The organism is Vibrio splendidus 12E03 (genome assembly GCF_000272105.2).
GTDB classification, from domain to species: Bacteria; Pseudomonadota; Gammaproteobacteria; order Enterobacterales; family Vibrionaceae; genus Vibrio; species Vibrio splendidus_I.
In genome coordinates this window covers 1-57,671 of sequence record NZ_AJZD02000234.1, presented here as the reverse complement: position 1 = coordinate 57,671, position 57,671 = coordinate 1, and the positions used below count along the sequence as shown (strand labels likewise).

The following is a 57,671-nucleotide window of genomic DNA, read 5'->3' as shown; positions in this document are numbered from 1 at the left end:
TGGGTGTTGTGCGATGTAAGGTTTGCCTTCACGAGTCCAAGCTTGATGCTCTCCAAAAGGAATCTCTCGGTTCTTGTCAGCTCTCGGCATCATCACAGGGAAGGCTCTGTTCGAAATGTTTAGAGCTCGCATTCCACGGGTGTAACCCGTCGCACCATAAAAACTGCCATTGTCGTTAAAAACATGGAATGTCGTTACGTTATGGAATATTTGCTGCAGAGACTCTGTAACATAGTGGCCAGAACCCATAGATAGCATCACAGGTTGGCGCACATAATCCATAAACAGAGGTGTTTGACGTAACTCCTCGTCGATTACAGCCGTTAACCCTTGGCTAAACTGAACAACAAACTCATTAGGAAGTTCATAGTCAGTACCTTCTATTACCCCACCGTTTGGCAGAGTTAGGTTAATCAGTTCGTTAATAACATTCGGGTACTTTGAGAACGTATCCTGAACCTCTTCAGAGATCTCATAATAACTTACATGATCAACCGCATAGCGCTCTAGTAATGACTGGATATTCGCTTTCTCAACCACATTATTGGTCACATCAGACAATTTATAAGCAACCTGATTACCCGTAATGGAGCCAAACTCAAACGTATCAATACCAAAAACGATTCTGTCGCCCCACAGGTACTCAAAGACTCCCTCTTCATCCGTCACGCCCGTCGCGTTAGCCGAAAAGAAACTGATCCCAGAAATCGGCGTACCATTAGCGTCTGTAAGCTTACTGCGAGTTAACACCTTGCCTTCAACACTTGGCTTATAAGCATAGGTAGACTCCGCGTCTGCAGAAACAAAACCAGCGTTAAGGTTATTGTCCGCATTAGGATCAACCGCAGGAACAACTGTTGTGTCTACGTGTGAACTAGGAGCCTTACCTACTTCATCTGTAGACTCTTCTTCTTTCGATGAAAAGTACGCATCGACAGCATCTTGATCATCAAGTTGCGAGAACACACCTTCAATATCAAAAGCATCCAGTTCTTTTAAACAGATAGCACTTTCAGTCTCACAAACATCAATTGATTCGAGTACCTTAGTAACGTTGTCTCCATGTAATTCTGTCAACTCAAATGCCGCATGAAGCGCATCATTTGAAATCGTGCTTTCTGTAACTTCAGGGAAAGGAGCAGTGAAATCACCTAAAGTAAGGTGACCCAAGGTACAACTAAAACTCACGCCTTGTTTAACACTGAACGTTCCGTTTTCAAGATGAACGCCGTCACAGTATACATCTCCAGACACAAACGCCCCACTCGACAACAGTGAACCTATGTAAGTTGTTGGGGGGATAATATCTGTTGGTGGAATAATGTCAGTCGGCGGAAGAATATCCGTTGGTGGAACAATATCTGTCGGTGGAACAATATCCGTTGGTGGAATAATGTCTGTTGGAGGAACCGTATCAGGGCCGTCACTATAGCTTAGTGAATCGTGATTACACCCGGAAAGAGCCGCGGATATGATAGCCAGCGCAATTAAGTTTTTTTTCATTGAGCGAAGTTGATCGTAATTTTAAGTGGACCGTTATCTTATAGATTTACTCCATCTCGATGACTATCGTTTTTTGTCTTAACCACAAAGACCATTTCTCATAAGCGATTGAATAAGATAAACAAAATGATAATTGAGACTCTCATTCCAATTGCAAAACCTCTCCCTACCTTAAAACGGAAAAACGCCATATCTCGATTGAGATATGGCGTTTCAATTAGCCATTAACATTAAGACCGATAGGGTATGTCTGCCAAAAACACGTTCAAAAAAGAACTAAGGCTTAAGCTTTAAAACTCGGTCAATGTCTTCTGCAGAATGGCGCTCTGGTACTTGCTCCCACTCTTCGCCAAATGAACGGTTAACCACTCGGCCGCGTTGGAAGCCTTCGCGCGCTTCTAGCTGCTTCGCCCAGCGTACGACGTTGGTATAGGACTCTACTTGCAGGAATTCGGCTGCATCGTAGATTTTGCCTAGCACAAGGTTGCCATACCAAGGCCAAATCGCGATATCAGCGATGCTTAGCTCGTCACCCGCCACAAATGTGTTATTTGCGAGCTGTTTGTCTAACACATCTAGCTGACGTTTAGCTTCCATCGCAAAGCGGTTAATTGGGTACTCTTGCTTTTCATCCGCGTAAGCGTAGAAGTGACCAAAGCCACCACCTAGGAATGGCGCAGAACCTTGTGCCCAGAACAACCAGTTAATGGTTTGTGTTCTTGCTGCCCCTTCTTTTGGTAAGAAGTGACCAAATTTTTCTGCTAGATGCATCAAGATAGATGCCGATTCGAAAACATTAACGTCTTCGTCACCAGACTTGTCGACAAGTGCTGGTATTTTAGAATTTGGATTCACGCCAACAAAGCCAGAAGAGAACTGATCAGCCTCACCGATGTTGATCAAGTACGCATCATATTCAGCTTCTTTAACACCCGCCGCTAACAACTCTTCCAGCAAAATAGTGACTTTTTGACCGTTAGGTGTGCCAAGAGAATACAATTGAAAAGCATGGTCACCAACAGGAAGCTCTTTATCAAAGCGAGCTCCAGATTCAGGACTATTGATGTTTGCCCATTTGTTACCACCAGCAGTATCGTTAACCCAAACTTTTGGCGGAGTGTATTGTTCTGACATGATATTTCCTTATTAATATAGGGGCTCACAAACTGATATTAGGTCACATGTCTGCGGTTAAAACCCCTGAATACGATTTATTTTCAAACTGTTAAGCATGGCTTATTCCAGAAAGACATAACCCGCTTAAGCGTTAGTGTGTAAAAGATAAGTCCGTATTCAAACTTCAGTCTAATATCGGAAAATCCCCCGCATCATTTAACAATGATTTACGAACGACATACCGACAGCTTCAAGAAAGCTGTGATAAAATCGGGATATTACAATTGATAAGGATTTGGCAATGTCTTCTGATTTCACAGGTTCGAGTGCAGCGTATGCTCGCCAAGAGAAAGGCTACCGCGAAAAAGCATTAAAACTGTACCCTTGGGTTTGTGGTAAATGTGCGCGTGAATTTGTTTACTCAAACCTCCGAGAGCTTACCGTTCACCACGTGGATCACGACCATACAAACAACCCTGAAGATGGCAGCAACTGGGAGCTACTGTGCCTGTACTGTCACGATCATGAGCATTCAAAATACACTGACCATGAGCGTTATGGTGTGGATGCAAAAGCGAGTTTAGATGATCATCAGTCAGCGACACACAACCCGTTCGCCGATCTCGCTAAGATGATGAAGAAGTAACACACCTTCAGAGTTGCCTTTGGTAGATGGTAACTGCTAGATAATAGATAAATAATAAGAAACCCCAGTATGTCACCATATTGGGGTTTCTTTTATCTGCCGTCATAACCAAATAATAGAGTTCAGATAGGCAGGATCAAAAAAGCCTTCCGAAGAAGGCTTTTTAAGAATCAAATCGAATTACGCAGCCGCTTGTTTGCGAGACTCTTCTACCTGTTTAGCGCGCTTTTTCATCGTCAGTTTATCGCGGTACGCAAACCAAACGTAAGACACGACCACTAAGAAGAACAGATATGACAATGAGAAAATGAACGGCGATTGAATGATATCGTTCGAGATACCCCAAGAAACACCGATAACAGTCACTGCAATTTTCGCAAAAAAGCCACACATCAATAGCACTAATGCCAACTGTGGGAAACGCGTACTGCGGAATGCAAGCCAGTAGCAACTACCAACTGCTAGAGCCGCAACATAGAAGCCGAATAGGAAAGAGTGAATATGGTCAGCTGCCGCTACACCACCAGAAATTGACATCAATAAAATTAAAAACAGTTTCATAATACTCGCCTCACCATAAGTTGGAAACGCATCCTTTCAAATTTGGAATCTCAGTTTGCGTACTATTTTCCCACTTTTTACGGACAACACAACCCCTCCAATCGAACAAAATGTAAGCAAAGGTGCTAACAAAAAACACCCTTAACAATTACGTAACATTTTGTTTTTAATAAAACTCCGTTACTCCTTGTCTCATATGAACAAAGCGCTATTTCGATTTATTTTGTTACACAAATTTAACCTTGGAAATTAATTAAAATTATTTGTAACTCTGTGATATCCGCACGGAATACGTGTCTATTCAAAAACCATCACCTCAAAATCCCTGAAATAATAAGAAAACAGAGCGAAAAATAACAAAACAGAAAGGTGTTGAATACATTTTAAAGACCAATAAAAAACAACTCATTAACAAGCTGAATTTAATTTACCGAAAATGGAAAAAGAGATTCCAATCACATTTTTATTGGTTATAATCCGCGCTCTTTTGCGCTATCTGTTGATAAACGCAAACTAATTTTGAAGAAACAATCACAATAACCCGTCTTTAGTTAAGTGGCTCTCCACTAACCGATGACAAAACTGAGAATAAAAATGAGCAAGATTGATAAAGCAACACGTATCCTGCTAGCAGGCTTCTGTATCAACCTTTGTCTTGGCATCCTGTATGCTTGGAGTGTATTTAACAAAGCGCTAGTAACTGAAGCTGGTTGGAGTGCTGCTGAAGCATCTTCACCTTACGCTATTGCAACTATCACATTCTCTGTTTGTCTTCTTGTTGCGGGCATCCTACAAGACCGTATGGGTCCACGTAAGATCCTTATCCTAGGTACAGCGCTTACAGGCCTAGGTATGATTGCTTCTGGTTTCGCTACAACGCCTATGATGCTGAACATCACGTTCGGTATTATGACAGGTGCTGGTATCGGCTTCGGTTACGCATGTCTTTCTCCATCTGCAATGAAGTGGTTCCACTCTTCTAAGAAAGGTATGGTTAACGGTCTTATCGCAGCAGGCTTCGGTCTTGCAGCTATCTACCTAGCACCAGTAACTTCTGCGCTAATCGACAGCATGGGTATCCAAACTAGCTTTATGATTCTTGGTGTTGGTGTACTTGCAATCGCAGTACCTCTAGCAGCAACAATCAACAACCCACCAGCGGATTACACGCCAGCTGAGCCTAAAGTAAAAGCAGGCCAAGCTCCTAAAGCGGTTAAGAAGACTGAAGACCTAACTTGGAAAGTAATGCTGAAGACTCCTCAGTTCTACTCTCTATGGATCATGTACGCATTCGCTGCATCTGTTGGTCTAATGATCATCGGTAACATCACTACGATTGCTAGCGTTCAAGCTAACCTGCCAAACGCAGTTTACCTAGCGTCTATCCTTGCAGTATTCAACTCAGGTGGCCGTGTTGCTGCGGGTATGCTTGCAGATAAAATCGGTGGCGTACGTACTCTACTTCTAGCGTTCATCCTTCAAGGCGCGAACATGGCTCTATTCGCTACGTTCAACTCTGAATTCACGCTAATCATTGGTACAGCTATCGCAGCTGTTGGTTACGGTACGCTTCTAGCAGTATTCCCAACTCTGACTGCTGAGTTCTACGGCCTGAAAAACTACGGTACTAACTACGGCGTACTTTACACGGCATGGGGTATTGGCGGCGCTATCGGTGCAGCAGTTGTTGGCTTCTCAATGTCAAACGGCGAAGGTTACGGCCTAGCTTACACAATCTCTGCAGTTATGATGGCAGTGTGTATTGTTCTAGCAATCATCACTAAGCCAATCTCTGAAGCTAAAGTTGCTGAACTAAAAGCATCGCAAGCTTAATCAACAGAAAAGATTGAATTTGTTACTGAAGAGCTTAACCTTAGGGTTAGGCTCTTTTTGTATCAAGCGACTTCTCCATTGACGACCGAAACCACTCTTCAGCTCTCCCCTACTTATTATCTCGACAACTTCAATCGACTGGTTGAACACGCTCAAACGCTCTATCCCGATCTTCTGAGTGACGATGAATGTCGTTGGTTGTCCGCATACAAACGTCTTTCAGTTTCAAGCCAATGCTTAATGGTTCGTTTGCTTTCTCGTAAAGGGCGTTGGTTTCGCAGCGATAAACTCAACTATGTTGAGATTTCTGATTTAAATAGCTCACTACAAGAGCTAAGCACCGCAGGCTTCATTGCGTTGAGTCACCCCGAAGAACAGCATGACCTCGCCATTAGTGAGATCGAGCTCGGGTTGCACTTGCTCACCAAACCAGAGCTGTTGAATGTATTCCCCGCCCTTAAGAGCCATAGAACTGCCAAGAAAGATGATCTGTTGTTACTGCTTGATCAGCAACCTTTTGATCAATTTCAAGTCCTCCCTTTCGACTGTATTTACGTCGTCGAAGCTCAAGTTATCGATGTTTTGCTGTTACTGTTCTTTGCCAACACCTATCAAGAATTAAGCCAATTCGTCTTAAGCGATCTTGGGCTCAATACCTTTGAGAACTACCCATTAAGCAAGCAGCGCCGCTTCTTCACTTCCAGAGATCAACTCAATCAATTACTCCAGATGCGCGATATTCAACGCTTGTATTCAGAAGGTAACCGCAAAGACGATGACTTTCTGGAACTACTTTTAAACTCGATTCCTGAAGAATCAGAACACAGAAGCATTGCCAGAAAACGATCGCGTTTGATCAATAATATTGCTCGCGATCTAGAAAGACTTAAGCTAAACGACCAAGCTATCTTTTGGTTCAGACAATCTACACTTCCTCCCAGCAGAGAACGACTTGCGCGCATCTACGACAAGCAAGACGAGCTAGACTTAATGTGTGACATTGTCACGCAAATGAAAGCTGCTCCATCGGATGTGTCAGAGTTAGAAGTCGCCATTAAGCTTGAAGACAGGCTACTACGGAAACAGGGGCACAAAGTATCACGAACCATAAAGCCGATCTGCAAAGAGATAAGACTGGAATTGGACCTCAGCCAAACTCGAGTAGAGCTTGCGGTAAAGCAGCATTTTGAGAACCAAGGTTGGGACGTCTACTTTTGTGAAAACAGTTTTCTGTGTGGCTTGTTTGGTTTGGCTTTCTGGGATGTCATTTTCGCAGACGTTGAAGGCGCCTTTATCAATCGATACCAACATCGACCATTGGATCTGTACCATTTAGATTTCGTAGACAAGCGAGCCGAACAGGTTGAAGCCTTGTTTCAGACGATATCCAAACATGGGCTAAACCATTTGCTCAATACTTACGATGAAAAGCAAGGTATCGCGAATCCCTTTGTTCATTGGAATTATTTTCCTAAGGAACTCATCGAACACAGCTTGGCTTCGATTCCAAATACCCTAGTTGTCGATCTCTTCAAAGTGATATTGAGTGATTTAAAGCTATTTAGAACTGGGATGCCGGATTTAATTGCGTTCAAGGGCGGTGAGTTTCATTGGATTGAAGTCAAAGGCCCTGGCGATAAACTGCAAGACAACCAGTGGCGCTGGATCAAAGAGTTTGAGCGATTGTCTGTCCCTTTCTCTGTTTGTTACGTCAATCAATGAGTCTTACTCTTAGCTCATGGCTGTTAGCTCTTAGTGCTTAATCTGGCTGGGTCTAAGCCCTAATTTATGAGCAAAAGCGAGTGACGTGCATCGACAAGTTACTCGGTTCCATCAAGATCTTATCTATAAGATTGTTAGAACATGAGCATTTTCAATCATTTTCGATATAATTAGAGAAAATGCTTAATATATAAATACGTATGAATTTGAAAAAACTCTTCATTTTAGCTTTTGTTAGCGTCTTCTCAGGTTGTGCCGTCTACGCAGGTTTAAACTTCGACGAGTTGTTTGGTGAGCAACAAGTACGCGATCGCCAAGCCCCTATTCTTTCGGCTCAAGCACAGCACTTCATTAACGAAGTAAAACCCATCATTGATAACCGATGCGTGGTTTGTCACGCTTGTTATGATGCGCCCTGCCAGTTAAAGATGTCTTCAGTAGAAGGTATAGACCGAGGTGCAAGCAAAGCACTCGTTTATCAAGGTACCCGTTTAACTGCTTCTGCCCCTACTCGCTTGTTTGAAGATGCTATAACCACACAAGAGTGGCGTGATGCGGATTTTCATCCTGTCCTCAATGAGCGTATGCAGAACTCAACCGCTAACCTCGATGCAGGTCTTGTTTCTCGTATGTTGATCCAGAAAGAGAATCACCCTCTACCCGATCAAACCCAGCTAGAAGGTTTCGACTTTTCAACCGATCGCGACCAACAATGCCCAACGATTGAAGAGTACGCCCAATACGAGAGAGATTACCCAACTTGGGGCATGCCTTATGGGATGCCGAATTTAGATAAAACCGAATACGCGACTTTAATGAGTTGGTTGGAAAATGGCGCGTTAATGAACGACCACATTCCGCTGAATGATGCGGAACAAGAGCTCGTTAATGTCTACGAAAGCTTTTTAAATAAGAGCGACAATAAGAGCCAACTTTCAGCACGTTACATCTACGAGCACCTGTTTTTATCTCATGTCTATTTTTCTGATTTAGCTCAGCCAACACGCTTCTTCACTGTTGTTCGCTCTGCAACACCTCCGGGTGAAGCGGTACAGCGCATCACGACTCGTCGCCCTTATGACGATCCAAAAGTAGACCGTGTTTACTACCGTCTGATTCCAGAACAAGGCACTATCGTCGACAAAACGCACATGCCTTTCGCACTTAATAAAGAGCGTCTACAAAAGTGGAATACCTGGTTTGTTGACGCGAATTACGAAGTAAAACAACTTCCTAGTTACGACATCGATGTTTCAGCTAACCCAATGACATCATTTGAAGCGCTGCCAGTAAACTCGCGCTTCCACTTCATGTTGGATAACGCGCAAAACACCATCATGGCCTACATCAAAGGACCTGTGTGTCGTGGTCAACTTGCCTTGAACGTGATTAACGACCGTTTTTGGGTTTTCTTCATCGACCCAGAGAAAGCCGATTTACCAGAAATAAATGCCTTCTACGCGAGCCAAAAGAAAAACTTAAAGCTGCCTAGCGAGCTAAAAAGCAACACCGTACCTGTGACCAACTGGGTAAGATACGCGAAGCAACAAGCGCGATACTTAAACGCGAAATCCGACTTCACTAATCAATGGTTCGAAAGTGGCGTGAACCTAGACACTGGCATCATTTGGGATGGCGATGGCATCAACCCGAATGCTGCTCTCACCGTCTTTAGGCACTTCGATAGCGCCTCTGTTGTACAAGGGTTAGTTGGCACGCAACCTAAGACTGCGTGGATTCTTGATTATGCTCTTCTAGAGCGTATTCATTATCTTCTCGTTGCGGGCTTCGATGTTTACGGCAACTTTGGCCACCAACTGATTACACGCATGTTCATGGACTTCTTGCGTCTTGAAGGTGAGAGTAACTTCTTAACCCTTCTTCCTAAAGACGTTCGCCACATTGAACACTCTAGTTGGTACCAGAACCAAAGCGCACAACTGAGTGACTACTTGCAACGAAACATAGCACCTTTTGATCAGCCGACCAGCGTAGTTTACAAAACGGCTGATCCGAAGCGTGAACTGCTTAATATGATCAAAGATAAGCTCGCACCTGTTCTCGATAATCGCTTTGAGATTGTTGAAACGGGTTTTGGTAGAAAGAATGAAGCACTGCTTAATCAAGTGAATTTGATTAAGGGAGAAGGCCTGCGCCATGTGCCTCAATTAGTGATGATCATGATTGAAGGTGAAAACGGCGAAGAACAGCTGTTCACCATGATTCACAATAACGCGCACAGCAACATTTCTAGCTTGTTTAATGAAGAAGGTAACCGTGATTACGCCAATGATGACTTAACCCTCGTAAGAGGCGTTGTCGGTAGCTACCCTGCGGCTTACCTGTCATTAACCGAGAGCGAGATTCCGACTCTGGTCAAAACGCTGCAAAACTTAAACACGGAAGAGGACTACGTGGCGCTGCTAGACAAGTTTGCGGTACGACGCAGTTCTAGCGAGTTCTGGCCATTCAGTGATCGCGTTCATCGTTGGTATCAACAAGACCAACCGATCGAGTTTGGTTTGTTGGATTACAACCGCTTTGAAAATAGATAATAAGTAATAAGCCTTGGTTTTAGTTCAAGCTCTTGGGAGAGATTAGTTTTAAGAGGCTAGTCGTTATGAAAGAAGGCTCACTTGCTCGATACAAAAAATCCTCTGACGATATTCGTACAGAGGATTTTTTGTTGGTCTTGCTGATTGGGTATTGCTTAAAACAAACTTACACCATTAAGCAGAAACATAAGGGAGGAGGGCCTCTAACGAATCTTTAACCAATTCGGATAAAGCTTGGTCGTTATCTCTGTAATGCAGTAATGGGGCTTCACTTGCTTCAATGCTCTGACATAAACTGTACAGTGCTGATAAACCCAAGCTACCTGCAGATCCTTTAAGCTTGTGCGCCAAAGACTTCACTTCTCGTCCATTATCGGCTTCACTCGCCTCGACTAATTCATTCAAAGTAAGGTTGCTGCTCTCCTCGAAAAGCACAACGATTTGCTTCATTTTCTCTAAACCAAGAATCGATAGGTCACCCTCTATCACTTTGGAATCGATCAGTTTCACCGGAGTGTCTCCTTCATCTTGAGCGTCAGTAGTCGTCGCGCGTTTCGTCAAAACATCAGCCACCTGTGTCGAGTGCAGTTCATCATGGTTGCTCTTAATAACACGGTTACCGTTTTGCTTACAAACGGCATCGTTTGGATCGGGCTGTGGCAACAATAGTGTTTCACCATCGAGTTGAGCAACGATGAGCTGAGAAAGCGCTTCTTTTTCAAGCGGTTTAGGCAAGAAACCATCAAAACCAGACGACAAGTAGCTTTCCACTTCTTCGTTAAACACATGAGCCGATACTGCGATCATTGGGGGTACTTTTCGAATTACGTCTTCTTCACTTTTATGCTGAAGCGCATCGTCTTTGAGTTGTTGAATTAACTCGACGCCATCGCAGTCGGGTAAGTTAATGTCCACCAGCGCAATATCGAACTCTTGCTCACTGAATATGGCTCTCGCTTCTTGTCCGGTTGTCGCAATCACAACCTCGTGCCCCAAGTTATGCAAGAAGCCTTCAGCAACGATGCAGTTTACGGGGTTATCTTCAATCAGAAGTACTTTAGCTCGAATACACGCTTCAATGACCGGTACTTTCGTTTCTATCTTCTCACCGGCTTCAAGTGGCAGTGAGAACCAGAACTGGCTACCCTCGCCTTCTTCAGAATGAACGCCAATATCCCCGTTCATTGCCAACATGATGCTTTTACTGATCGCTAATCCAAGCCCTGTGCCGCCGGTTTTGTTGCGACCGCTATCGGTTTGGGTAAAGGCATCAAACAGACAAGCTTGTTCGCTAGCATCAATACCGACACCTGTATCTGACACTTCAAACATCACTCGATTTTCATCTTCGATATCTAAGCTGATAAAGATATCGACCGAGCCACTTTCCGTAAACTTAATCGCGTTACCGACCAAATTATTCAAGATTTGGCTGATTCGCGTTACGTCACCACGCCAATAGCGTTGCACATCACTTTCAATATGGAAATCAAAGTTCAGCTTCTTCTCAGCGGCACGCCCTTCCATCAATTGGTAGGTATCTTGAACCATCTGATGAAGATCAAACGAAGCAGTGCGGATTTCTAAATGCCCTGCTTCAATCTTTGAGTAATCCAACACATCATTCAAAATCGCGAGTAGGTTCTTACCGCTGCGGTTAATGATGTCTGCATAGCCGGATTGCAGCGGGTCTAACCCGGTATCTTTGAGCAATCTTGCAGTACCTAATACACCGTTCATCGGCGTTCGTATTTCATGACTCATCGTCGCAAGGAAAGCGGATTTTGCGCGGCTTGCTTGTTCTGCGGCGTTACGAGCCTTAGCGTGGTTCTCTACCTCGATGTTCAGCTTCTCATTGGTCTTTTGCAGCTGGTAGGTTCGGTCTGTGACCAACTCTTCTAAGTGTTCTTTGTGCTCTTCAAGTTCGCGTTTCGCCTTTGCTTCACCCACCGCAACCACTTGTAGCGCCTGCGCGGTGTTTCTGGCAGTGATGATCGCCTCGCCCATATGAGCCAGCTCATCATTACCCTTTACCGAGATATCAATATTCAGGCGACCTTGTGCGATAGACATCAAGGCCGATGAGTATTCAGTAAGACGTTTAACAACCGAGATATACACCACTCGCCACACGATAAATGCAACGATAACCAAACCAATAACCGAAATCACAGACAGTGACCATTGAGCCAAATTCAACGTGCTGGTCAGCTCATCAACCGCTTTTTTGGTACTGCGGTTTGAATCATCAACCAGTTGGTTAACCGTTGTATTCAGCTGAGAGAACAGCTCCAACGTATTTTGCATCAGAAACTCTGACTTTTTGGTGTTCTCATATTGTTCTAATGAAATATCGAACACGACTTGGCGTTTTCTGAGCTCTTCTAGAAGCTGAGACATCTGCGCTGAACGAGTAGGATCTTCGACCGCTTTAACGCGGCGCGCCATGATTCTTAGGTTGGATTCAAATTCTGATTGGATTTGATGAATACGCTCTACGTTGGTAACGGTTTGCGTTTCTTCAATTTGGTTAAGCATTTTGAACGCCAGCAAATGCAATTCGTGTAGGCGCTCAGACAAATCAAGGTCAACCTCTACAAGCGCATCTAAGGCTTGGTAGGCTTTATCCGTTTCTTTGGATTCTAGCAGGTCATAGATATGCGTGACGTTAGCAACCGCAATGGTAGCCGTGTTCAAAACTTGGGTTCGCGTCAACTGCTCTAGCTCTTCGGCCAATAGGCCCATCTCTTCGACACGAGACGACAACTCTTTGCTTAACCAAAGCTTACGCTCAACCGACACCCCCAACTCAGCCAGTGTGTTAATAACGCTTTGAACATTGTTTTCGAGTTTATTGAGGAGCTGAGAATCGAAACTGTCGACACCAAGCTCTTTGATATGTTGAAGAAGCGACTCAAGTTGGTCAAACAGTACGGTGCCAGCCTCTTTTCTTTCGGCCTCGTTTCTCGCATTAGAAAGTGTTTGTACTGACGAAATAATACGGTTACTCAACTCAGAAACCTGACGAGCTTCGATCATGGCAGGAAGCGCCGAATCAACGACGTTTCTTTCCGTTTTGGCTACAAAGCTAAAACCAGAAACACCGATCAATGCAGACAATAGAACCAACAGTGCCATCACTAAGAATGAGGCCAGCAGCTTGCGTCCAATACTCGCTGAAGCTAACAACATAAACTCTAAACCTTAAAACGTTCTTCTTTACCCATGCAGAATACGCTATATTTTGCAGTGTTTCTTATCTAAAACCAATAAAACGGCAATTCATGCTATCTAGACCTTTCGCTTCAATAATTCTTCTCTCACTACTGGCCTCAGTGACTACTGTCGCAAGTGCTAGCGAGCCTTTGAGCCCAATAAAACCAGCCGAAGCCACATCACACAAAGAGAAAATTTGTGCCATTTATCCGCACCTCAAAGACTCTTATTGGTTGTCGGTAAACTATGGAATGATCTCTGAAGCAGAAAAGCAGCAAGTTGAGCTAAGAGTTTTGGAAGCTGGCGGTTACCCCAACGTGGCCAAACAAGCCTCGCAACTGGTGCTTTGCACACAATGGGGAGCCGATGCCATTATTTTAGGCACCGTTTCACCCGATGCATACCATGACAATCTCAGTGATTGGGTTGGCTCGACACCTGTGTTTGCTACGGTGAATGAGTTAACCGTCAATGAAGAACAACAGAAGGTACTGAAAGGCACAGTCGGTGTCGATTGGTACCAAATGGGATACCAAGTCGGAGAGTTTTTGTCGAAACGACACCCGAAAGGATCAGGCGAAACACCTATCGCCCTGTTACTTGGCCCACAAGCGAGTGGCGGCACTAAGCCTGTAGCGCTGGGGTTTTATGATGCGATCAAGTCGAGTGATATCAAAATTGCGATCAGCTATTGGGCAGATAACGATAAAGAACTTCAAAGAAATCTAGTACAACAGGTGATCGAGGAGCCGGATATACAATATATAGTCGGAAGTGCCGTCGCGATTGAAGCAGCGATCAGTGAGCTACGAGCGGCCGATAAAACCGAAGAGATTGGGTTAATTTCGAGTTACTTAAGTCACGGAACCTACCGTGGTTTACTTCGTAACAAGGTACTTTTTGCGCCAACCGATAAAATGGTTGAGCAAGGTCGCTTGTCGGTAAAACAAGCCACGAGTTACTTACGCGGTCAACCTTACGAGCAACACAGCGCACCGATTATCGAAGCGCTGACACCTGCAACTCTCAAAGATCAAATTATCGCCGACTCATTGTCACCTTCTGAGTTTCGTCCGGTATTCAGTGTGAATCCTTAGTGCTATATTGGCTGAAGAACTCAAAACAATAAAAACGAAACAACAATTTAGGGAACATTCATGCAAAAAACGACGCGCACTATGCCAACACATAAGCATATCGCTTTGGTCGCTCATGACCACTTCAAACCTGAGCTACTAAGATGGGTCAAAGAGAACAAAGAAAAACTACAAAAGCACTTCCTTTACGCAACGGGCACGACTGGTTCTTTACTAAGTAAAGAGACAGGCTTAGCAATCAAAAGCATGATCAGCGGCCCTATGGGCGGTGACCAACAACTTGGCGCGCTTATCTCTGAAGGCAAGATCGATATGCTGATTTTCTTCTGGGATCCACTTAATGCTGTACCACATGACCCAGACGTAAAAGCACTGCTTCGTATCGCAAGTGTTTGGAACATTCCTGTGGCCACTAACCGCGCTACCGCTAATTTCTTGTTTAACTCTTCACTGCTTGAAGAAGAAGTAATCATCGAGATCCCAGACTACGAAGCGTACCTAGCTGAGCGCACGTAATCGCACGTTAAATGTGCTCTCTACTGAACAGACTAAAAAGCCTGCATTTTATCGCAGGCTTTTTTATGTCTCGTTTTCAGACATTAAACAGTTCAATCATAAAACAGTGCGAGAGTCTCTCTATTTATCGCTCCACACTGCCATCTCGTTACCACTTGGCTCTCTGAAATGGAAACGTCTGCCACCGGGAAAGCTAAAGATCTCACGGTTTATCTGACCACCAGCATCAGTTACATCGCGCTCGGTTTGCTCAAGATCTTGGCTATAGAAAACCATCAGCGCCGCGCCGTTATCCGTATTCGACGCCAGATCCGCCAAATAGAAGCCGCCCATTAAGCCTTTGCCTTCAAAAGCAGAATACTCAGGGCCATAGTCTTCAAAGTTCCAACCAAACACTTGGCTGAAAAACGCCTTGGTCGCGGCAATATCTTTCGCGGCAAATTCGATATAGTTGATTGATCCATGTTCCATATGCATGTCCTTCTGCTTTATGTCTGCAAATAAAATACAGGCGAATGCGACTTGAGCCCTTATCAAAACACCCTAGCGGGGCGACTACTTTTTACGCACCACAGGATAGTCGGAGCCGTGTAGCTCTTGTACGAAGCCAAAACCATCGCCACTGTGCGTGATCCACACTTTCTCTTTTGCTCGCGTCATTGCTACATAGAACAAACGACGCTCTTCCGCGTATGGGAACACGTCTGACGATTCAGTCAATGCACCATCAATATGCAGTTGCTTCTTCTTCGCTGGGAATTGTCCTTCATCCACGCAAAGGATAATAACGAAGTCTGCTTCTTTACCCTTACTGGCGTGGCAAGTCATGAACTTGATATCAATGGAGGTGAAGATCTTCTTCCAATCTTCCAACAACTCTGGCTTGTGGTAATGATTACGTCCAAGTAGCAACACCGATTTATTGGTTTTGCCTTTGGATTGACGGTTCAGTTGATCAAGAATCTTCTCAACTTCTTTGCTTGGCGCACTGTACACCGCCTTCTGCTTTTGTTGCTTGAAGCTGTTCAGTTCTTTCGGAATCTGAATTGGGTTTTCTTGTACAAAGCGATTGGCAACTGCACCTAGCTGATTGTTAAAGCGATAAGTGGTATCTAGGTGATGTATGGTCGAGCTTTCAAAACGATCCTTAAAGCCCGTGGTCAAATCCACATCCGCACCCGCAAATTGGTAAATCGACTGCCAGTCATCGCCTACTGCAAAAATAGAGGCTTGATGCTTGGCTTTAGACTGATTACAAAGTGCTTCAACCAAGGCAAGACGATCAGGTGAGATATCTTGATACTCATCGATCATGATGAACTTCCAAGGTGAGATAAACTTGCCTTTCTCGACATACTGAGTAGCTCGGCTGATCATGATTGAGAAGTCGATATGATTTTGTTCTTTCAGCTCCTTTTGCCACGCGGTTACACATGGCCAACACAGTGAAAGCTCGCTGTTGAGGCGCGTATAGTCTCGGTGGTCAATCAGCTGTTGCTGTACTTCTTTTTTCGTTAAACCCGACACATTTAACTGTTCAAGCTGCTTTTCAAGCCAACCGATCAATTTGAGGTTTGAAACATGGCTACCAAGCTCATCGTCACCGGTTAAATAAGCGATTGGCCATTTAGACAAATGCTTTTGCCAACGTTTAAAGTTGGTCGGTGTCATCCAGTGCTTCTTCAACCAATCAATGCACCATGCTTGGCGTTGGTTGTCATCGAGCGCTAAAGGAGAAATAACCACGCGTTCAGGTTCAACTTGATTCAGTATCTTTAAACCCAACTGGTGGAAAGTGCTGACTTGCACCTTCTCTGCTGATAAACCAATTTTGCTGTCGAGACGTTGCTTCATCTCTTCTGCCGCTTCACGACCAAAAGCGAGCAATAGCAACTCTTCAGCTTGAGCTTGATGGCTTTGCAGTAAATACGCGACGCGAGCGGTTAGAACACTGGTTTTACCCGAGCCTGCACCCGCTAAAATAAGGTTGTGATCATCATTCATCAACACCGCATATTGCTGCGATAAGTTCAGTGGTGACGACTCACATTGCGCAAACAACACTTCCCAGTTCTTTCGCTCGGTCTCTAGCCATTGCTGGTTTCTTTCAGCTTGCTTGATCTCCGTTTCAGACAACCATGGCTGCATTCTTGCGATGCGATTTGGCATGCGCTGCGCGGCCTCTTCTAGCGTCATAGTCATACTCTCTAGGCCTGAGTTGACCATATCAGCCCAAGTATTGACCTTCGAATGCGGTAGAAAAGCAGGGAGTTGCTCAAGACGTGTTAATTCAGCTTCCCACTGAGGTACGTGTTCAGCCAATTGTTCACATTGCGTGTCGTGCCACTTCTGATAAGCGGTAACTGACGCGCGTGCAAATTGACGACATTGATCCCAAGGTAAGCCTTGTACTAACCAACTGCGCTGTGTTCCATCTTGTTGATTAGCAAAAAATTGTAGCGATCCCCAAAACAATCCGCGTTTTATAGCGATCTTGCCACTCCAAATAGTAAACGGGATACGCTCTTCACTGCCTACTGAAGATAACAGCAGACGTGAACCATCAAGTTCAACCTGATGATATTCATTTTGAATAAAAAATTGTGCAGTCTTGTTAGCGCTTAGCTGCATTGGAGTGTGCTCTTAATTAGGAATATTGAATTTATATCATGATGCAATGAGAATTAATAATATCTCATATCTTATCGACGCTTTCATGACCACCTACGGGCAATTATGGATAAGTATCAAATTCTTGTGCTTGATTTCTGTTAGGATTATGGTTTTTAGTGTGTCAAGTGAGCGACTGTGGACTTTTCAGCCAAATTACGCCTCTATTGGGCGAATAAAACCATAAATTACAGCGTATTAATTCTCATCACTCTGCTCGGTGTTGTCGTTCCGGCTTGGTATTATGGGCAAAACACACTCATCACTCCATTGATCTTAGGTGTGATCGCCGCGGCACTGGCAGAAAGTGATGACAGCTTTACGGGACGCTTGAAAGCGCTCACCCTGACCTTTATCTGTTTTGCGATCGCCGCCTTTTCTATAGAACTGCTGTTCGACACACCTTGGTTATTCGCATTAGGTCTTTTCGCATCCACATTCTCGTTCATCATGCTCGGTGCAATTGGGCCCAAATATGCCAGCATCGCGTTTGGTTCTCTGCTGGTTGCTATCTACACCATGCTCGGCGCTCATGAGAGCATCAACTTATGGTTCCAACCGTTATTGCTCTTAACAGGCGCGGCTTGGTACTACTTCATGTCGATGATCTGGCAGATTGTATGGCCAATGCAACCTGTGCAGCAAAACCTTGCTAACGTGTTTGATCAGGTTGGCACCTACATGGAATCTAAGGCAGAACTGTTCTACCCAGTATCTGATCTTATCCCTCAGCCGCACCGCATTATTGAAGCCAAATTAAATGCGAGTACCGTCAATGCGCTCAACATGTGTAAAGCAACCTTGCTTAATCGCTCCAAACGCGGACACATTGACGGACCCAGTGACCGATTCCTCAATACTTACTTCATCGCGCAAGACATTCACGAACGCGTGAGTTCGACCCACTATCGCTATCAAGAACTTGCCAAACACTTTGAGCGCTCTGATGTGCTGTTCCGTTTTAAATATCTGCTGGAAGCGCAAGCGACCGCGTGTAAAGAAGTGGCGAGCTCGCTAAAGGTTGGCGCGGAATACCAACATGGCGATAAATCGGTATTGGCGCTTGATGAACTGATGTCTTCACTTAATCACCTTCATCAACAAAACAAACCAGAATGGAAGCCATTGCTGAGCCAATTGGATTATCTATTCAATAACCTTGCAACGGTTGAAAAGCAGCTATCGAACATCAGTAACCCAGATGCAGAGAAGTTAGAAGAAGATGTCTTAGACGATACCAATCCGCACACCTTAACGGCGATGTGGCAAAAGATAAAAGCCAACCTGCATACAGATTCGATGCTGTTTCGTCACGCAATTCGTATGGCGATCACGCTGACACTCGGTTACGGCATTATTCAAGGTTTTGACATTGAACGCGGCTACTGGATTCTACTGACGACGCTATTTGTGTGTCAGCCAAACTACAGCGCTACTCGTCAAAAGCTTACTGCACGTGTCATTGGCACCGTTGCAGGCTTATTAATTGGCGTTCCGCTACTGACCTTCTTCCCTTCTCAAGAGAGCCAGTTGGTGTTCATTGTGATCAGTGGCGTGATGTTTTTTGCGTTCCGTATCAACAACTACGGATTCGCAACAGGCTTTATTACCCTATTGGTATTGTTCTGCTTTAACCAACTTGGCGAAGGATACGCCGTGGTGTTACCAAGACTGGCAGATACCTTCATAGGCTGTGCCCTCGCTGTATTGGCGGTCGTTTATGTGTTACCTGATTGGCAATCAAAACGACTGCATAAAGTGATGGCTGATGCTCTTGATTCCAACAAGAACTACCTCGCGCAAATCATCGGCCAATATCGTGTAGGTAAGAAAGACACATTGAATTACCGTATCGCCCGCCGCAGCGCACACAATAACGATGCGAACCTGACTAGCGCTATCAGCAGCATGTTGGTGGAACCCGGTAAATATCGAACCTCTGAGGATGAGAGCTTTCGCTTTCTAACGCTGAATCACGCCCTACTCAGCTATATTTCGGCACTGGGCGCACACAGGACGCGTATTGACGACGAATCCACACACAAGCTCGTTCTGGATGCACACCGTGTGATACACGAGCACCTTGATGCTCTGAATGACCAACTCTATTCACATCGTGAACAGTGTGAGGTTAAAAATGCATACGACCCTGAACTTGATAAACGTCTAAGTGAATGGCGAGAGGAAGATGAGAGTTCTGTCAGAATGGTCTTACAACAGCTTCATTTGATTTATCGAATGCTTCCAGAACTGCATACGCTAGCGACCAAGTTTGCGGTTAAGGTGAAGATTGATAAACCGCTCGATAAAGCAGATTCTTAATAGACAAACAAAATACTGTAAAAACAAAAAGATAGCATTAATCGAACACCTTTTGATCATTTGTTACCGTTATATGTTGCTCTACCAATACCTCTAATTGAGTAGAGCAACTGCTTACCTACCCTTACCCCATAAGGGTTAAGACGATTTTTACGTTGTAGGAATTTTCTGACTTTGATTGACCAAGCCTTAACTTTGCCTAACATTTGTCGGACAAAAAAACGACCAGAGGAATTTATAGTTGTCTTAGTTCTAGGAAATTACAAATTTCGTTTAATATTCACTTAATCTTGTTTGATTTCCTGCACCAGTAGTCTATGCTCAATTGAGCATATGGATTTGCACCAAGGTCACATTATGAATACACAACAATTTGAAGCATTCAAACAACAGATTCAGCTTCTTAGCCCGCAGCAATTAAAAGCATTGCAAGGCGAGATTGACGGTAATCTTGAAACGGAACAACAAACTCTTCTTACTGATGAAGAACTAAATGCATTGAACGATCTGTTCAGTTAATAGACAGACGTCACTATTTTAGCTTAAGTACTCCGTTTCACTGTAAATTTTACCCCTTCACCATTGCGCTCAAAATATCGTCCACCTAGACTTATTCAACACGTCAATTAAAGGTTCTGCTATGTCGATATCTGGTATTCAATCTGGTTACGCCATTATTCAGCAGTCAAACAACATGGCTGAAGAAGCCGCGATCGAGCTCAATCAAGCCTCCAAACACACTCCAGAATCCGATGATGCTTTCAAAGGCAGTGATCTCAGCTTCAACCAAATAGAGCCTGAACAATCCATTTCGTTTAAAGACAAAGACCCAGAACCTGTTTCATCTTCAACCGATTCACTATTGAAGCTAACCCAAAGTGCCAGTTATAACCGTGTGGGTGCGAGTGTGGTTGATCGTCAAAACGAAGCGATCGGTAGTCTTCTAGACATCCACATCTAAGCTATACTTACTGTTCGCACTTATTTTCAATGTTCTAAATCGACTCGATTCAACCACTTTGGACGCTTTTTGACGCAATAAGCACACAAACTGTAACTCATTATATCTGGCGCTTGTTTCTGGTTTATTACTCGGTAGAATCAGCGCAAACCATTTTGCTGCACAAACTTTACTTCATACTATTTATGCCAAAACTAAATCTGCATCGCCGTGACTATGTTTCTATTTTAGGGGGCGATATCTCCGCAGACGAATTAGAAAATAAACTCCAACCTCATTTTGAAAAGCCAGCAAACAAGCTGACTCCTAGCCCTTACCTGACAGAAAAGAATGTGACACGTCGTTGGACTGCTCTCGATAATGAAGAATCACAAAAAGAGCTACTCGACCCTCATACCGAAAGTCAGATGCAAGCCTATGAGAAAAACATCGAGCACTTCGTTGGCACTGTTAAGGTACCTGTAGGTATCTCTGGCCCATTGCGCGTTAACGGCTTGTTTGCCCAAGGTGATTACCTAGTTCCACTGGCAACAACCGAAGCAGCACTTGTCGCGTCTTACAACCGTGGTTCTAAACTCATTAGTGCCTGTGGTGGCGCGAGTGCAATGTTGTTGAATGAAGGTGTTACGCGCACCCCAGGGTTTGCGTTTCAAGGGTTAGTAGAAGCAGGGCAATTTGTGGCATGGGCCGTGACCCAATATGAAAAGTTTAAAACTTTAGCAGAATCTACGACTTCTCACGGCAAACTGACCGACATCAATATCAACATTGAAGGCAACCATGTTTACTTGGTGTTTGAGTTTCTAACGGGAGACGCATCTGGTCAGAATATGGTGACCATCGCGACCAACGCGGTATTTGAGTACATCATCGAACACACACCAGTTAAGCCTGACCATGCCTTCCTTGATGGTAACTTGTCGGGTGATAAGAAAGCCAATACCCAAACCTTGCGCAGCGTGCGCGGCAAAAAGGTAACCGCTGAAGTTAATATCCCAGCAGAACTGGTGGCTAAGTATCTACATACCACGCCAGAGAAGATGGTTCAGTTTGGTCAAATGACCACTGTGGGCGGCGCTCTGAGCGGCACTATCGGTATCAATGCCCATTACGCTAATGCACTAGCTGCTCTTTATATTGCTTGCGGACAAGACGCAGCGTGTGTTGCAGAATCTGCCATTGGCATGACTCGCATGGAGTTGAACAAAGAAGGTGGCCTATACGCTAGCGTAACACTGCCTAATTTAATGCTAGGTACAGTAGGCGGCGGCACTGGTCTACCAAGCCAAAAGGCATGTCTAGATTTACTTGGTCTTCACGGCAATGGTAAATCGCAAGCCTTAGCTGAGGTATGTGCTGCATTATGTTTAGCGGGTGAACTGTCGATTGTAGGCGCGTTTTGCGCAGGTCACTTTTCGCGAGCTCATCACAAATTAGCTCGTTAATAACCTTTATCCAATTTGGCTTGTGAGATTTTGTGGATTGCACAAGAGCACAAGCCACTCTGAATGCGTGAGTCATAAATGGATTACTTACACTTATCTAGAGTGAGCCTTAAGCACCTCACTGCGCTTCATATTATGCTGAACACCCACAGCGTTACTCAAACCTCAGAGCAACTCTTTGTCAGCCCTTCGAGTGTGAGTAAGACATTATCTCAGCTGCGTGACATACTTAACGACGAGCTTTTCTATCGGGACGGCACCAAGCTGATCCCGACGCCATTTGCCTTGCAGGTAGCTCCTACTGTTCACGCGATTCTTTCAAGCATGAACGGACTGCTTCATCAGAAGAGTTTTACCCCTCAAGAATACCAAGGCAGCTTTTCACTTTCGATGCGCGAAAGTACCTTTGAAGTATTCGCGTCAAAGCTCAGCAAAATTACCACTGAACTCGCACCAAACGCGAAGCTCAACATCTATTCGAAACAACAGCTCGGCTTCGATGCTTTGCTCAGTGGCAAGGTCAATTTGATCTTGTTGCCCCATGATATATCTCAGCCGCCGACCGATAACAAAGAGCTGGTTTGGGAAACAATTCTTCCTGACGAGATGGTTTGTTTGATGGGCGCACATCACCCTCTTGCTCAGCAAGAACTGACGGTGGAAGGCTACTTAGATTACAAGCACATTGGGATTTTAGATAACGAACTGTCTCAGCCCTACTTTGAACAAAACTTGGTTCAATGCCACCAGCCAAGAGAGATGGCAATATCGGTCGCGGACTTCGGCGCTGCGGCTGTGTTGTGTCACCACACACCTTTCCTGTTCACTTGCTCTAAACAGTGGGCTGAGCATGCTAAACAAGCTCAGGGCTTAGTGAGCAAGCCCTTGCCTTTTGATTACGGTAAGGTGGCGTATAGCTTGGTGTGGAATAAACCCAACATGAATGATCAAGCGATCAAATGGTTGTGTGACCTGTTTTTAGAAGCTTAATATTTTTAGAGACTTAATATCTTTAGAAAGTTAACGTTCTTAGAAGCCTGATTGACCGCCTAAGAAATCTAAAGACTAGGTATAAACCTCAGGGGTTTGCATCGGTCTTTGAACTATGGTGTATAGCTTATCGTGAAAGCTCTGCATCTGTTGTTCGTTGCATTTCGGCCAATCTAACGCTTCGCCAATGACACCATGATGTTGAAACGCATTCAGTCGAATTCGAACATCACTTGGTAGAGTCTTCAAGTAACGCCCCACCTGTTCAATTTCGTCCTCAAGGTCGCTTCTATTTGGAATATGCAGCAACCTAGCTTCGTGCAGTTTTCCTTTATCTGCTAAGTAGTTAATGGTTTCAAACACCCTATGGTTGCCTCTGCCCACTAACCATTGATGTGTTTCCGATTGCCATGATTTTAGGTCAATCATCGCGCCATCAAGATAAGGCAACACCTTGTCCCACCCTTGAAGTGACAGCGAACCATTACTATCAATAAAACACGTAAGGTGCGCTAGCTGAGGATCACTTTTAATCGCTTGAAATAGCTCTATGATAAACGGCAACTGCATGGTCGCTTCACCGCCAGAAACGGTAATGCCACTCAAGAAAAACTGATTATGCCTGACAAGCTCCAGAACCTCTGAGACCGTCATTGTGGTAATTTTCGGGCTCGACTTATGGTCGCAGACATCAATACACTTATCGCAGTTGGTGCAAGCTGCTGGGTCCCACTTCACTTTGCCATCAACCATGCTTAAAGCACGGCTTGGACAGCCACTCACACAATCTCCACAATGGTTACAGTGATTGATGGTATGAGGGTTATGACAGGTTATACAGTCGAAATTGCACCCCTGTAGAAACAGCACAAGCCGATTCCCCGGTCCATCAACACAAGAAAAGGTCAGCACACGGCTGACCTTCGCTTGTTTTTCTGTCTTATTATTTTTAACCCTAGCCATTTGAGTTGTTAGATCAGAAATTTTCATAATTCACATTGTTCGTAGTCGAAACGCAACACACACATAACACACGCACGTTAAAGCTATTCGTATGTCGGCGACATCTCTAAGCTCGCCACGCGTGGTTTACGCTCTAATATGCCCGTGTTCTTCGCAGCTTCAGCACCTAAGAAGGTGGTATTGGTGCGTGAGCCTTGCTCGTCATATTTGGCAATGTCAGACAGCTTAATCATGTAACCCGTCACGCGAACCAAATCGTTTGATGCCACGTTAGCCGTAAACTCACGGTAACCCGCTTGAATCGCACCTTTACACAAATTGAACATCGCTTCAGGGTTAGATTTCACTGTTTCGTCGATGGTCAGAATGTCACTGATGCCCGACATGTAGAACTTATGGTGACCCGCGGTAGCACGAACGTAAGAGACTGGATCTGGTTCGGTGCCATAAGGAATACGGACACCCGGAGTCACATCTTCATCTAGGCTAATACCGCCTTGAGCATGCAGCAGAGCCTTACCTTCCAGCCCATATTTCACTTCAGAGCTTTCGACGATCTCAGCCAGCTTTTCAGAGATACGGTGACCGAGTTGATTAGCTTGTTCATCGTGACCATAGCGCCCTGATTTATCTTCTTTTTCCATCAAGATGTTGACGGCTTCCGCCATGCCATAAATACCAAACATTGGCGCAAAGCGGTCTTCTTCGATAAGGCCTTCTTTGGTCAGGAAGCCGTCAAAAAAGTTAGACTCTTCATGCAAGAAGCGGCTACGAGCGTTCATCAATTCAACCATGATGCCACTGTAGTTCGGCAATACTTGTTGTAAGAAATCAGCACTGTCCTCAGACTTCAACGCCACTTGCTTCAGGTTCATACGTACTAGCGTGTTTGAACCACCCGCTAAAGGCAAAGAGTTATAGCAGCTCACAATACCAAAACGCTTGTCGCCGTAAGCCTCGGCATGCGCTGGATAGTTTGCGATATGTGGTTTACTGCACTCGCAGATATTGCTTGCCGCATGACGAAGTAGATCATCAGGTGTCACAGCAGGGTCATACATAAAGGTTAGGTTTGGTGCGATCTGCTTCAGTTCAGCATCTACGCGCAAAATCGTACGACACACAATGTTATCGGTCGGGCCGATATTCACATGCATAAAGGCATCTGGCAATGTGCGGTCCAGCATAATCCAGAACAGCTTAAGCTTTTGATATACCTGCTCATCCGTCAAGCCGCCAACAAATGGCATCAGTACATCATCCAACTGACCTAGGTATACCGGGATTGATGTCACAGACGGAACATGGTGGTAAAGGATGGTAAGCATGTTCAATGCTTCATCGAAATTAGTTGCCGCGCTAAGCTCTAAATACTTTGAGCCTTGATGTAAGTATTTAGAATAGTCTGGAAGTACATAGCGCGGCTTAAATGGTGCATGCCCTTCAAACATGTCACATAGCACACCTTGTTGTAGGGCTTGCACTACTTCGTTGCTTACCGCCATATACGGCAAGCTTGCTTCAGCTTCTAAGGCAAGATAGCTCGACTTCTGCTTTGGAGACAGGTGGGCATCTGAAATGATATTGCTAAAGCGTTGTTGTTGCTCTGAAAGTGGTGAAGAAGTAGATGACGCAGATTGGTGGCTCATTATTAAACCCTTAAAATTGTTATGGGCTTATTTTATATCTCACCATCATATTTCCACTAATGAAATGTATGCAATGCTGTTTTTCCAAAATGGAAATTGGATAATTGAAATTAGCCGTCATGAAGACATTAGGTATAGTCCGTTTAAAACACGAAGCCGTAAAAATAGAAAAACCCACATAACTGGCTTTAAGGCCGTTGATGTGGGTTTCGTAGTTTAAATGAGCATTCTGAATGCTAGCTCAAGGCATACACACGATTACAGATCAGGAAGCGCTTGTTTACGTCCAACACCCATTAATACCTTTAACTCACCTTGTGGTGTATCAACAGAGAACGGTGTCGACACTTCAACAACAGAGAAACCTGCCGCACTCAGTACATTCTCCGAGCGCTGCTGGCTTACGCCATAATCTTCACTGCCGTTTTCTAGGTACCAATCCCAGTGGACAAACGTGCCATCATTTTCAAGCAACGTATAAATCAGACTGACTGTGTCTTGTAGGTTCGGGATAAAACCACACACCGAAGAAGCGACCACTAGGTCAAACTGATTTCTGAATGCTGGATGCTGCGCTGCTAGTCCGCGCGATAAAATATCAACAACCGGTTCAACGTTAGGTAGCTCTTTCTTATCTAACTCTTCAATCATCCCTTCGGAGATGTCGAGTGCGATGATCTCTTTTGCTAAAGGAGATATTTTCTGGCTGAGTAGTCCTGTACCACAACCAAAATCAAGGACACGGGTTCCGTTTAAGTCAACGAGCTGTGTTAACTGGTCAAATACGGACTGTGCGAATACTGCGGTCGCGGGATCTTTATCCCAATCAACGGCGTACTCGTCCCATTGTTTCGCCATCATGGCCTCCATCTTTACTTCTTGTAGGTTCGGAACCCCCCCAGAGTAAACCAAATTAGTCAATTCGTCATAGAGTTATCATGCAAAGATGGACTATTTCTAAGATAGTCAGCACAATATTCAGATAATATGCACCAGCCCCCCGCTTAATATGGAAATGAAATGAACCTTTCTCAAGTCCAAGCCTTTTGTTCCGTTGCTGATTTAGGATCAGTGTCTGAAGCTGCACGCCAGCTAGAATGCAACCGAACCAAACTCAGCATGTCGATTAAAGCCTTGGAAAAAGAGTTAGATGTCGAGCTGTTCGTACGCAGCGGAAACCACGTTGAACTTTCTGAAGCGGGTAAAGCGATTTACAAAGATTGCGAAGGCTTGTTGGTGACAGCAGCGCGTATTAAACAGACCTGCTTGCATGTTTCAGGCGAATTTAACGCAGAGATTTGGATAGCGCGAGATGATTCCCTACCCGATGAAATGTGGCAGGACTTATCTCATGCCTTAAATAACAAGTACCCTTCTACCTCATTCAACTTCGTTCTCGCGTCGAGCGGTGATTTAGCAAACCTAGTTGAAACTCAGCAAGTCGACTTCGCATTTGGCGTCGATTACGAACGTGTCGATGACCCAAGAATTATCTACAACCCGCTTGGTAAGATTCGAATGATGTCTGTATGTAAGAAAGGCCATGATTTGAGTGCGATGCGACGAGTGTCTGATGAGGTACTGAGAAATTCGATGCAAGCGACCATGGTTTATCTTAATGAAAAGGATAATCCAGAGCTTGAGCCCTTTTCGCGTCGCTACATTGGTTTCTCTAGCTTTGACTTTATGTTGGATACGATTTTACGTGAAGAGGCGTGGGGCGTAATGCCAGAGCCACTGATTCGTCACTTGCTACGTGAACAAGAATTAGCGGTGATCAAACACACCTACGGCCTGACTCAAGAAGACTACTGTATGTTTACCGCAGCTGGCATGGCGGAGCACCCGGGAATGAATTGGTTAGCCGACCAGCTTAGTGACTACTTGTTTGATTTCTAGCTCGCGCTTATAGCTTATCGTCTATAGCAAAGGGCAAAATCACAAACAGCACTGCTCCTAAAAAACCATCACGTGATCCACTAAGTAGCGTCCGTCTTCTTCAACCAATACCATTTCAGCGACAAACTCACCTTTGGCAATGGTGTAAGCTTGTTTCCACACAAAAGCGATGGAGTCTGAACGTCTAAATAGCGCCACAGGCTCACGCTCAGCAAAAAAGCCATTACTGTGCTGATAATGGTGGCACACCTTTTCTAAATATTCCGGCGTAACAATGTCTTTCATTCTTTGAGTAAAGTCTCGACAGTGCTGCTCATGATCAACCTTGGTTGAACCATCCATCAGATTATCCATGATCGGGTTAGCAATCGCCCACAAATCGTTATCACTGATATCGTCAAACTTCATATTGATTCACTCCTTGTCCATCGCAGTCGCAGTCGCAGTCGCAGTCGCAGTCGCAGTTCAATCTAGAAGACCAATAAAACCTTAGCGACTAATGTGTTTTATTAATCATAAACGATCCTATTTCAGTTGCATAACATCCCAAAAAACACTCAACGTCAACTTTATTGACACCTTAAATTCAACCTAAGCCATTGAATTTAAAGTGTTTATACATTTTGCTTAAATAGGACATATAAACGTCATCAGATAAAGTTTGTAAAGTTAGCTCAATATTAGAACAATGAAGTTATCAAAAACATCTGGAAAATATTATGTGTGACAGGAAAAGCCAAAACGAAAATCGAGTACTATTGTTCTCAGCCCTTTTAGCATCAGGCTTCGCAATTGGCGGATTGGTGTTGGGTCTTCTCGTTGGCTCTCTGGTCATAGTATTTGACGGTGTCTATTCTCTTATCAGCTTACTGTTAACTTTATTGTCACTAGCTGCTTCAAAATACATTAACCGCCCTTCAGATAGAGAGTTCCCGTTCGGTCGAGCTATCATCGAGCCGATTGTGATTGCCATCAAAGCCGTTGTGATTCTGCTTGTGGTTGGTTATTCACTTTACTCTGCGATTGGTGCCTTGATGACAGGTGGTCGTGAGGTCGATGCTTCTATCGCAACTCTGTTTGGTATTTTCAACGTATTGGGTTGTGGTTACGCTTGGTGGTACATCGCTAACAAGAGCAAACGTATCTCTTCAGGTTTGATTCAAGCGGAATCTAAACAGTGGCAGATGGATACACTATTGAGTGTCGCGGTAACGGCTGGTTTCGTCGTAGCGTGGGCAATGACATTCTCGCCTCTTGCGTCATACGCAGTATATGCCGACCCAATGATGATGTTACTGATGTCTTTCTACTTCATTAAAGTGCCATTCGACATGTTACGAGAAGCAATGCGTGAACTGCTGATGATGTCGGCAACCAAAGATATTTGTGACGCGGTAGATAAGAACGTTGTCGCGGTAGACAAAGAAGCGGATCAAGATTTGGAGCTGATGGGTGTGACTAAGGTTGGCCCAGAACTAAGAATTAACGTTGATATTCATACCAACGACCAACAAGCCATTGCGGTCGATGATATTGAACGAACGCGCCGACAGCTTAAGCGACGCCTATCTAAGATGCCTTATGAGCTTCAATTGAATCTCAATGTTGCGAGTTAAGTTTTCCATAGCAAACGAGGACACACCTCACCTGAGTACATAAACTCAAATTAAGAGTGAGATTGAACCTTTTTAGAAGCCGACGCCTTTACCGTCGGCTTTTCTCTTGTTACCCACCAGCAAGCGAGTGAACCAACGGTTACCATACAAACGCCCTGCCAAAATGTCATGGTCAACGACAAGCCTAAAATCAACGAAGATAGTACGGTTGCGAAGATTGGCGTAAAGTAAGACATGGTTGCAAGAAACACCATATTGCCCCCCAGAATCGCCGTGTTCCAAAGCGCATAGCCTGCGCCCATACAAGCGCCAGCTAACGCTAAGTCAATCGCCGCACTCGTTGTCATCACCATGCCTGTTTCATCACTCAACGCATATTTAATCCACAGAGTGATCGCCGTAGCGATAAAGAAAAGCACAATCGCATTCTGTCCTTTAGCAACGCGCTGGGTGTAGTTGCAGTAAACAGCCCAAATAATCGCACCAAAAAACGCCATAGAATAAGTTTTAGGATTAGTCGCAATGTTGGCAGCAATTTGATCAACAGATAGACCTTGATCACCACTGATGCTCCAAGCCACACCGAAGAATGCCAAAAAGATACTTGGATAAACCAACCAGTTAATCTTTTTGTCACTCAGCAGCACCGCAAACAACACCGTCAGTGCCGGCCATAGATAGTTGATTACTGCCATCTCTATGGCTTGATGTCGGCTGTTCGCCATTCCCAATGCCAGAGCCAGGAAAATCTCATAACAAACGAACAAGGCGCCGCCAATCAGCAAGTAAGACTTAGAGAAGCGTGACAACTTTGGTAAACCCATAACACAGACCAACAACAGTGCACTTACCGTATAAAGACTGGCTGCACCACCAATTGGACCTAGCTGTTCTGAGACACTACGAGACAGAGCAATCAAACAGCTCCATAATAAAATGGCGATAATACCGTAGCAGCTATAACGATGAGATTTCAGCACGCCTTTTCCTTTATCTGTTTTGATGGTCACTCTATGGTTAAACCAAGTTCAAAATAATTGGCCGAGTACATTTTCGTACTCGGCCATCAATACTTTGTTTACAAAGCATCTATCAATTTACGAAACATTAATCAATTAACGAAGCATCTATCCACCAGCGAAACGCCAATCAATTTACAAAGCATTGCTCAATTAACGAAATCAACCAGTTATGATGCGTATTCAGTAGTGGCAGGCAGTTAATAACTAAGCCAGCAGCAGAGCTTGCAAGTTAGCCAAAGACTTCACTTGATAGTGAGGATTGATGCCCGCTGGCGTTGCCTTTTCTTGGCTATTTAACCAGCAAGTTTCAATGCCAAAATCTAACCCACCTAGAATATCGGAATGTGGGTTATCCCCGACCATCAATATTCTTTGCTTCGATGGCAATCCAACCAGCTTATGCGCATATTCAAAAATCTCGGCATCCGGTTTCGCTACCCCAACCTCTTCAGAAATGATCACGTGATCAAAGTAATCCGTCATTCCTGTGCGCTCTAAACGGATTGACTGCAGCTCTGTAAAACCGTTAGTGATGATGCCCATGTTCACTTTGCCTTTTAAAGACTCCATCAACTCTTTTGCACCAGGAAGCAGCGAACAGATGTCTGCCATTGCGGTCAAAAATGCACTGTTTAGTTCTGCTGTTGTTGTCTCTAGCTTTGTTGCCCAGCTTTCAAAACGCGCGTGCTTCAGTTGAGCTGCCGTAATACGCCCATCTTGGTAATCTACCCAAAGTGGTAAATTCACCTCTTGGTAAACCGAATAATCCTGTTCACTAAAGTCCACACCAAAACGGGAGAACATCAGCTTCATTCCTTGAAAAGCATCAAAGTGGAACAAGGTTTCATCCGCATCAAAGAATATCCAATCGTACTTCATTTTCTGTCCTGTTATTCGCGCTGTTGAGCAATGCTGTGTCTGTTTTTATCGTAGTTTTGCTTAATTTTTCTTTTCGCCTTGTAGGCTGGCAATCACTTTACTCGCAAATCTGTGATCCTGTATATAAATCTAATAATTTATAGATAACAAGCCACAAGTCATGATGTATCGCAAATTTTGCCACATATTAAACCAATACCATACAAGAAACACACTTAAGTACCGGGAGGTATTATGAAGCACTTTTTACCGTCATCTGTCATGCTCACCCCTTTTCTTGTCAAATACTATGACGAGGAGCCAGAAGACACCCTTGGTTCTGAAGAGTCGCAAGATCCTCAAATTGAATGCAGTGATGACTCTGATAAAAAATCGACACCAGCCTAACCAGAGCAACGTTCAGTGAAAAACCTTATTTTTCATTGTTATAGAGCACCATTCTGCTCTTGTTGGAGTCAATTTATCACTAACCAATACTGACAAAGAACACAGCCAAAAACCATGAAAACGATTGCTATATGAGCCCTATCACAATGACTAGCCACAAAGTGGTAGTTCGGGATCAAAGTTGTTCCAGATCAATGGTCGACCACTTGAATGCCGACAACATGTAGGAAATTAAAGATCATAATTAACGGAGTTTTCCAATGTCTACTGCATTTTACATCCCTACAATCAACTTCATGGGTACTGGCTGTCTGAAGGATGCTGCTGATAGCATTCAGTCTCAAGGCTTTAAAAAAGGTCTGATCGTAACTGATAAAATCCTGAACCAAATTGGCGTAGTTAAGCAGGTACAAGACCTTCTTAGCCAGCGTGGCGTAGATGCAGTTGTATTCGACGGCACTCAACCAAACCCAACCATCACTAACGTGAACGATGGTCTAGAATTGCTGACTGACAACGATTGTGATTTTGTTGTTTCTCTAGGTGGCGGTTCTCCACACGACTGTGCAAAAGGTATCGCTCTGGTTGCTTCTAACGGCGGCAAGATTGCAGATTACGAAGGCGTAGACCAATCTGAAAAGCCAATGATGCCATTGATCGCTATCAACACCACAGCTGGTACAGCATCTGAGATGACACGTTTCTGTATCATTACTGACGAAGCTCGTCACATTAAGATGGCTATCGTTGATAAGCACACAACTCCGCTTATCTCAGTAAACGATCCTGAGTTGATGCTTGCTAAACCTGCATCACTGACTGCAGCAACGGGTATGGATGCGTTAACCCACGCAATCGAAGCTTACGTTTCAATCGCAGCAACGCCAATTACCGACGCTGTAGCAATTAAAGCGATCGAACTTGTGCAAGCGCACCTAAGAACAGCAGTAACGCACGGCGAAGACATTGAAGCTCGCGAGCAGATGGCTTACGCACAATTCATGGCGGGTATGGCGTTTAACAACGCGTCACTGGGTTACGTTCATGCAATGGCGCACCAACTGGGTGGTTTCTACGACCTTCCACACGGTGTATGTAACGCTATCTTGCTTCCACACGTTCAACGCTACAACGCACAAGTTTGTCCTGAGCGTCTACGTGATGTGGCAAAAGCAATGGGTGTGAATGTTGAAGGCATGACGGCAGAACAAGGCGCAGAAGCAGCGATCAACGCGATTGTTCAACTTGCAAACGACGTGAACATTCCAACTGGTATCGCGCAACTTGGTGCGAAACTAGAAGATATCCCAACGCTGTCTGATAATGCACTTAAAGATGCTTGTGGCTTCACCAACCCTAAACAAGCAACTCACGAAGAGATCTCAGCGATCTTCGAAGCGGCAATGTAACCTAGATACAAATCACTTCTTATAGCTAAAACAAACGGACTCACCTTGTGAGTCCGTTTTCTTTTATCTATCCAATCCCTTTCAAACCTTTATCTTCCTCGCTAATCACTCATCACTCATCACTCATCACTAAAAAGTCGCATTGTTGCAATCGCTTGGTTATAGTCAAACTATTGATATATAGAATAACAAACAGGTTCCATTGAGTCGTAGGATAGCTAGCACCTCATTATTGGCGTCACTCATTTCATACTCCGTTCAGGCAGAGGAACAGAATGAGTGCCACAGTCAGCCGTTAGAAGACGTCCCTGTCGAAAAGGCTTACCATTTTCTGAACAGTAAATTTTGCCAACCTGCACTCTGGTTCGATAGCTTCTTTGTAGATGACCGAATAACTGAAGATGCCAGAGCTGGCACATCTGTACGTTGGTATAACGATTTTATTTATTCTGAAGGTGGGGAGCTAGACTACTCGACCAAGCTCAAAGCGCGCCTTCATCTCCCCTTTGTCAGTAAACGCCTAAAGTTGATCTACGAATCTGTCAGCGATGAAGAGTTCTTGGATTTCTTTCCGCAAGATTCAGAGGAATTAGAGAGCGCACTCGGCCTACGTTACGATGCTTATGCCAAGGGTTACAGTAGCTTCAATATCAAAGCGACACTGCGCCCGCGTATTGAAGCTCGCTACCGATTTACCTACCCTCTCACAACCGATGCGGTATTCAGGCTTACTCAACGTGTATATCAAGAAAAACAAGAGACTGGCGAAATCACTGACATCGATTTTGATCTTTCTTTGAGTGATGATTTCTTGGCTCGATGGTCAAGCTTTGCAGGGTACAACGACAACCTTAAAGGTTGGAACTATGGTACAGGGCTAATCTTGTATCACTACCTTGCCCAAGACCAAGCACTTCAATATAGCGCCACGATTAATGCAACGGATGAGCCGCATAATCATTACGAATACGCTCAGGTTTCGGTTACCTACCGACAAAACGTATGGAAAGAGTGGCTGTTCTACGAACTCATCCCTCGTTATCAATGGGAACGAGAGCCCCATGAGAAACACACCGAAGAAGCCAACATCACCCTACGGCTTGAAGTCCTATTCAATAATGTCTAGCTCAACAACGCCTAGTTAGTGTTTAGGATATGAGCATCGAGAGATAAGAACAGAGGCACAAAAAAGCACATCATGCGATGTGCTTTTCAATTCAATCAGGCTGAAAGTGTAATCTTAACCTTTGTAATTTCTTACTCGCGCCGCTTCTGCTTCACGTTTATCGACAACCGTCTTACCGATTGGCGCCAGCGAGATAACCGCGAGCTTAAGGTGTTGAATCGCGAACGGAATACCGATGATGGTAATGAAACACGCCACTGCTGACATGATGTGACCAATCGCAAGCCAGATTCCCGCAAACAAGAACCAAATAACGTTACCAATCACACCTAGCGGACTCGTGCCAATGTCCATTTCATTGGTCAGTTCATCACGCGAAATCGCTTCCTGACCAAATGGGAAGAATGAGAAGTTACCCATAACAAAACACGCTCTACCCCATGGAATACCAACGATGGTTAGGAATGCGAGCAGTCCGAAGAACCACCACGCCAGCCCCATAAATACACCACCGAACAGAAACCAAATGATGTTTCCTATTGTTTTCATTCTGTATTCTCCAAATCTTGTAATACTGTTTATTTCATATGCCGAGTAAGGCAATACTTGTTCTAATAGGTTCATTATTGTTGAACCTTTATGAACCGTTTATGAATCACTTACATTTTATGTGATTGATACACACCACGGTTCTCTAAATCTACATAGGGCTAAACCCATTTATTTGATACCATACACTTAGATTTTTAGTACCAAAAAGCTAAACAGACTCAACAACAAATTTAAGGCCGAATTTATGAATAACACTGAGCAACCTAAAAAGAAAATGAAAAACTGGGTGCCAATCGTCTTCTTCGGACTTCTCAGCACGGTTCCAGTGTTCATGTTCTTAGTTGATGTGTACATCAACCAGTATATGTAACAGAGCCGGACATCCTAGCTATATAAATGGATATAAGAACCTTTTCCTGTATCCATTTCAGTTCCAATTAGATCAGTTCTTCTTCAGCCAGCTCTTCCGTGATCAAATCAGCTCTTCGCTAATAAAATCTAGAATGTCTATCAGCTCATGATCAGGCAAATTTAGTAGGTTATCCCCTACATACCATTCAATCTTACATTGGTTTGGCAACTCACTGATCGCTGGGTTTCCTATCCAAATCTTGTGTTTCTTCGCTATGTTATCTCTCACAATAATGCCGTCTTCATAGTTCACAGGTAAATATAGGTGAAGCATGTTGACCTGCGGTTGCTGCGGATTAATAGTGAACTGAGGATAGTCTAATAAGATTTGGTAGATCTGTTTTGTTCGCTCAAACAGTGATGGCATCAACTCTAATCGCTCATCAAACTGCATTGCTGCTGAAACCACATAAGGCGTTCGGTGATAAACATTGCCACCTTGGCGCTTCATCCACGCAGATGCTTTCGCTACAAAGGCTTTATCGCCCAACAATAACGCCCCCCCAAGGCCATTGAGACCTTTGTACAGCGAAACATAAGCACTATCGAAGCCCTGAGCAATCTCGCTGTATGACTTTTGGTAATAGGCGCCGCATTCCCACAAACGCGCACCATCCATATGAAGGTGAATTGATTGTTCTTTGCAGTACTGCTTGATCGCTTCAAGCTCATCCCATTCTGGTAATTGGCCGCCGATTTCACGCATGGGTAATTCATATAGAGCGGCTGCAATCTCATCAGGCCACGCCTTTAAGTCATCAACATTCCAAGTGCGAAATACGTTGCCAACGGGAAGTACGTTGAATCGGTTTTGGAGCTGATACCCTTGGCGTTCATGACGCATAATATGACTCGATTCATGCATCGCCACTACTGGGTTTCTTTTCTCTTGGCACGCAATTTCTAATGCTGTTGGTTGATTCATGGTGCCAGTAATCACAAATACAGCCGCTTCATATCCTAGCAGTTCCGCGACTTTGTTTTCGAAGCTCTCGATAAACTCACCATCGCCGTAGCTATCATGGCTCACATTGTGTGCCTCACACCATTCAGCCATCTGAGCGAATGTTTGTGCTGGAGTCGGTTCTAGGTGACCGGAAAGCAACAAATCACATTGTTGACGCAAGTCCATGCTCATAGTTTTTCCTTTATTCATTATCGTTCTATGTAGGGTTATTGGATTATTTACGTTACCCACCAACGGTGACATAAAATGCCCAAATTCGCTTTTATTATTCGTGAATAATTAGTTTTACTCAGTCATCGGCGGCTTGTGCCAGAAATACTCAAATTGACGGATGTTTTATATAATTAAGTACCTAAAAACACACGCATCTAAATAGATAAGTATGGGCTAATTCGTTGTTGTTCAACCATTCTTCTATTATTGTATATCTATAATTCCAATAAATATTATTCGTTAATGGACAAAGAGGGCTATATGTCGAAAAATCGAGTCTTGGTGCTATTCGCTCACCCTTCTCAACATCGTTCTGAAGCAAACAAACCCTTATTTGAACAAGCCAAACGCGTTGACGGTGTTACCTGTGTCGATCTCTATGCCGAGTATCCGACATTTAAAATCAACATCGACCGTGAACAGAAACGCCTGTTAGACCATGACATCATCATTTTTCAGTTCCCTTTGTATTGGTACTCAACACCGGCAATTCTTAAAGAGTGGCAAGACCTTGTTCTTGAATACGGCTTCGCCTACGGCGCCGAAGGCAATGAACTACAGGGTAAGAAATTGTTATGTAGCATTACTGCAGGAGGTAAAAAAGATGCCTACCAAAGTGATGGTTACAACCATTTCACGATTCGAGAACTGCTTCACCCAATCGAACAAACCGCTTCTCTGTGCGGGATGAACTATCTCGCGCCCTTTGCGTTATTTGGCTCGCGTACCGCTTTGGAAGAAAACCGCATTCAAAAGCATGTCGATAGCTATAAAGTGCTGTTAGAGGCGTTAGTTGCTGGCAAGATCAATATCAAGAAAGCCAGCAAAGCAGAAAAACTCAACCACTACGTAGAAGAACTAATGGCAGAGGTTAAATAATGACGGGATATTTTCTACAAGCATTTATCTACTTAGTCGCAGCAGTTATTGCCGTGCCTATTGCCAAAAGACTTGGCCTTGGTTCTGTATTGGGTTACCTCATTGCTGGTGTTGTGATTGGCCCAATCATTGGTCTGGTAGGTGAAGAGACCACAACGATCCAACACTTTGCCGAGTTCGGTGTGGTTATGATGCTGTTCTTAGTCGGTCTTGAGCTTGAACCTAAGATGCTTTGGGCAATGAGGAACCGACTTATGGGGCTGGGTGGCCTGCAAGTTGGTGGCACTACCGCGATTGTAATGGGTATTGCTCTGTTCTTTGGGCAGCCTTGGACGATCGCACTGACTATCGGTTTGATCTTCGCACTGTCATCTACCGCGATTGTACTCCAAACCTTTAACGAAAAAGGGCTATCCAAAACAGAAGGCGGAAAGAACGCTTTCTCAGTCCTACTGTTCCAAGATATTGCCGTCATTCCTATGTTGGCATTTATCCCTCTATTAGCCTTGCCAGAATTAATTGAAGCTGCACAAAGCGCGGTTGCTTCGGCTTCTGATCACCATGAAGAGTTAAGCCTCGTCGCTGGCCTACCCGGTTGGGCTTATGGCCTTGTGATCACAGCATCTATTGCGATTGTTGTGGTCGGCGGACACTTCTTGAGTCGTCCACTGTTCCGCTTCGTGGCAAGCTCAGGCCTGCGTGAAATCTTTACTGCAACCGCACTGATGTTGGTGATTGGCATTGCTGCACTGATGAGCCTAGTCGGCCTATCTCCGGCTTTGGGTACCTTCCTTGCGGGTGTGGTTTTAGCGAACAGTGAATTCCGCCACGAACTTGAGTCCAATATCGACCCGTTTAAAGGGCTGCTACTTGGCTTGTTCTTCATCACCGTAGGTGCAGGCATCAACTTTGATGTTCTATTCAACGACTTTGGTTTGATCATTGGCCTAACCCTTGGCGTTATGCTTCTTAAAGCCTTGGTGCTATTTACGTTGGCATTGATATTCAAAATCAAAAACAGTGACCGTTGGCTGTTTACACTGAGCTTGGCGCAAGCCGGTGAGTTTGGTTTTGTACTACTAAGCTTCTCAGCTCAAAACCACGTATTACCTGCTGACATCGTCCAAACATTGTCGCTGGTTGTGGCACTTTCAATGTTCCTAACGCCAGGGCTGTTCATTTTATTTGATAAAGTGATTCTTCCTCGTTACGAACAAAAATCTAACGACCGCGAAGAAGATACCATCGAAGAGAAAGGCACCGTTATCATCGCGGGCATTGGTCGATTCGGTCAAATCGTTAACCGCTTGTTGGTGTCGAACGATGTCAATACGGTGGTTCTGGATCACCAAGCGAACCAAGTAGACTTACTGCGCTCTATCAATATCAAATCTTACTTTGGTGATGCGACACGTCATGACTTATTACATACCGCTGGTATCGAAGAAGCTGCAATGTTGGTTGTGGCTATCGACAACCAAGACTCAAGCGTGGAGTTGGTCAAATACGTTAAGCACTCCTACCCTAACGTAAAAATCTTGGCTCGTGCGTTCGACCGTGGTCATAGTTACCGCTTAAGAGAGGCTGGTGCTGATTTCGTAGAATCAGAAACCTACCACTCAGCACTAGAAATGGGCGCACAAGCACTACGCTCGTTGGGTCATCATCCATTCTTCGTCGAGCAGCAAAAATCGACGTATCAACGCGTTGAGAGTCGTAAGTCTGAAAAGCTTTACCAAGCTTGGTCTGAAGCGGAAGAGAATCCACGCTACGACAACAACTACCGACAAATCTTCATTCACCTTGAGGAAGCAATGAAAGAAGATATGAAGAAAGACCGTTCAGACAAGCACTCTCGCTCTGAACGTGGTTGGACACCTCCACCGAAAGGCTATGCAGATGGCTTTGAGGAAGAAGAGTCTTAAGTAGCATCTAGACTTCAGCTCTAGATAACCATGCAATTCAACCATCAAAAGCGGCTATTTGAGCCGCTTTTTCTTTCATTTAACCCCGACAAAACCTCAAATGAGCATAAAAGTATCAAGTGCTGATACTCGTAATCCGAGAGATTTGTGTGATCTAGCTAAGATTTTTAATTTCTGACCACATAGCAAAAGTGGATTCAATTTTTACATTATTGAAACATTCCACCCCTGCATAAACCACACCATAAACATGGCTATATATGCACTCATTCCTACCATACAAGCACCCACCCAATTCTTAGCGACCACTCTCTAAGGCTTGAATTACATTGCATATATCGAAATACGCCGCAAAAGCCCTAACAGATTCATTCATAAATCAAATAAATAACGCACGACATTCACAAATTCAAACCATCAAAATTAACATAAACATTTCAAAGTATGTCTATCGTTACAATTTGTAACGAATGGCGGTTGTCGGTATAGTCCTGCAATTCAAAAAGTGAGACCTTTGCGCTCACCTTAAAGGAGATATAATAATGATTACTAATGATGCCGTAATTATGGGCATGTTAGCTGTTATTCTTGGCGGTGTATTTATCACGGAAAGTAGCCAAAACAGCGCACTAAAAAAATTCTACTCGTTCGTTCCGGGTCTATTACTCTGTTACTTCGTTCCTTCGCTATTAAACAGCTTTGGCATCATTGATGCTTCAAACTCGAAGCTATACTTTGTGGCAAGCCGCTACCTATTACCAGGTGCATTAGTTCTTCTGATCATTTCAGCAGACCTTCGTAAAATCTTCGGGCTTGGCTCTAAAGCCGTCATCATGTTCTTGACCGGTACTGTCGGCATCATCATTGGTGGCCCACTGGCTATTCTGATTATCGACCAAGTTAACCCTGACCTTGTATCTGGCGACGTATGGCGCGGTCTAACAACGGTAGCTGGTTCTTGGATTGGTGGTGGCGCGAACCAAGCAGCGATGAAAGAAGTGTTCGAGGTTGACGACCAACTGTTCTCAGCAATGATTACCGTTGACGTTATCTGTGCAAATATCTGGATGGCAGTGCTGCTTGTTATGGCAGGCCGCCAGAAGAAGATTGACGCATGGCTGAAAGCAGACACATCATCTATTGATGAGCTAAAAGTGACGGTATCAAAATACCAAGAAGAGAACGCACGCCCTACCACTACAACTGATCTAATGAAGATCACTGCTATCGCATTTGGTCTAACGGGTTTAGCTCACTACTTCAGTGACATGATTGCACCATGGATTTCAACCAACGCACCAGAGCTTGCAAAATACAGCTTAACATCTGGCTTCTTTTGGTTAATTGTCATGGTAACAACGTTCGCGTTGATCGCTTCGTGCTTCAAATCGACACGTAGCCTTGAGCACAGCGGCGCATCAAAAGTAGGTTCGGCATTCATCTACATTCTTGTCGCAACTATCGGTATGCAAATGGATGTGACAGCTATCCTAGACAACCCTGGTTACTTCTTCATTGGTATCACATGGCTAACTATCCATGCCCTTCTGATGATAGCGATGGCGAAACTGATCCGTGCTCCATTGTTCTTTATGGCTGTAGGTAGCCAAGCCAACGTAGGTGGCGCTGCATCAGCTCCTATCGTTGCAGCAGCATTCCACCCAGCATTGGCACCAGTAGGTATCCTAATGGCGGTACTAGGTTACGCACTCGGTACATACGGCGCTTACATTTGCGGTCTCATCATGCAGGTTGCTGCTGGCTGATAGAAGCGTTTCAATCTAATGACACAAAAGGCTGAACGAAGATCGTTCAGCCTTTTTCATTTCTGCTCTTCCACTCTTAGATTAGTCAAATAAAGACGCCAGTTTGTTTTCCACCACAGGGCTAATATTAAAGCTCAACATAAAGTTTGGACGCGTCTTTTCATCTTTCTCGATATAGTAGTTCGCTTCAATGCCAAACTTCCAAGGACGTCCATTCAACACCGTTGTCTTGCTTACGCTTATATTCAACGGAGTTTCCGCCTGATCCTTATTCCAGTCATACGAGAATGTCGGCGCAGAGCCTACCGTCCAACCACCACCTAAGATCTCCACCCAAAACACTTGTGTCGATGTCCTGTTGATTCGAGTATCAGAATGATCGGCTCCGTCTCCAGAAACGCCATACAAGTGGTTGGGGAACATACCTACAACTCGTTCACTACTCGCCTTCCCGACCATAAACTCAGGTCCGACAGCAAACTGGTCCGCCGTTAAGTCACTGCTGCCCGTTGGCAAAGAAGCAAAGAGACCGAAAGCGACAATGGTACCGCCCTCCATTTTAGGCGCATAAGCTAAATCAAATGAGATGTCTGTAACGCCTGACTGATCCATATGCTGCGAGCTTGCTGGTGTATCCACATGGAAATCGTTCTGTACATAAGAGATAGCCGGGCGGAAGATCACTTTGTCGCCGTTATCCATGGGGAAAGGAAGAGTTGGTTGTAATACTGTAGCGAAACTGTCCCCTCCACCATCGTAACCACCTGAATACTGGAGCTTTAGATTGAGGCTAGCGTAAGCTGTATTTGGGTTTGCAAGTTCCTTTGCTGCCTGTTCTGCCGCTTGATCGCTTTCAGATTTAGAAATGTCGACCTTAGCGCTAGCAAAATTCGGCGTTAATAATAGTCCAGTTATTATCAGTGCAAGTGGTTTACAAGCCATGAGCCCTCTCTTCAATAGTAAAACAATAAGATGTAACTGCTTATTGAGTATTTTAGAGATTACTGGGCAGTAAAATGGCCATTAAGTGACAGAAGGGAATTAGCGAAGCCTAGATAAAGAAACAGACAAAGTATGGATACAAAAATGCCCCAAATCGCTTTGAGGCATTTTCAATTAATCAGGAAGCTCGGGAGTGTTTACTCCTTTTGCTTATTCCCAATCAAGAATTACTTTACCTGACATACCAGAGCGCATCATGTCGAAGCCTTTCTGGAAGTCGTCCACTTTATAGTGGTGAGTAATGATTGGTGTTAGATCTAGGCCAGACTGGATTAGTGAAGCCATCTTGTACCAAGTTTCGAACATCTCACGACCGTAGATACCTTTGATAACTAAGCCTTTAAAGATAACTTGGTTCCAATCTACTGCCATGTCTGATGGTGGAATACCTAGTAGAGAGATCTTACCGCCGTGGTTCATGTTAGTCAGCATGCTGTTGAACGCTGATGGGTTACCAGACATTTCTAGTCCTACATCGAAGCCTTCAGTCATGCCAAGCTCTGACATTACGTCTTCAAGCTTCTCTTCCATCACGTTTACTGCGCGAGTCACACCCATTTGACGAGCAAGATCTAGGCGGTATTCGTTTACATCAGTGATTACAACATGACGAGCACCTACGTGCTTAGCAACCGCTGCAGCCATGATACCGATTGGGCCAGCACCAGTAATTAGCACGTCTTCGCCTACTAGGTCGAAAGAAAGCGCTGTGTGTACTGCGTTACCAAACGGGTCAAAGATTGATGCTAGATCATCAGAGATTTCTGCCGGGATCTTAAATGCGTTGAACGCAGGGATCACAAGGAACTCAGAGAACGCACCAGTGCGGTTTACACCAACACCTGTTGTGTTACGACAAAGGTGAGTACGGCCGCCACGACAGTTACGACAGTGACCACATGTGATGTGACCTTCGCCAGATACACGGTCGCCGATTTCAAAACCACGAACTTCTTGGCCAATACCAACAACTTCACCTACGTATTCGTGACCTACTACCATAGGTACTGGGATTGTGTTTTGTGACCACTCATCCCAGTTGTAGATATGTACGTCAGTACCACAAATTGCGGTTTTCTTAATACGGATAAGAAGATCATTATGACCCATTTCAGGTTTTTCAACCTCGGTCATCCAAATGCCTTCTTCAGGCTTAAGCTTAGAAAGTGCTTTAATTTTCATAATGTTACCTAGTTCATCTCGCCTAACTGTAAGGCGAGAATCAAAAATCTATATATTCTACTGGGTGTTGCTCTATCTAATTAAAGGATGCTCGTGGCATCCCTTTAAAATTAGATGATACCCATGTCTTTACCAACTTGAATGAACGCATCGATTGCGCGGTCTAGTTGCTCACGAGAGTGTGCAGCAGACATTTGCGTACGGATACGAGCTTGACCTTTTGGTACTACAGGGAAAGAGAAACCTACAACGTAGATGCCTTTCTCTAGTGCGCGTTCTGCGAATTCAGCCGCTACTTTTGCATCACCAAGCATGATTGGGATGATTGCGTGATCTGCACCGCCCATAGTGAAGCCAGCTTCTTCCATGCGAGTACGGAAGTGAGCAGAGTTATCCCATAGTTGAGTACGTAGGTCGCCAGATTCCGCAAGAAGGTCTAGAACGCGAATAGACGCAGATACGATTGCTGGTGCAACAGAGTTAGAGAAAAGGTATGGACGAGAGCGTTGACGTAGCCAGTCGATCACTTCCTTCTTACCAGAAGTGTAACCGCCTGAAGCGCCACCCATTGCTTTACCAAGTGTACCAGTGATGATATCGATACGGTCTACAACGTTGTGGAACTCGTGAGTACCCGCGCCGTTTTTGCCCATGAAGCCGACAGCATGAGAGTCATCAACCATCACTAATGCGTCGTACTTGTCTGCAAGGTCACAGATAGCAGGAAGGTTAGCCACTACGCCGTCCATAGAGAACACGCCATCAGTTACGATTAGTGTGTGACGAGCGCCAGCTTCTTTAGCAGCGATAAGTTGCTGCTCTAGCTCTTCCATGTTGTTGTTCGAGTAACGGAAGCGCATTGCTTTACAAAGACGAACGCCATCGATGATAGATGCGTGGTTTAGTGCGTCAGAGATGATTGCGTCTTCTTTACCTAGAATCGTTTCGAATAAACCAGCGTTAGCATCAAAACAAGATGTGTAAAGGATAGTGTCTTCTTTACCTAGGAACGTAGACAGCTTTTGCTCTAGTTCTTTGTGAGAATCTTGAGTACCACAGATGAAACGTACTGAAGCCATACCAAAACCGTGCTGATCCATGCCATCTTTAGCCGCTTCGATAAGAGCTGGGTGGTTAGCAAGACCTAAGTAGTTGTTTGCACAGAAGTTTAGTACTTCTTCACCAGTCGAGATAGAAACCGCTGCTTTTTGTGCAGAAGTAATAATACGCTCAGACTTGTAAAGACCTTCTTCTTTAACTTCTTCGATTTGAGTTTGAATCTGTTGGTAAAATGCAGAAGACATTGTCTCATTCCTTCCTAGTTATTATTTAGCAGCATCGCGCGCCGCATTATGTAGGGGATGTAAACGATTTCAATTCGATCATTTACACTGTAAAACTTATACCCCTATTCTAGTTGAACATCCCCTTCTCGATTATCCCTTTAGTTGGAAAAACATTAATGAATCACAGGCACGAATAATGGTTCATCCCAGTGACACAGGGCACATAAACGCGTCTTACCTGCTCTTTTTAACGTCAAGTCCTCTTCCGTTTGTGTCTAATTTCACTTTCATATCAGATCTCTATTTTTCATCTCAGAACGATATGGTGATGATTCTCCGCTTCCCTCAGAATGCGCATTAGCAACGCCGCTATACAGATAAGCTTCAAACACATCAATCTATCAAGCAATCAAGCAATCACGCTAAGCAATTGATGAAATTGATTCACAAATCAGAAGAGATCAATCACAATCAAGGTTATGGTCACTGTTGAAATTAGTCTAACTGGATACTTATGATTAATCCCAAACTCATCGCCTTACTTCCTGATCTCGCCTCGTTCATCTTAGTGGTAAATGAAGGGAGTTTTACTGCGGCAGCAAAACAGCTAGGGGTGACACCTTCAGCGCTCAGTAAGCTAATCACACGCTTAGAAAAAGCACTCTCAGTGAAGCTATTTGAACGTACGACTCGTACATTGATCATCACTCAAGCTGGCCAACTGGTTTACGACCAGAGCGTTGTCATGATTAACGCTGCACAGCAAGCGGTTGAGTTGTCGACCTCTGATCACACAGAACCAGCAGGCTCCATAACGGTAGCGGCGCCTGAAGCTTTCTTAAACTCAGTGCTACAGCCTTTTGTTGTTCCATTTTTAAATCAGTATCCAGAGATCCAACTCAAGTTGAGAGCGGCCGATGGCGACATCGATATTTTACGTCAGGGCATCGACATCGCTTTCCGCCTTACCGATAAACCCGACGAAAGCTTAGTATTGAAAGAGTTAGGAAAAACAAACCTCGTGTTATGTGCAAGCCCTGACTATTTAGATGCCAAAGGTATTCCTCACCACCCTACCGAGCTGTCTGAACACGACTGTTTGTATCTTGCTGAGACAGACAAAGACCACATTTGGGACTTTCTTAAAGATGATGAATTTCACACGGTACCCGTCAGTGGGCGTTACGCGGTTAACCACTCGCAGATGCGATTGAAAGGCGTTAAAGAAGGGCTTGGCGTGGGTATTTTCCATGACTTCGTGATTCAAGATGCATTAGCTGAAGGTTCTGTAGTGCAAGTATTGGAAGATTGGACCATCAAGAGTAACTACCATGGCGCTATCGCGATGCAGTTTGCTCAAACCAAGTACATGCCTGCTCGCCTACGTGTATTCATTGATTACGCGATGGAGCACTTAGGTGACAAACTGGCAGGAGAAATAAACTGATACTGAAAGAAGTACATAACGCTGCAAGCATTGTGTGAATGATACAGATCCTCTCAAACTGAGAGGATCTGTTTAGATATTGATTAGCTTAACACCATCTTCAGTTTCTCAACGCGTGAAAACAGTAACCAATCCAATAGCATTGCAGTCACAATCGTTGCACCCGCGAGTGGAAACAGTACCGAAATAACAACCACAGTCACTAAACCCGCTTTCCATAAGCCTGCATCACCAAATTTCGGTGGAGTTCCCAACTTTCTTTGGCCTGAAGGTCTGCGCATCCACCACATTACTCCACCAGTCACTGACACCAAAATGAATGCCAAACAGAACAACGCATTTAGAAGCTTGTTGATGATGCTGATGTCACCTTGGTGCAGAGAAATACCGACGGCTAAGGTTTTGGCGAATAAATTGTAATCTTGCCACGTCACCTCTCCTAGGATGCGCCCTGAATATTGGTCGAGGTGAGTCGTGCGATCTTGGGTTGGATCGATAATGTCACCGCCCATGGTATTTGCAGCCACGGTGTAAACGCCCGTTTCTGAGCGCGGGAAATTGACTTTATATTGCGTAAAACCAAGAGCTTGAGCTTTTTCTATCACATCATCAATCGAGAAATTACTCGCAGATAATACATGCTGAGAATGATCTTCACCCATCTTAGAGTGATCATGAGGTTCCGTCGCCCTTTCCACATGATGAACGTGTTCTGCTGGCTTATCTTGAGACAAAGGCAGCGGTGTTTGCTCCAAGTTCCAAGGGAGCTCTTCTTCTGAGCCATGGTTGAGGGAAGCATGCGTCTTATCAGACAATGGAATATCGTCCCACATTTGAGCAGGGAAAGTGCTCCATGCTTGAACAAGCTTACCGCCCCAAAAACCTGTCCATGCCAATCCAGACAGAATAAACAACAACAGAATAAGCGATAACGTACCACCAATATTCGCATGCAGATCACGCATTAAAATACGCGTTCCTGAACCAAATCGAAGCTTAAGAAAACCAGCGCGGCTCGCGTTATCTCTCGGTAACCATAAGTAAATACCACTGATGAGCAACAGAATAGACAAGCTTATTGCGACTTCAATTAGATAATCACCCCAATCACCAATCAACAAAGTGCCGTGAATGTCATTCGCGAGTTGGTACAGGCTGTCGCTACGCGGAATCTCTCCGACCACTTCGCCCGTATATTGATTTACCGTGGCGAAGACCGATGTGCCGTCTACAAGTGCTACCGAAAAGCGGTTAGCCAGATCAGGAGCTTTGCTCGGAACAAACTGGGTAACCGAACCTTGTGGGTATTGAAGTTGTACTGCAGCTAACTGTTGTGACACTTTAATCGGCTCGCCCGATGCAACAATCTCTAGGGCTTCGTGGTGGAAAGTCAATTCGATTTCATCATCAAACAGCATCACCAAACCTGTAATGCTCAGCATTAACATAAACGGGATAACAAATAGCCCAGCATAGAAGTGCCAGCGCCATGAGAGGAAGTAGAGAGTTTTATTGTGGTCTTTGCTTTTTATACTGGTTTTCGAACCGGTTGTTGCACTGCTTTTAGACTGCGAAGTTACTTGTGCTTTCGCAGGGGTTTGAGATTCATTTCTCAACATTATTATTTCCTTTGACACACGCAAACATACCTTCTGAAAAATCAGAAAGTAATCTGAGCATGTTTAACTTTACTTAATACTTTATTTTTAATTATTTTAGTGGGTTAGGTTTAAGCAATATCAAAGGGAGGGCCGCGTGGGGCTTGCCTCGTGTAGCGTTCGCTTAGAGCCAAAAAAGCGTAGCTGTCGGAGACAATAGAACTCAGTCGAGTTGTCAGTAGTGTAGTGGGGAGTTCATCTTGGTGAAACGTGGAAAAATGGCTAAACGGACACGGCTTTCCTTTGTGAGTATTAGGTTCACCTTCTTCGATTTGAACCAATTCAAAGCCATTGACCGTACATAACGACGCCCATACTCCCGCACTATTACCATGAGCATTGATAACAGGCATTAATGTCACTAGCGCCCAGCTTAATGCTGTTGCAAGTAACATGGAGAAGTTGAACGAGGTTCGGCGCATTATTCCAAGTCTTTATAAATTTCCCTTATTATGAGCGACTTGGAATCTAGGTAAACGTAAAGATTAACAGCAAGTTAAAAAATTGAAGCTAACGCACACTCTTTTTCGTTAAATACTGGTTACAACACTAAAGCTAAGAAATTATTATTCAACACTTTGCATAAGGCTTTCAATAAAAGAGACAATAAAAAACGCCGCCTTACACCGTCCTCGAAAGAGGGGAATGTAAGGCGGCGTTTTAGAAATCGAATCTTGAGATTTGCTCTTTGTTACCTATCTAGCAAACTCATGATTAACAAATTAACCGAAGATCTTGCTCCAGATGCTTGGGTTACGCTTCTCATGGTACTCTTCACGAAGGCCGTCAATAGTACGAAGTTCTTGCTGTGCCGATGCTAAGTCACCTTGGTCTAGCTTCTGTTCAATGCTATCCAGTGATGCACTGATCTTTTTGAAGCCTTCCATGAAGTTGTCTTCTTTCTCGACTGGGTAAACACCCGTTTTCAGCTCTGCCACTAGCGTATCTAAACGAACAATAGGCTTTTGCATCTCTTCAATACTTTGAGCTTCTGCCGCTTGTTTGAACGCAAGCTTCATTTCTTGCATGTTTTTCTTAAGGTCTACATTGGCAAATGCGTTACCAGACAATACTGACGCAGCAATTAAGCCAGATAAAAGGATTGAGCGAGTTTTCATTGTTTCTCCAAGTGAAGCAGTGTCTTTGAAGTTAGAGCCATCATTACTGTGGCACTTCGACTTTATTATTTTCGGCTAGTGTATACAAAAATCTGTCAGGCACAAAAATTGATTGTGTCGAAATGCAAACCCGCCGACATTCTCTTAAACAAGATCTGAATATTCTGGGATTTCATTACGACCACGCAAGGCTAAAAAGGCTAGGAATTGCTTTGGCGAATGGGTAATCACTTTACTCGAATCTACGCCCACTTCATCTAACAATGCTGCGACTAAGTCTAAGCCACCGACATCTAAACAGAAATGCGCATCGCTGCCTGTTGTAATAAATGCACCTTTTGCTTTCGCTATTCTTGCAATCTCATAGCAGCGGTCAACACTGCCAACTCGGCTATTGCCTTTGAGTGTGGTGTTGTTGATTTCAATCGCCACGTTGTTCTCAACCGCACATTGAATGACGGCTTCGAAATCGAAATCAAAATTTGGGTTTCCTAAGTGACCAAGTGCATCAATTCGACCACCTTTAATCACATTCAACAATGCTTCTGTATGGGTAGCGACATCCGATGGGCGAAATACTGGCTCATGAAAACTCGCGATCACCCAATCCAAGTTCTTATCCACACTCGGATGAATGTCAATTTCACCCTGTGTGTTCATGATGTTTGACTCAACACCTCGAATAATTGCGACATCTTCAATAAAACGAGGGAGCACACGCTGATTGCTGAAGAACCAATAGTGTGGCGCGCCCGGCATTGATTCTGAATGATCAGTAGTACAAAACATGGCTAAACCGTTTTGCTTCGCCGATTTCGCGTTTTCGATCAGCGTGCTGTAAGCATGACCACTTGCGTATGTATGGGTGTGAGTATCTACTTTGAGTTCCATGAAACAATGCCCTCTAACTTGGTCTCTAAACGTTTTTCAAAAAGGTATCCCTGAGCCGCTTTCTGAAAAGGAGTGCCTCTGGCAACAATTTAACCAGTTTATCAGTTGAAAGTGACAATTAGCACCAAAACGTAAGGCTTAATTATTACTTCGTTTGCTCCGCAGGATAGAATTGATAGACCGCCTCTCCCACACGTATTCCATGCAAACTCGGTAATTGCGCCAATTTTTTGCAACCTACACAAGTTCGTCAATACTTAAACCAGTTCACAAGTCGGAGTGTTTGATGAGAAGAAGACGATATCCGCTGAGTATCCACATCACTAGCCTTTTCCTAATTTTGACAACACTTGTCGGTGCGGTATTGATTTCGATAAGTTATCGGCACTCTCAAGAGTTGCTGTTAGGTACAGTGCGCGAGATCAGTAATGAGCATCGCGACAAGCTGGAATCAGTATTTAAACAAGCCATTGCCCCTGTTATCACAACCTTAAATGTGATGGCGGTGAGCCCGTTTGTTGCTCATCAAACTTCCGCTGTCGAAAAAGACTCTTGGCTTGCTTCGGTCGATATCATCTTCAAACAAAACACCAATTTGGTCGCTCTATTTTATGGTTCTGAAGATGGTGACTTTAGAATCTTTCGTCCATTAAGCACCAATAAACAGAGAGCCGAAAACAGCGCCCCCGCTAAAGCGACCATGATGGTCAGCAGCACCAATCTAGACGGTGAAAACTTTATTACCTACCTTGATGGCGCACATCAAGTGATCAGTACTCGACAAGCAGAGAGTAAGTTCAACCCCACAACTCGACCTTGGTTTCGTAACGCAAAGCCTGACGGCTCAATACAACTCTCTGAGCCCTATCTATTCTATTTCCTGCAAACCAATGGCATTACACTCTCTAGGCGTTCTGCCGATGGCAAACATGTGGTTGGTGCCGATTTTACGTTGAGTTCGCTCTCTTCTCAGATCAGTGAATTAGCTTATTCTCCGCAAACCCGACTCGCCTTGTTCGATCAACATTTTAATCTTCTCGGCCAGCATCAACTTGAGCTATCAGTCCCCAAGCTTGCCTCCCAGTCTGATGACACAAGTAAAACTGAGCAAACGAACAACCAAACGACGGGGAAACTCTCTGGTAGTGAGCAAGACCAAAGCTTCTTTAATGTGCCCAAACGTGAACAGATGGAAGCATTGAAAGCGTCCGTCATAGCGCCGCTTATCTCAGATGAAGAGAAGTTTAACCTCAATCTAAAAAACGTTGAGTACAACTTAAACACTTGGGCATTAACGCTAACGCCTGTTGAGCTCACTCAGAATGTCACTTTATATTTGGCAGAGGCTACGCCACACAATGAGTTGCTCTCTGATCTTATCTCGATGCGTGACAAGCAAGTCGCCGTCGCGATTGGGATGTTATTCATCTGCTTCGCTATCGTATGGTTTGTTGCTAATAGACTGTCTCAGCCACTCAATACGCTGATGCAACTCACCGACAACATCGCACGATTTGACTTCAGGCGAACTCATTATCCCAAAAGCATGATTCAAGAAGTGGCTAACCTCGCCCACTCAATTGAGCTGATGGAACACACACTTCATGATCTTATTACGCTACTTCGCGACACGGCAGGTAATCAGGAATTTTCGATCTTAGCCAAGAATATTGCTCATCAAAGCTATTTAATTACCAAAGCAGAAACCATCGTCCTCTTCACTCAATCAAAAGAGAAAGACGTGTTTGATACGGCAGCTAACCTTGCCATTCTGCCTTTTAAAGCCGACATCAATGACTTCATCAAACATACCCCTTGGTTGCTGTGTCAGCTTAAATCTGGTGAGACGATCCATTTGAACCGAGAAGACAATGTTCTCAACTATTATCAGGATTCGATCTTCAATTCAGACCTGTACCTGTTTCCACTGTTAAACAGAGAAAAGTTGTTGGTAGGGATTGTGGCAATTGGCTATGAAAGACCGATCACCAAGATGCAAGCCGATAAGCACGCCTTTTTACGAGAGCTGCTCAGCTTTGCGGAAATAGCCAAAGATAACATAGACCAAATGCAGCAACAGAAAGACATGCTTAATGCCTTTATCGAGTTGATTGCATCAGCGATTGATACCAAATCACCTTACACGGGCGGGCACTGCCAACGCGTGCCTGAACTGACCAAATGGCTGACTCAAGCAACCATTGATGATGACCGTTATTACCCGCAATTCTCATTGGATAGTAAACAGTGGGAAGAGTTAATGCTCGCCGCTTGGCTTCATGACTGCGGCAAGGTAACCACACCTGAGTATGTCGTAGACAAAGCGACAAAACTTGAAACCATTTACGACCGAATCCACGAAGTGCGAATGCGTTTCGAATTGTTAAAACAACAGGCTGAAACCGACTACTGGAAAGCCATAGCGAACGGAGCGCTTCAAGAGGATCAGCTTAAGATCCTCGAACAAAGCTTGTCAGAATTGGGTGAAGAATTTGCCTTTGTTGCTGAGTGCAACCTTGGTGGAGAGTCGATGACGGACGAACAACTAGAACGCTTAGACCGAATAGCCAAGCGCCAATGGAAACGCACACTCGACGATCAGCTAGGGTTATCTTGGTCTGAAAAAGAGAGATTCAATGCACAACAAGACACGACAGAAAAGAGTGAAGCTGAGCCAGCAAGAAAAAACCAAAGACTACCGGTGATGGAACCGCTACTTGCCGATAAGCCTGAGCATAAAATACCGTGGGACAATGGCTTTAGCCCTGCTGATGTATGGCAAGAAGCGTTTGTGCTTAAGCCAGGAGAGGTCAAATACAACCAAGGTGAACTGCACAACTTGAAAGTTCGTCGTGGCACGTTAAACGATGAAGAACGTTTCATGATCAACGATCATATTATTCAAACCTTCACCATGCTTAACAAACTGCCTTATCCGTCTTACCTCCAGAATATTCCGGATATCGCCAGCGGACACCACGAGCGTATCGATGGTAAGGGCTACCCAAGAGGCTTAAGCGAAGACCAATTACCTCTGTCGTCCAGAGCAATGGCAATTGCAGATGTCTTTGAAGCGCTCACCTCTAGTGATCGCCCTTATAAAAAAGGCAAACTCTTAAGCGAATCACTCAACATCATGACCGACATGGCCACCAGCGGTCATATCGATCCCAAGTTGTATTTATTGTTTTTGGAAAACAAAATCTACGACAAATACGCTGAGCGATTCCTAGAAATGAACCAACGCTGCGAGATTGACCCGCACGAACACATCGACCGAGTAAAAGAGTACATACGCTCATTGTTTTAAGTTTTAAGCTAGCCATTCAGAGGATAAGCCATAGCTCAATGGTTAGCTTTTAGCTGCCGATTCCAATACCGCAACGTCCACTACAGTCGCTACAGCCACTGTGGTGTGCGGTTTTTGTTTGGCTTTCGCCTTGCTGTGTCTTTTTGCCAGCAATGTATTGGTGATGCTCGCCACGACAATTAAGTTAATGCCAATCATCTGCTGAGTAGAAAACACATCATCAAAGAACAAGCCCTGCCAAAGCGCGCTAAACAGCATATTAGTGAAAATCAGAGGTGCCACCTGGGAGCCACTGTCTGCCAGCTTATACGCCTTGGAACGGAAGATTTGGGTATTGATGGTAAACAGTGCGAGTCCAAATGCACCAAGTCCAATCCAACGCAAGCCATCAAACGACAGCAAAGTCGTTAAAGCTCCATACACACTGTCCCCCTTAAGTATATCTGGTACAGCAGAAACAGAAGTAAACACGAGCATAGGTATAACGAGTATTGCTGCGACTAAAAAGGTCCATGCGTTAAGCTCTGCTGGTGTCAGGCTGGTTTTAGACGCTCGGTACAAACTCACTTGCGAGCCTGAATTAAATACCCCCGCGAGAAGTCCAAGCAGAAGCGCAGGTCTAAATAACTCCGAACCCAACTCAAACTGCGACCAATCCCCTGCCATCAACACTACGCCAACAAAGGTTATCGCTAAACAAACGATGGTCATTGTATGAATCTTAGTTCCGAATATTAATTTTTCTAACAATGGAATAAACAAAGGCCCTGTACTGAATAACACCACGCCTTCAACCAAAGTTAAGGTTTGTAATGACGTGAGGAAACACCACTGACACGCCACCATAAAGATTGCACGCATCACCAAAGGCTTCCACATATCGCCCGATGGTTTGGTCACTTTGTAAAACATCAAGAATAAGAATAAGAACAGACTGGGTAACAAAAAACGCACAAAACTTAGTAACGAGATTGGCATCACTTCAGATAGATACTTGGCCATCAAGCCACTCAAAGACAAACTGAACGTCGACAACAACATGAAAGTCGTCGCCTTGGTAATATCAGACATAATTATCACCTCCTATGGCACCTATTTTAGAAGCGTGACGTGATGAAAAATAGCGAGTAATATTAACTATAACTGTAAGGAAAACTTACCAATGAAGAAACTCGTTCCGCTTAAATCCGTTTATGCTTTCATTGCTGTTGCTGAAACCGGCAGCATGACCGACGCTGCTCGAGTGTTGTTTGTCAGTCATTCTGCAGTAAGCCAAGCCATCAAATCACTAGAGCAACTGGTTAATAAACCACTATTTCAGCGAGTAGGTCGTCGTGTTGTTCTTAATGCCGCCGGTAAGCGATATTATCGAAAGGTCGCGCCAGCACTGGAACAAGTAATAGAAGCCACAGAAGAATTGGCAAAAACGCCTAACGATCACCGTATCACGCTCAACATGGTGAACTCACTCGCGATGCACTGGTGGATTCCCCGTGTCCCCGATTTCCAAGCTTTTGCTCCCTCACTCGATATTCGTATTTCCACCTTAACTGGCCCTTTTGATATCGAGCAGGAAGGCGTGGATATTGCCCTTGTGCACGGCAAACCGAATGAATGGGATCAGTATTACAGCGAAAAGCTCGGCGATGATGATTTGGTTTCAGTCTGCAGCCCTGCACTATTGAAAAACCAAATTGGATTAAGCGTTGAACAACTCGTGAAACAAAACCCGACCATTGGTGTCTTTAATCCTAGGCGAAAGCATGACTGGCAAGTGTGGTGCGATCATTACCAAATCCCTATGCCCACCTTCCACAGTAACTTAACGTTCGATGTTTCTATTCAAGCCGTGCAAGGTGCTATTCGGTCACTTGGTGTATTAGTCACTCACCGCTTGTTTGTGAAAGATGACATTAGCCACGGCATGCTGGTAGAGCTAGGCGATCCAGTGGCTAATCCACACCAAGATTTCTATTTTGTTTGCCCAAAAAACAAATTAAGACAAGAAAGTGTGCTAAAACTGAGAACATGGTTAAGACATGAATTCACACGCTCAGAGACAATAATCAGCGGTGATATTCAAGAATAAAACTGCTCCCCCCTAAATACAGCTAGCCGTTATTCAGCTAGTTACAACGCATCTAACTTACAGAGGCCAATATGATTATTACCACCACACAATCAGTCGAAGGCAAACGCATTATCGATTACAAAGGGGTTATTGCCGGAGAAGCTATTCTCGGGGTGAACGTATTCAAAGATATGTTTTCAGGAATTCGTGACTTTGTGGGTGGACGTTCTGGCACCTACGAGAAAGAACTGGAAAAAGCACGTAACTACGCGTTCAAAGAGTTAGAACAGAAAGCGATTGAAGCGGGTGCCAACGCGGTGGTAGGCGTAGATATTGATTACGAAGTCTTGGGAACAGGTAATGGCATGTTGATGGTCTCTGCTAGTGGCACGGCAGTGGTGGTTGCTTAATCAGTGGCAAACCTATCGCTCAACAGCTCTATCCATCGAATAACGGATTCAGTCGCTTAATCGTGTGATTCTTTAAAAAAACGCCCCTTAGCTAAATCGCTAACTAAGGGGCGTGATTGTATGCGTTGCCAAGTTAGATATGAATATCTCTAACTCGCGCGATCTGTGGGCTCAGAGAGCATGGCATCAAAAGAGGCAATTCGAGCCAAAAACTCTTTTCTATCTTTAGGCATAATTGAGCTTGCCATTGGTAAGTTCGCCTTCATCGCATCGACGGCGCGACCACGAACCAATACCTCAAAGTGCAAGTGCGGGCCAGTAATACGACCAGTAGCACCCGATAGCGCAATTTTCTGACCTCGCTTAATTTGCTGACCTTTCTTAACTAAGAAGCGGCTCAAGTGAAGATAACGCGTCGTATATACGCTGTTGTGTTCAATCACCAAATATTTACCAGCATACGGGTGGTCACGAAGTGCCACCACTCGACCATCACCAGTTGAGTAGATAGGTGAACCAACAGGTGTCGCAAAGTCGGTACCATTGTGCGGTGAGATTCGCCCAGTTACTGGGTGTCTTCGTGTCGGATTGAACGAAGAAGTGATTCTTCGGAATTTTCTGTCGACTGGGTATCTATCAAAGGCTTGCTCTAGACTATTTCCCTCTCTGTCATAAAAAAGACCATCGGGTGCTAGAAAAGCTGCGACTTCTCGGTTTCTTAATTGAATTGAGATACCTTGAATTTCTGTTTTACCCGTTAGGTGATCATCCGTGTACTGCTCTTTGACCAATACATTAAAGCTGTCACCGGCTCTCAGCTCACGAGCGAAGTTGACTTTGTCTTTTAGTGTGCGGGTAATATTGGCTATTTGAGCTGTCGTCAGCCCTGCTTTGTATGCCGATGTTGAAAAGCTACTGTGAACACTACCCGCATAGAGTTTTTCTTTCCATTCGCCAGGCATTTCATGGAATTGGTAATTAAAGCTTCCATCATCATTTTTAGTGAAGACAGCTTTCTCTACGAGACTTTCATGGAAAATCAGCTCTACGAGTTGTTTAGAGTCGCTATCCAAAAGCAACTCTAGATGATCGCCAGGCTTTATTGTATCGAGCTTCAAAGACTCAAGATCCGCTTCCATCACCTTTTGAACGGTTCCATAAGGCAGTTGCCATGACGAAAAGATGTTGCTTAGCGTATCGCCAACTTTCACAAAATAATGGACCTTAACCAAAGAGCTGGGAGTCGCTTGCGAGTCGATGACTCCCTCATCATTAAGTTGAGAACCTTGGTAAGGTGTTATTTTGATAGAGATTTCCGGTGCTGGTTTGGAGTGGAAAGAGAGCAAAGCAGCAAGGGAAAATGCGCTGATCGCAGTAACGATCAGACCAATACGGAGGAACTTCATAAAATACTTAGCGGTTATAACGAGGAACTTAGAAAGTGTTATAACATAACAATTAAATCAAAAAAATAAATGAAATGTAAGAAACCATAGCGCGATAGGTGTGAAAGTATGGTGAGCATGCAAAGCCCACCACCTTAGTTAACACGGATCTTTACCTCATATTACTCTTCACGAAGTACTTCGAAGCGTTCTAAGCCTCGCAGCATCTCAAAGTCAGGTTCATCAGCCAATAGCTCTCGCATTGAACCACTGGCTTCGATAGAGCGCTCTAAGTCATCGATCGCTTGGCCTTCAGCTCCTAACCTTGCGTAAGAGCAAGCACGCTGATACAAGGCGTGAGCGTTTTGGTCGTCCACTTCTAACACGCGATTACATAAGCTCATCGCCCAGTGGTATTCCTGCATATCCATTGCTGCATCGGCTTTGTAAGTTAGTGCTTCCAAATCACCCGGGCGGACTTTTAAGATCTCATCGTAGATTTCAATTTTTTGCTCGGCAGTTTGAACATTCTGAGCCCTCAACCACAAGTTGTGAATCTCATTGATGATTTCGATTTCTCGGTTGTTCTCTGAGATGATTCGAGTCTTGCGCTTAAGATCCCTTTCAAGAAGGTTAAACTTCTTCTCATAGTCTTGGGCAATGTCGTTGAGTCGTCGATCTGCCATCTCTTTAGTGGTGTGTTTCAACTCTTTGAGCGATTGCCAACCCACCAGTGCAATTAGGGAGGCAACACCGGCAATAATGTAGAAGAAGTAGGTTACGGTTACATTGGCGTAATTCAGAGACTTGTCTGCCACAGTCAGTTCCCGGTCAGTCATCTGAATGGTCAAGCGTCTTTCAAGATCCTGCTGTTCCATTCGAAGCTGCTTCAACTCATCCAAGATATAGCGTTCCATCAGCGGTCTATCCAAATACTCTTGTTCCGAGTACTTAACATCTTCGCTTGCAAGACTCATTGTGCTGAACACCGAGATAACTGCAACCAATAAGATTCGAAGCATTATACATTCCTTATATATTTATCTTTAGACTAACTGTATCTCGTAATAAGCATACAAGCTAGGAAGTCGACAA

49 protein-coding genes (1 of these 49 running past the window's edge) are annotated in these 57,671 nt (G+C 44.4%); 24 read left to right on the top strand and 25 right to left on the bottom strand.

All coding sequences use genetic code 11. The annotated features are described in order from the left end of the window. Both A142_RS15470 and yghU read right to left on the bottom strand, forming a co-directional pair. Positions 1 to 1,503, bottom strand: the 5' portion of a protein-coding gene (locus tag A142_RS15470; RefSeq protein ID WP_019825801.1) for an SslE/AcfD family lipoprotein zinc metalloprotease. Its footprint begins 2,982 nt before the window's first position; only the first 1,503 of its 4,485 coding nucleotides appear in the window; it begins with the start codon at positions 1,501 to 1,503; the stop codon falls past the left edge of the window. Between the two features lie 276 nt (positions 1,504 to 1,779). Continuing rightward, a complete protein-coding gene (gene yghU / locus A142_RS15465; protein ID WP_017064768.1) occupies positions 1,780 to 2,637 on the bottom strand; it encodes a glutathione-dependent disulfide-bond oxidoreductase in 858 nt (285 codons plus the stop codon). A 283-nt stretch (positions 2,638 to 2,920) separates the two neighbouring features. Here yghU and A142_RS15460 point away from each other — a divergent pair, with 283 nt between their 5' ends. After that, the gene (locus tag A142_RS15460) at positions 2,921 to 3,265 is read left to right on the top strand and encodes a YajD family HNH nuclease (RefSeq protein WP_017060876.1); all 345 of its coding nucleotides are present in this window, start codon (positions 2,921 to 2,923) and stop codon (positions 3,263 to 3,265) included. 180 nt (positions 3,266 to 3,445) lie between these two features. Here the strand turns inward: A142_RS15460 and A142_RS15455 are convergent, their stop codons facing one another. Continuing rightward, on the bottom strand, positions 3,446 to 3,826 hold the full coding sequence (locus A142_RS15455; RefSeq protein ID WP_019825798.1) for a hypothetical protein: 381 nt from the start codon (positions 3,824 to 3,826) through the stop codon (positions 3,446 to 3,448). Between the two features lie 594 nt (positions 3,827 to 4,420). On the opposite strand from A142_RS15455, the gene A142_RS15450 reads away from it, so the two are divergent. From A142_RS15450 to A142_RS15440, 3 genes are all read left to right on the top strand, one after another. After that, positions 4,421 to 5,659, top strand: coding sequence for an L-lactate MFS transporter (locus tag A142_RS15450; RefSeq protein WP_019825796.1), 1,239 nt, complete (start codon positions 4,421 to 4,423; stop codon positions 5,657 to 5,659). Positions 5,660 to 5,716: 57 nt separating this feature from the next. Continuing rightward, the gene (locus A142_RS15445) at positions 5,717 to 7,381 is read left to right on the top strand and encodes a VRR-NUC domain-containing protein (protein ID WP_019825794.1); all 1,665 of its coding nucleotides are present in this window, start codon (positions 5,717 to 5,719) and stop codon (positions 7,379 to 7,381) included. Between the two features lie 200 nt (positions 7,382 to 7,581). Next, on the top strand, positions 7,582 to 9,936 hold the full coding sequence (locus A142_RS15440) for a fatty acid cis/trans isomerase (RefSeq protein WP_019825792.1): 2,355 nt from the start codon (positions 7,582 to 7,584) through the stop codon (positions 9,934 to 9,936). 174 nt (positions 9,937 to 10,110) lie between these two features. Here A142_RS15440 and torS read toward each other — a convergent pair whose 3' ends face one another. Beyond that, the gene (gene torS, locus A142_RS15435) at positions 10,111 to 13,128 is read right to left on the bottom strand and encodes a TMAO reductase system sensor histidine kinase/response regulator TorS (RefSeq protein WP_019825790.1); all 3,018 of its coding nucleotides are present in this window, start codon (positions 13,126 to 13,128) and stop codon (positions 10,111 to 10,113) included. Positions 13,129 to 13,192: 64 nt separating this feature from the next. Beyond that, entirely contained in the window at positions 13,193 to 13,357 is a 165-nt protein-coding gene (locus A142_RS25735) for a hypothetical protein (protein ID WP_241813117.1), read from the bottom strand. Here A142_RS25735 and torT point away from each other — a divergent pair. Continuing rightward, a complete protein-coding gene (gene torT, locus A142_RS15430; RefSeq protein ID WP_231625674.1) occupies positions 13,302 to 14,249 on the top strand; it encodes a TMAO reductase system periplasmic protein TorT in 948 nt (315 codons plus the stop codon). The two genes, A142_RS25735 and torT, sit on opposite strands and share 56 nt — an antisense overlap. A gap of 60 nt (positions 14,250 to 14,309) precedes the next feature. Further along, positions 14,310 to 14,765: a methylglyoxal synthase gene (locus tag A142_RS15425; RefSeq protein WP_017064778.1), complete on the top strand. Its 456-nt coding sequence runs from the start codon at positions 14,310 to 14,312 to the stop codon at positions 14,763 to 14,765. 120 nt (positions 14,766 to 14,885) lie between these two features. On the opposite strand, the gene A142_RS15420 is transcribed toward A142_RS15425, so the two are convergent. After that, positions 14,886 to 15,236 carry a VOC family protein gene (locus A142_RS15420; RefSeq protein WP_019825786.1) on the bottom strand — a complete coding sequence of 117 codons (351 nt, stop codon included), beginning with the start codon at positions 15,234 to 15,236 and terminating at the stop codon, positions 14,886 to 14,888. Between the two features lie 84 nt (positions 15,237 to 15,320). Beyond that, positions 15,321 to 17,396 (bottom strand): DNA helicase IV, encoded by a 2,076-nt coding sequence (gene helD, locus A142_RS15415; RefSeq protein ID WP_019825784.1) that lies wholly within the window; start codon positions 17,394 to 17,396, stop codon positions 15,321 to 15,323. A 177-nt stretch (positions 17,397 to 17,573) separates the two neighbouring features. Between helD and yccS the strand changes: the two genes are divergently transcribed. From yccS to A142_RS15390, 5 genes are all read left to right on the top strand, one after another. Further along, positions 17,574 to 19,757, top strand: a complete 2,184-nt coding sequence (yccS, locus tag A142_RS15410) for a YccS family putative transporter (RefSeq protein WP_019825783.1) — start codon at positions 17,574 to 17,576, stop codon at positions 19,755 to 19,757. A gap of 333 nt (positions 19,758 to 20,090) precedes the next feature. Continuing rightward, positions 20,091 to 20,276: a hypothetical protein gene (locus tag A142_RS15405; protein WP_017629650.1), complete on the top strand. Its 186-nt coding sequence runs from the start codon at positions 20,091 to 20,093 to the stop codon at positions 20,274 to 20,276. A 121-nt stretch (positions 20,277 to 20,397) separates the two neighbouring features. Next, positions 20,398 to 20,718: a hypothetical protein gene (locus A142_RS15400; protein ID WP_019825779.1), complete on the top strand. Its 321-nt coding sequence runs from the start codon at positions 20,398 to 20,400 to the stop codon at positions 20,716 to 20,718. A gap of 185 nt (positions 20,719 to 20,903) precedes the next feature. Beyond that, the gene (locus A142_RS15395) at positions 20,904 to 22,163 is read left to right on the top strand and encodes a hydroxymethylglutaryl-CoA reductase (RefSeq protein ID WP_029405678.1); all 1,260 of its coding nucleotides are present in this window, start codon (positions 20,904 to 20,906) and stop codon (positions 22,161 to 22,163) included. 78 nt (positions 22,164 to 22,241) lie between these two features. Then, positions 22,242 to 23,153 carry a LysR family transcriptional regulator gene (locus A142_RS15390; RefSeq protein ID WP_029405677.1) on the top strand — a complete coding sequence of 304 codons (912 nt, stop codon included), beginning with the start codon at positions 22,242 to 22,244 and terminating at the stop codon, positions 23,151 to 23,153. Between the two features lie 75 nt (positions 23,154 to 23,228). On the opposite strand, the gene A142_RS15385 is transcribed toward A142_RS15390, so the two are convergent. From A142_RS15385 to A142_RS15375, 3 genes are all read right to left on the bottom strand, one after another. Further along, complete coding sequence (locus A142_RS15385) at positions 23,229 to 24,143, bottom strand: YjjW family glycine radical enzyme activase (protein WP_019825775.1); 915 nt, start codon at positions 24,141 to 24,143, stop codon at positions 23,229 to 23,231. 56 nt (positions 24,144 to 24,199) lie between these two features. Next, positions 24,200 to 25,765 carry a YjjI family glycine radical enzyme gene (locus A142_RS15380; protein WP_019825769.1) on the bottom strand — a complete coding sequence of 522 codons (1,566 nt, stop codon included), beginning with the start codon at positions 25,763 to 25,765 and terminating at the stop codon, positions 24,200 to 24,202. 258 nt (positions 25,766 to 26,023) lie between these two features. Next, positions 26,024 to 26,623, bottom strand: coding sequence for a class I SAM-dependent DNA methyltransferase (locus A142_RS15375; RefSeq protein ID WP_029405676.1), 600 nt, complete (start codon positions 26,621 to 26,623; stop codon positions 26,024 to 26,026). A 162-nt stretch (positions 26,624 to 26,785) separates the two neighbouring features. Here A142_RS15375 and A142_RS15370 point away from each other — a divergent pair, with 162 nt between their 5' ends. Next, positions 26,786 to 27,664 carry a LysR family transcriptional regulator gene (locus A142_RS15370; RefSeq protein WP_019825766.1) on the top strand — a complete coding sequence of 293 codons (879 nt, stop codon included), beginning with the start codon at positions 26,786 to 26,788 and terminating at the stop codon, positions 27,662 to 27,664. 57 nt (positions 27,665 to 27,721) lie between these two features. Here the strand turns inward: A142_RS15370 and A142_RS15365 are convergent, their stop codons facing one another. After that, positions 27,722 to 28,072, bottom strand: coding sequence for a hypothetical protein (locus A142_RS15365; RefSeq protein ID WP_019825764.1), 351 nt, complete (start codon positions 28,070 to 28,072; stop codon positions 27,722 to 27,724). Positions 28,073 to 28,383: 311 nt separating this feature from the next. On the opposite strand from A142_RS15365, the gene A142_RS15360 reads away from it, so the two are divergent. Next, entirely contained in the window at positions 28,384 to 29,280 is an 897-nt protein-coding gene (locus tag A142_RS15360; protein ID WP_019825762.1) for a cation diffusion facilitator family transporter, read from the top strand. 50 nt (positions 29,281 to 29,330) lie between these two features. Here A142_RS15360 and yddG read toward each other — a convergent pair whose 3' ends face one another. Both yddG and yjjG read right to left on the bottom strand, forming a co-directional pair. Continuing rightward, complete coding sequence (gene yddG, locus A142_RS15355; RefSeq protein WP_019825760.1) at positions 29,331 to 30,260, bottom strand: aromatic amino acid DMT transporter YddG; 930 nt, start codon at positions 30,258 to 30,260, stop codon at positions 29,331 to 29,333. A 246-nt stretch (positions 30,261 to 30,506) separates the two neighbouring features. Next, a complete protein-coding gene (gene yjjG, locus A142_RS15350) occupies positions 30,507 to 31,181 on the bottom strand; it encodes a pyrimidine 5'-nucleotidase (RefSeq protein ID WP_019825758.1) in 675 nt (224 codons plus the stop codon). Positions 31,182 to 31,415: 234 nt separating this feature from the next. Between yjjG and A142_RS25200 the strand changes: the two genes are divergently transcribed. From A142_RS25200 to A142_RS15340, 3 genes are all read left to right on the top strand, one after another. Then, complete coding sequence (locus tag A142_RS25200; protein WP_019825757.1) at positions 31,416 to 31,568, top strand: hypothetical protein; 153 nt, start codon at positions 31,416 to 31,418, stop codon at positions 31,566 to 31,568. 260 nt (positions 31,569 to 31,828) lie between these two features. Further along, on the top strand, positions 31,829 to 32,977 hold the full coding sequence (yiaY, locus tag A142_RS15345) for an L-threonine dehydrogenase (protein WP_017064788.1): 1,149 nt from the start codon (positions 31,829 to 31,831) through the stop codon (positions 32,975 to 32,977). A gap of 202 nt (positions 32,978 to 33,179) precedes the next feature. Then, complete coding sequence (locus tag A142_RS15340; protein WP_019825756.1) at positions 33,180 to 34,103, top strand: hypothetical protein; 924 nt, start codon at positions 33,180 to 33,182, stop codon at positions 34,101 to 34,103. 114 nt (positions 34,104 to 34,217) lie between these two features. Here the strand turns inward: A142_RS15340 and A142_RS15335 are convergent, their stop codons facing one another. Further along, positions 34,218 to 34,652, bottom strand: coding sequence for a YccF domain-containing protein (locus tag A142_RS15335; protein WP_004730224.1), 435 nt, complete (start codon positions 34,650 to 34,652; stop codon positions 34,218 to 34,220). Between the two features lie 247 nt (positions 34,653 to 34,899). Between A142_RS15335 and A142_RS25575 the strand changes: the two genes are divergently transcribed. Then, on the top strand, positions 34,900 to 35,025 hold the full coding sequence (locus A142_RS25575) for a hypothetical protein (RefSeq protein WP_017060906.1): 126 nt from the start codon (positions 34,900 to 34,902) through the stop codon (positions 35,023 to 35,025). Positions 35,026 to 35,127: 102 nt separating this feature from the next. Here the strand turns inward: A142_RS25575 and A142_RS15330 are convergent, their stop codons facing one another. After that, entirely contained in the window at positions 35,128 to 36,204 is a 1,077-nt protein-coding gene (locus tag A142_RS15330; protein WP_019825755.1) for a threonine aldolase family protein, read from the bottom strand. A 303-nt stretch (positions 36,205 to 36,507) separates the two neighbouring features. Between A142_RS15330 and A142_RS15325 the strand changes: the two genes are divergently transcribed. From A142_RS15325 to A142_RS15315, 3 genes are all read left to right on the top strand, one after another. Next, on the top strand, positions 36,508 to 37,125 hold the full coding sequence (locus A142_RS15325; RefSeq protein WP_029405675.1) for an NAD(P)H-dependent oxidoreductase: 618 nt from the start codon (positions 36,508 to 36,510) through the stop codon (positions 37,123 to 37,125). Beyond that, a complete protein-coding gene (locus A142_RS15320; protein WP_019825753.1) occupies positions 37,125 to 39,050 on the top strand; it encodes a monovalent cation:proton antiporter-2 (CPA2) family protein in 1,926 nt (641 codons plus the stop codon). Before A142_RS15325 ends, A142_RS15320 begins: the two co-directional genes overlap by 1 nt. A gap of 542 nt (positions 39,051 to 39,592) precedes the next feature. Next, positions 39,593 to 40,816: a DUF819 domain-containing protein gene (locus A142_RS15315; protein WP_019825752.1), complete on the top strand. Its 1,224-nt coding sequence runs from the start codon at positions 39,593 to 39,595 to the stop codon at positions 40,814 to 40,816. Between the two features lie 81 nt (positions 40,817 to 40,897). Here the strand turns inward: A142_RS15315 and A142_RS15310 are convergent, their stop codons facing one another. The 3 genes from A142_RS15310 to A142_RS15300 form a co-directional block, all read right to left on the bottom strand. Next, positions 40,898 to 41,758, bottom strand: coding sequence for a hypothetical protein (locus tag A142_RS15310; RefSeq protein ID WP_019825751.1), 861 nt, complete (start codon positions 41,756 to 41,758; stop codon positions 40,898 to 40,900). Between the two features lie 210 nt (positions 41,759 to 41,968). Then, positions 41,969 to 43,000 carry an L-threonine 3-dehydrogenase gene (gene tdh, locus A142_RS15305; protein ID WP_019825750.1) on the bottom strand — a complete coding sequence of 344 codons (1,032 nt, stop codon included), beginning with the start codon at positions 42,998 to 43,000 and terminating at the stop codon, positions 41,969 to 41,971. A gap of 110 nt (positions 43,001 to 43,110) precedes the next feature. Next, positions 43,111 to 44,304: a glycine C-acetyltransferase gene (locus A142_RS15300; RefSeq protein WP_019825749.1), complete on the bottom strand. Its 1,194-nt coding sequence runs from the start codon at positions 44,302 to 44,304 to the stop codon at positions 43,111 to 43,113. A 496-nt stretch (positions 44,305 to 44,800) separates the two neighbouring features. On the opposite strand from A142_RS15300, the gene A142_RS15295 reads away from it, so the two are divergent. Beyond that, positions 44,801 to 45,733 carry a LysR family transcriptional regulator gene (locus tag A142_RS15295; RefSeq protein ID WP_017059538.1) on the top strand — a complete coding sequence of 311 codons (933 nt, stop codon included), beginning with the start codon at positions 44,801 to 44,803 and terminating at the stop codon, positions 45,731 to 45,733. An 83-nt stretch (positions 45,734 to 45,816) separates the two neighbouring features. Here the strand turns inward: A142_RS15295 and A142_RS15290 are convergent, their stop codons facing one another. The 4 genes from A142_RS15290 to A142_RS15275 all read right to left on the bottom strand — a co-directional run bounded on the left by A142_RS15290 (position 45,817) and on the right by A142_RS15275 (position 49,400). Then, positions 45,817 to 47,352: a PepSY-associated TM helix domain-containing protein gene (locus A142_RS15290; RefSeq protein WP_019825748.1), complete on the bottom strand. Its 1,536-nt coding sequence runs from the start codon at positions 47,350 to 47,352 to the stop codon at positions 45,817 to 45,819. A gap of 110 nt (positions 47,353 to 47,462) precedes the next feature. After that, positions 47,463 to 47,813 (bottom strand): hypothetical protein, encoded by a 351-nt coding sequence (locus tag A142_RS15285; protein WP_019825747.1) that lies wholly within the window; start codon positions 47,811 to 47,813, stop codon positions 47,463 to 47,465. Positions 47,814 to 48,113: 300 nt separating this feature from the next. After that, positions 48,114 to 48,509: a cytochrome b562 gene (locus A142_RS15280; protein ID WP_017059534.1), complete on the bottom strand. Its 396-nt coding sequence runs from the start codon at positions 48,507 to 48,509 to the stop codon at positions 48,114 to 48,116. 144 nt (positions 48,510 to 48,653) lie between these two features. Continuing rightward, entirely contained in the window at positions 48,654 to 49,400 is a 747-nt protein-coding gene (locus A142_RS15275; RefSeq protein ID WP_017059533.1) for a phosphatase, read from the bottom strand. Between the two features lie 286 nt (positions 49,401 to 49,686). Between A142_RS15275 and A142_RS15270 the strand changes: the two genes are divergently transcribed. Then, the gene (locus tag A142_RS15270) at positions 49,687 to 52,710 is read left to right on the top strand and encodes an HD domain-containing phosphohydrolase (RefSeq protein ID WP_019825745.1); all 3,024 of its coding nucleotides are present in this window, start codon (positions 49,687 to 49,689) and stop codon (positions 52,708 to 52,710) included. Positions 52,711 to 52,752: 42 nt separating this feature from the next. On the opposite strand, the gene A142_RS15265 is transcribed toward A142_RS15270, so the two are convergent. Then, positions 52,753 to 53,781, bottom strand: coding sequence for a DMT family transporter (locus A142_RS15265; RefSeq protein WP_019825743.1), 1,029 nt, complete (start codon positions 53,779 to 53,781; stop codon positions 52,753 to 52,755). 91 nt (positions 53,782 to 53,872) lie between these two features. On the opposite strand from A142_RS15265, the gene A142_RS15260 reads away from it, so the two are divergent. Together A142_RS15260 and A142_RS15255 are read left to right on the top strand one after the other, a co-directional pair. Beyond that, positions 53,873 to 54,799, top strand: a complete 927-nt coding sequence (locus tag A142_RS15260) for a LysR substrate-binding domain-containing protein (protein WP_019825741.1) — start codon at positions 53,873 to 53,875, stop codon at positions 54,797 to 54,799. Positions 54,800 to 54,870: 71 nt separating this feature from the next. Further along, the gene (locus tag A142_RS15255) at positions 54,871 to 55,191 is read left to right on the top strand and encodes a heavy metal-binding domain-containing protein (RefSeq protein WP_019825739.1); all 321 of its coding nucleotides are present in this window, start codon (positions 54,871 to 54,873) and stop codon (positions 55,189 to 55,191) included. A 149-nt stretch (positions 55,192 to 55,340) separates the two neighbouring features. On the opposite strand, the gene A142_RS15250 is transcribed toward A142_RS15255, so the two are convergent. Beyond that, positions 55,341 to 56,597 (bottom strand): peptidoglycan DD-metalloendopeptidase family protein, encoded by a 1,257-nt coding sequence (locus A142_RS15250; protein ID WP_019825737.1) that lies wholly within the window; start codon positions 56,595 to 56,597, stop codon positions 55,341 to 55,343. Positions 56,598 to 56,758: 161 nt separating this feature from the next. Further along, positions 56,759 to 57,598 carry a tetratricopeptide repeat protein gene (locus tag A142_RS15245; RefSeq protein WP_019825735.1) on the bottom strand — a complete coding sequence of 280 codons (840 nt, stop codon included), beginning with the start codon at positions 57,596 to 57,598 and terminating at the stop codon, positions 56,759 to 56,761. Between the last annotated feature and the right edge of the window lie 73 nt (positions 57,599 to 57,671).

What these genes read in the sequence shown, in the direction of transcription:
- yghU (WP_017064768.1), bottom strand. Translation starts at nt 2,637, where the DNA reads ATGTCAGAACAATACACTCCGCCAAAAGTTTGGGTTAACGATACTGCT.
- A142_RS15460 (WP_017060876.1), top strand. Translation starts at nt 2,921, where the DNA reads ATGTCTTCTGATTTCACAGGTTCGAGTGCAGCGTATGCTCGCCAAGAG.
- A142_RS15455 (WP_019825798.1), bottom strand. Translation starts at nt 3,826, where the DNA reads ATGAAACTGTTTTTAATTTTATTGATGTCAATTTCTGGTGGTGTAGCG.
- A142_RS15450 (WP_019825796.1), top strand. Translation starts at nt 4,421, where the DNA reads ATGAGCAAGATTGATAAAGCAACACGTATCCTGCTAGCAGGCTTCTGT.
- A142_RS15440 (WP_019825792.1), top strand. Translation starts at nt 7,582, where the DNA reads ATGAATTTGAAAAAACTCTTCATTTTAGCTTTTGTTAGCGTCTTCTCA.
- torS (WP_019825790.1), bottom strand. Translation starts at nt 13,128, where the DNA reads ATGTTGTTAGCTTCAGCGAGTATTGGACGCAAGCTGCTGGCCTCATTC.
- A142_RS25735 (WP_241813117.1), bottom strand. Translation starts at nt 13,357, where the DNA reads ATGGCACAAATTTTCTCTTTGTGTGATGTGGCTTCGGCTGGTTTTATT.
- A142_RS15425 (WP_017064778.1), top strand. Translation starts at nt 14,310, where the DNA reads ATGCAAAAAACGACGCGCACTATGCCAACACATAAGCATATCGCTTTG.
- A142_RS15420 (WP_019825786.1), bottom strand. Translation starts at nt 15,236, where the DNA reads ATGGAACATGGATCAATCAACTATATCGAATTTGCCGCGAAAGATATT.
- helD (WP_019825784.1), bottom strand. Translation starts at nt 17,396, where the DNA reads ATGCAGCTAAGCGCTAACAAGACTGCACAATTTTTTATTCAAAATGAA.
- A142_RS15405 (WP_017629650.1), top strand. Translation starts at nt 20,091, where the DNA reads ATGGATTTGCACCAAGGTCACATTATGAATACACAACAATTTGAAGCA.
- A142_RS15400 (WP_019825779.1), top strand. Translation starts at nt 20,398, where the DNA reads ATGTCGATATCTGGTATTCAATCTGGTTACGCCATTATTCAGCAGTCA.
- A142_RS15395 (WP_029405678.1), top strand. Translation starts at nt 20,904, where the DNA reads ATGCCAAAACTAAATCTGCATCGCCGTGACTATGTTTCTATTTTAGGG.
- A142_RS15390 (WP_029405677.1), top strand. Translation starts at nt 22,242, where the DNA reads ATGGATTACTTACACTTATCTAGAGTGAGCCTTAAGCACCTCACTGCG.
- A142_RS15385 (WP_019825775.1), bottom strand. Translation starts at nt 24,143, where the DNA reads ATGAAAATTTCTGATCTAACAACTCAAATGGCTAGGGTTAAAAATAAT.
- A142_RS15380 (WP_019825769.1), bottom strand. Translation starts at nt 25,765, where the DNA reads ATGAGCCACCAATCTGCGTCATCTACTTCTTCACCACTTTCAGAGCAA.
- A142_RS15375 (WP_029405676.1), bottom strand. Translation starts at nt 26,623, where the DNA reads ATGGCGAAACAATGGGACGAGTACGCCGTTGATTGGGATAAAGATCCC.
- A142_RS15370 (WP_019825766.1), top strand. Translation starts at nt 26,786, where the DNA reads ATGAACCTTTCTCAAGTCCAAGCCTTTTGTTCCGTTGCTGATTTAGGA.
- A142_RS15365 (WP_019825764.1), bottom strand. Translation starts at nt 28,072, where the DNA reads ATGAAGTTTGACGATATCAGTGATAACGATTTGTGGGCGATTGCTAAC.
- A142_RS15360 (WP_019825762.1), top strand. Translation starts at nt 28,384, where the DNA reads ATGTGTGACAGGAAAAGCCAAAACGAAAATCGAGTACTATTGTTCTCA.
- yjjG (WP_019825758.1), bottom strand. Translation starts at nt 31,181, where the DNA reads ATGAAGTACGATTGGATATTCTTTGATGCGGATGAAACCTTGTTCCAC.
- A142_RS25200 (WP_019825757.1), top strand. Translation starts at nt 31,416, where the DNA reads ATGAAGCACTTTTTACCGTCATCTGTCATGCTCACCCCTTTTCTTGTC.
- yiaY (WP_017064788.1), top strand. Translation starts at nt 31,829, where the DNA reads ATGTCTACTGCATTTTACATCCCTACAATCAACTTCATGGGTACTGGC.
- A142_RS15335 (WP_004730224.1), bottom strand. Translation starts at nt 34,652, where the DNA reads ATGAAAACAATAGGAAACATCATTTGGTTTCTGTTCGGTGGTGTATTT.
- A142_RS25575 (WP_017060906.1), top strand. Translation starts at nt 34,900, where the DNA reads ATGAATAACACTGAGCAACCTAAAAAGAAAATGAAAAACTGGGTGCCA.
- A142_RS15330 (WP_019825755.1), bottom strand. Translation starts at nt 36,204, where the DNA reads ATGAGCATGGACTTGCGTCAACAATGTGATTTGTTGCTTTCCGGTCAC.
- A142_RS15325 (WP_029405675.1), top strand. Translation starts at nt 36,508, where the DNA reads ATGTCGAAAAATCGAGTCTTGGTGCTATTCGCTCACCCTTCTCAACAT.
- A142_RS15320 (WP_019825753.1), top strand. Translation starts at nt 37,125, where the DNA reads ATGACGGGATATTTTCTACAAGCATTTATCTACTTAGTCGCAGCAGTT.
- A142_RS15315 (WP_019825752.1), top strand. Translation starts at nt 39,593, where the DNA reads ATGATTACTAATGATGCCGTAATTATGGGCATGTTAGCTGTTATTCTT.
- A142_RS15310 (WP_019825751.1), bottom strand. Translation starts at nt 41,758, where the DNA reads ATGGCTTGTAAACCACTTGCACTGATAATAACTGGACTATTATTAACG.
- tdh (WP_019825750.1), bottom strand. Translation starts at nt 43,000, where the DNA reads ATGAAAATTAAAGCACTTTCTAAGCTTAAGCCTGAAGAAGGCATTTGG.
- A142_RS15300 (WP_019825749.1), bottom strand. Translation starts at nt 44,304, where the DNA reads ATGTCTTCTGCATTTTACCAACAGATTCAAACTCAAATCGAAGAAGTT.
- A142_RS15295 (WP_017059538.1), top strand. Translation starts at nt 44,801, where the DNA reads ATGATTAATCCCAAACTCATCGCCTTACTTCCTGATCTCGCCTCGTTC.
- A142_RS15290 (WP_019825748.1), bottom strand. Translation starts at nt 47,352, where the DNA reads ATGTTGAGAAATGAATCTCAAACCCCTGCGAAAGCACAAGTAACTTCG.
- A142_RS15285 (WP_019825747.1), bottom strand. Translation starts at nt 47,813, where the DNA reads ATGCGCCGAACCTCGTTCAACTTCTCCATGTTACTTGCAACAGCATTA.
- A142_RS15280 (WP_017059534.1), bottom strand. Translation starts at nt 48,509, where the DNA reads ATGAAAACTCGCTCAATCCTTTTATCTGGCTTAATTGCTGCGTCAGTA.
- A142_RS15275 (WP_017059533.1), bottom strand. Translation starts at nt 49,400, where the DNA reads ATGGAACTCAAAGTAGATACTCACACCCATACATACGCAAGTGGTCAT.
- A142_RS15270 (WP_019825745.1), top strand. Translation starts at nt 49,687, where the DNA reads ATGAGAAGAAGACGATATCCGCTGAGTATCCACATCACTAGCCTTTTC.
- A142_RS15265 (WP_019825743.1), bottom strand. Translation starts at nt 53,781, where the DNA reads ATGTCTGATATTACCAAGGCGACGACTTTCATGTTGTTGTCGACGTTC.
- A142_RS15260 (WP_019825741.1), top strand. Translation starts at nt 53,873, where the DNA reads ATGAAGAAACTCGTTCCGCTTAAATCCGTTTATGCTTTCATTGCTGTT.
- A142_RS15255 (WP_019825739.1), top strand. Translation starts at nt 54,871, where the DNA reads ATGATTATTACCACCACACAATCAGTCGAAGGCAAACGCATTATCGAT.
- A142_RS15250 (WP_019825737.1), bottom strand. Translation starts at nt 56,597, where the DNA reads ATGAAGTTCCTCCGTATTGGTCTGATCGTTACTGCGATCAGCGCATTT.
- A142_RS15245 (WP_019825735.1), bottom strand. Translation starts at nt 57,598, where the DNA reads ATGCTTCGAATCTTATTGGTTGCAGTTATCTCGGTGTTCAGCACAATG.